The sequence below is a fragment of the Novosphingobium sp. genome, from assembly GCF_037133355.1.
GTDB lineage: Bacteria > Pseudomonadota > Alphaproteobacteria > Sphingomonadales > Sphingomonadaceae > Novosphingobium.
This window is the reverse complement of record NZ_JBAXOI010000001.1, coordinates 55398-109076: the sequence shown is the minus strand read 5'-3', so window position 1 is coordinate 109076 and position 53679 is coordinate 55398. Positions and strand designations below refer to the sequence as shown.

Annotated in this window: 61 protein-coding genes (2 of these 61 running past the window's edge); 30 read left to right on the top strand and 31 right to left on the bottom strand. The window is 66.4% G+C overall.

Annotated elements, in window-relative coordinates:
• Together WCL10_RS00595 and WCL10_RS00590 are read right to left on the bottom strand one after the other, a co-directional pair.
• Positions 1-285, bottom strand: partial view of a M10 family metallopeptidase C-terminal domain-containing protein gene (locus WCL10_RS00595; protein WP_336893667.1) — the 5' end (the start) only. The gene continues 1434 nt to the left of window position 1, outside the view; only the first 285 of its 1719 coding nucleotides appear in the window; it begins with the start codon at positions 283-285; its stop codon lies off the left edge, out of view.
• 220 nt (positions 286-505) lie between these two features.
• A complete protein-coding gene (locus tag WCL10_RS00590) occupies positions 506-1027 on the bottom strand; it encodes a GNAT family N-acetyltransferase (RefSeq protein WP_336893666.1) in 522 nt (173 codons plus the stop codon).
• Here WCL10_RS00590 and WCL10_RS00585 point away from each other — a divergent pair.
• The gene (locus tag WCL10_RS00585) at positions 1026-1964 is read left to right on the top strand and encodes an isoaspartyl peptidase/L-asparaginase (protein WP_336893665.1); all 939 of its coding nucleotides are present in this window, start codon (positions 1026-1028) and stop codon (positions 1962-1964) included. The genes WCL10_RS00590 and WCL10_RS00585 overlap by 2 nt on opposite strands.
• A 25-nt stretch (positions 1965-1989) precedes the next feature.
• Here WCL10_RS00585 and WCL10_RS00580 read toward each other — a convergent pair whose 3' ends face one another.
• The 3 genes from WCL10_RS00580 to WCL10_RS00570 are packed head-to-tail and all read right to left on the bottom strand — an operon-like array spanning position 1990 to position 4384.
• Entirely contained in the window at positions 1990-3543 is a 1554-nt protein-coding gene (locus WCL10_RS00580) for an ATP-binding protein (RefSeq protein ID WP_336893664.1), read from the bottom strand.
• A 5-nt stretch (positions 3544-3548) separates the two neighbouring features.
• The gene (locus WCL10_RS00575) at positions 3549-4091 is read right to left on the bottom strand and encodes a heme NO-binding domain-containing protein (protein ID WP_336893663.1); all 543 of its coding nucleotides are present in this window, start codon (positions 4089-4091) and stop codon (positions 3549-3551) included.
• Positions 4092-4141: 50 nt separating this feature from the next.
• Entirely contained in the window at positions 4142-4384 is a 243-nt protein-coding gene (locus WCL10_RS00570; RefSeq protein ID WP_336893662.1) for a hypothetical protein, read from the bottom strand.
• 233 nt (positions 4385-4617) lie between these two features.
• Between WCL10_RS00570 and WCL10_RS00565 the strand changes: the two genes are divergently transcribed.
• Both WCL10_RS00565 and WCL10_RS00560 read left to right on the top strand, forming a co-directional pair.
• Positions 4618-5481 carry a response regulator gene (locus WCL10_RS00565; RefSeq protein WP_336893661.1) on the top strand — a complete coding sequence of 288 codons (864 nt, stop codon included), beginning with the start codon at positions 4618-4620 and terminating at the stop codon, positions 5479-5481.
• A gap of 639 nt (positions 5482-6120) precedes the next feature.
• The gene (locus WCL10_RS00560) at positions 6121-6627 is read left to right on the top strand and encodes a LuxR C-terminal-related transcriptional regulator (RefSeq protein WP_336893660.1); all 507 of its coding nucleotides are present in this window, start codon (positions 6121-6123) and stop codon (positions 6625-6627) included.
• A gap of 21 nt (positions 6628-6648) precedes the next feature.
• On the opposite strand, the gene WCL10_RS00555 is transcribed toward WCL10_RS00560, so the two are convergent.
• The 7 genes from WCL10_RS00555 to WCL10_RS00525 all read right to left on the bottom strand — a co-directional run bounded on the left by WCL10_RS00555 (position 6649) and on the right by WCL10_RS00525 (position 13890).
• Complete coding sequence (locus tag WCL10_RS00555) at positions 6649-7557, bottom strand: RDD family protein (RefSeq protein WP_336893659.1); 909 nt, start codon at positions 7555-7557, stop codon at positions 6649-6651.
• The gene (locus WCL10_RS00550) at positions 7557-8642 is read right to left on the bottom strand and encodes a stage II sporulation protein M (protein ID WP_336893658.1); all 1086 of its coding nucleotides are present in this window, start codon (positions 8640-8642) and stop codon (positions 7557-7559) included. The genes WCL10_RS00555 and WCL10_RS00550 overlap by 1 nt, the downstream gene beginning before the upstream one ends.
• Positions 8639-9976, bottom strand: coding sequence for a DUF58 domain-containing protein (locus WCL10_RS00545; protein WP_336893657.1), 1338 nt, complete (start codon positions 9974-9976; stop codon positions 8639-8641). Before WCL10_RS00545 ends, WCL10_RS00550 begins: the two co-directional genes overlap by 4 nt.
• Before the next feature lie 3 nt (positions 9977-9979).
• A complete protein-coding gene (locus tag WCL10_RS00540; RefSeq protein WP_336893656.1) occupies positions 9980-10936 on the bottom strand; it encodes a MoxR family ATPase in 957 nt (318 codons plus the stop codon).
• Positions 10933-12264 (bottom strand): DUF4350 domain-containing protein, encoded by a 1332-nt coding sequence (locus WCL10_RS00535; protein WP_336893655.1) that lies wholly within the window; start codon positions 12262-12264, stop codon positions 10933-10935. The genes WCL10_RS00540 and WCL10_RS00535 overlap by 4 nt, the downstream gene beginning before the upstream one ends.
• The gene (locus WCL10_RS00530; RefSeq protein WP_336893654.1) at positions 12261-12914 is read right to left on the bottom strand and encodes a hypothetical protein; all 654 of its coding nucleotides are present in this window, start codon (positions 12912-12914) and stop codon (positions 12261-12263) included. The genes WCL10_RS00535 and WCL10_RS00530 overlap by 4 nt, the downstream gene beginning before the upstream one ends.
• An 85-nt stretch (positions 12915-12999) precedes the next feature.
• Positions 13000-13890: a prephenate dehydratase gene (locus WCL10_RS00525; RefSeq protein ID WP_336893653.1), complete on the bottom strand. Its 891-nt coding sequence runs from the start codon at positions 13888-13890 to the stop codon at positions 13000-13002.
• Between the two features lie 198 nt (positions 13891-14088).
• On the opposite strand from WCL10_RS00525, the gene WCL10_RS00520 reads away from it, so the two are divergent.
• Entirely contained in the window at positions 14089-14703 is a 615-nt protein-coding gene (locus WCL10_RS00520) for a cytochrome c family protein (protein WP_336893652.1), read from the top strand.
• 33 nt (positions 14704-14736) lie between these two features.
• On the opposite strand, the gene WCL10_RS00515 is transcribed toward WCL10_RS00520, so the two are convergent.
• The 6 genes from WCL10_RS00515 to WCL10_RS00490 form a co-directional block, all read right to left on the bottom strand.
• Positions 14737-14943, bottom strand: coding sequence for a hypothetical protein (locus WCL10_RS00515; protein ID WP_336893651.1), 207 nt, complete (start codon positions 14941-14943; stop codon positions 14737-14739).
• Between the two features lie 70 nt (positions 14944-15013).
• Positions 15014-15178: a hypothetical protein gene (locus WCL10_RS00510; RefSeq protein ID WP_336893650.1), complete on the bottom strand. Its 165-nt coding sequence runs from the start codon at positions 15176-15178 to the stop codon at positions 15014-15016.
• A gap of 118 nt (positions 15179-15296) precedes the next feature.
• Complete coding sequence (gene infA / locus WCL10_RS00505) at positions 15297-15551, bottom strand: translation initiation factor IF-1 (RefSeq protein ID WP_336893649.1); 255 nt, start codon at positions 15549-15551, stop codon at positions 15297-15299.
• A 306-nt stretch (positions 15552-15857) separates the two neighbouring features.
• A complete protein-coding gene (locus WCL10_RS00500) occupies positions 15858-16496 on the bottom strand; it encodes a hypothetical protein (protein WP_336893648.1) in 639 nt (212 codons plus the stop codon).
• A 450-nt stretch (positions 16497-16946) separates the two neighbouring features.
• Positions 16947-17690 (bottom strand): metallophosphoesterase, encoded by a 744-nt coding sequence (locus WCL10_RS00495; protein ID WP_336893647.1) that lies wholly within the window; start codon positions 17688-17690, stop codon positions 16947-16949.
• A 10-nt stretch (positions 17691-17700) separates the two neighbouring features.
• Positions 17701-17991, bottom strand: coding sequence for a hypothetical protein (locus WCL10_RS00490; protein ID WP_336893646.1), 291 nt, complete (start codon positions 17989-17991; stop codon positions 17701-17703).
• 262 nt (positions 17992-18253) lie between these two features.
• On the opposite strand from WCL10_RS00490, the gene WCL10_RS00485 reads away from it, so the two are divergent.
• Positions 18254-18577: a UrcA family protein gene (locus tag WCL10_RS00485; protein ID WP_336893645.1), complete on the top strand. Its 324-nt coding sequence runs from the start codon at positions 18254-18256 to the stop codon at positions 18575-18577.
• Positions 18578-18715: 138 nt separating this feature from the next.
• Here WCL10_RS00485 and WCL10_RS00480 read toward each other — a convergent pair whose 3' ends face one another.
• Positions 18716-19222 (bottom strand): helix-turn-helix domain-containing protein, encoded by a 507-nt coding sequence (locus tag WCL10_RS00480; RefSeq protein WP_336893644.1) that lies wholly within the window; start codon positions 19220-19222, stop codon positions 18716-18718.
• A 206-nt stretch (positions 19223-19428) separates the two neighbouring features.
• On the opposite strand from WCL10_RS00480, the gene WCL10_RS00475 reads away from it, so the two are divergent.
• The 4 genes from WCL10_RS00475 to WCL10_RS00460 all read left to right on the top strand — a co-directional run bounded on the left by WCL10_RS00475 (position 19429) and on the right by WCL10_RS00460 (position 22139).
• Positions 19429-19779: a hypothetical protein gene (locus tag WCL10_RS00475; RefSeq protein ID WP_336893643.1), complete on the top strand. Its 351-nt coding sequence runs from the start codon at positions 19429-19431 to the stop codon at positions 19777-19779.
• A gap of 149 nt (positions 19780-19928) precedes the next feature.
• Positions 19929-20630, top strand: coding sequence for a hypothetical protein (locus WCL10_RS00470; RefSeq protein ID WP_336893642.1), 702 nt, complete (start codon positions 19929-19931; stop codon positions 20628-20630).
• Positions 20631-20662: 32 nt separating this feature from the next.
• On the top strand, positions 20663-21685 hold the full coding sequence (locus tag WCL10_RS00465) for an SPFH domain-containing protein (protein WP_336893641.1): 1023 nt from the start codon (positions 20663-20665) through the stop codon (positions 21683-21685).
• Between the two features lie 4 nt (positions 21686-21689).
• Entirely contained in the window at positions 21690-22139 is a 450-nt protein-coding gene (locus WCL10_RS00460) for an NfeD family protein (protein ID WP_336893640.1), read from the top strand.
• A 21-nt stretch (positions 22140-22160) separates the two neighbouring features.
• Here the strand turns inward: WCL10_RS00460 and WCL10_RS00455 are convergent, their stop codons facing one another.
• The gene (locus tag WCL10_RS00455; protein WP_336893639.1) at positions 22161-22556 is read right to left on the bottom strand and encodes a hypothetical protein; all 396 of its coding nucleotides are present in this window, start codon (positions 22554-22556) and stop codon (positions 22161-22163) included.
• Between the two features lie 118 nt (positions 22557-22674).
• Between WCL10_RS00455 and msrB the strand changes: the two genes are divergently transcribed.
• Positions 22675-23073, top strand: a complete 399-nt coding sequence (gene msrB / locus WCL10_RS00450) for a peptide-methionine (R)-S-oxide reductase MsrB (RefSeq protein WP_336893638.1) — start codon at positions 22675-22677, stop codon at positions 23071-23073.
• Between the two features lie 150 nt (positions 23074-23223).
• Complete coding sequence (locus tag WCL10_RS00445; protein WP_336893637.1) at positions 23224-25353, top strand: PBP1A family penicillin-binding protein; 2130 nt, start codon at positions 23224-23226, stop codon at positions 25351-25353.
• Between the two features lies 1 nt (position 25354).
• On the opposite strand, the gene WCL10_RS00440 is transcribed toward WCL10_RS00445, so the two are convergent.
• Positions 25355-25780: a hypothetical protein gene (locus tag WCL10_RS00440; RefSeq protein ID WP_336893636.1), complete on the bottom strand. Its 426-nt coding sequence runs from the start codon at positions 25778-25780 to the stop codon at positions 25355-25357.
• Positions 25781-25888: 108 nt separating this feature from the next.
• Between WCL10_RS00440 and WCL10_RS00435 the strand changes: the two genes are divergently transcribed.
• Together WCL10_RS00435 and WCL10_RS00430 are read left to right on the top strand one after the other, a co-directional pair.
• Complete coding sequence (locus WCL10_RS00435; protein ID WP_336893635.1) at positions 25889-26713, top strand: helix-turn-helix transcriptional regulator; 825 nt, start codon at positions 25889-25891, stop codon at positions 26711-26713.
• A 76-nt stretch (positions 26714-26789) separates the two neighbouring features.
• Entirely contained in the window at positions 26790-27164 is a 375-nt protein-coding gene (locus WCL10_RS00430; RefSeq protein WP_336893634.1) for a limonene-1,2-epoxide hydrolase family protein, read from the top strand.
• A gap of 66 nt (positions 27165-27230) precedes the next feature.
• Here WCL10_RS00430 and WCL10_RS00425 read toward each other — a convergent pair whose 3' ends face one another.
• From WCL10_RS00425 to WCL10_RS00415, 3 genes are all read right to left on the bottom strand, one after another.
• On the bottom strand, positions 27231-28778 hold the full coding sequence (locus tag WCL10_RS00425; protein WP_336893633.1) for a Do family serine endopeptidase: 1548 nt from the start codon (positions 28776-28778) through the stop codon (positions 27231-27233).
• A gap of 165 nt (positions 28779-28943) precedes the next feature.
• A complete protein-coding gene (locus WCL10_RS00420) occupies positions 28944-29801 on the bottom strand; it encodes a protease modulator HflC (protein ID WP_336893632.1) in 858 nt (285 codons plus the stop codon).
• 1 nt (position 29802) lies between these two features.
• Positions 29803-30945 carry a protease modulator HflK gene (locus WCL10_RS00415; protein WP_336893631.1) on the bottom strand — a complete coding sequence of 381 codons (1143 nt, stop codon included), beginning with the start codon at positions 30943-30945 and terminating at the stop codon, positions 29803-29805.
• 192 nt (positions 30946-31137) lie between these two features.
• On the opposite strand from WCL10_RS00415, the gene WCL10_RS00410 reads away from it, so the two are divergent.
• The 7 genes from WCL10_RS00410 (at position 31138) to WCL10_RS00380 (ending at position 40051) form a co-directional block, all read left to right on the top strand.
• Positions 31138-32067 (top strand): Mrp/NBP35 family ATP-binding protein, encoded by a 930-nt coding sequence (locus tag WCL10_RS00410; protein WP_336893978.1) that lies wholly within the window; start codon positions 31138-31140, stop codon positions 32065-32067.
• Positions 32064-34352 carry a molybdopterin cofactor-binding domain-containing protein gene (locus WCL10_RS00405; RefSeq protein WP_336893630.1) on the top strand — a complete coding sequence of 763 codons (2289 nt, stop codon included), beginning with the start codon at positions 32064-32066 and terminating at the stop codon, positions 34350-34352. The genes WCL10_RS00410 and WCL10_RS00405 overlap by 4 nt, the downstream gene beginning before the upstream one ends.
• Positions 34353-34361: 9 nt before the next feature.
• Positions 34362-35375, top strand: coding sequence for a ferrochelatase (gene hemH, locus WCL10_RS00400; RefSeq protein WP_336893629.1), 1014 nt, complete (start codon positions 34362-34364; stop codon positions 35373-35375).
• A 58-nt stretch (positions 35376-35433) separates the two neighbouring features.
• The gene (locus tag WCL10_RS00395) at positions 35434-36855 is read left to right on the top strand and encodes a cytochrome P450 (RefSeq protein WP_336893628.1); all 1422 of its coding nucleotides are present in this window, start codon (positions 35434-35436) and stop codon (positions 36853-36855) included.
• 146 nt (positions 36856-37001) lie between these two features.
• The gene (gene rpsT / locus WCL10_RS00390) at positions 37002-37262 is read left to right on the top strand and encodes a 30S ribosomal protein S20 (RefSeq protein WP_054123826.1); all 261 of its coding nucleotides are present in this window, start codon (positions 37002-37004) and stop codon (positions 37260-37262) included.
• A gap of 555 nt (positions 37263-37817) precedes the next feature.
• Positions 37818-39221 (top strand): chromosomal replication initiator protein DnaA, encoded by a 1404-nt coding sequence (dnaA, locus tag WCL10_RS00385; RefSeq protein WP_336893977.1) that lies wholly within the window; start codon positions 37818-37820, stop codon positions 39219-39221.
• Positions 39222-39289: 68 nt separating this feature from the next.
• On the top strand, positions 39290-40051 hold the full coding sequence (locus tag WCL10_RS00380; protein WP_336893627.1) for a HesA/MoeB/ThiF family protein: 762 nt from the start codon (positions 39290-39292) through the stop codon (positions 40049-40051).
• A gap of 197 nt (positions 40052-40248) precedes the next feature.
• Here the strand turns inward: WCL10_RS00380 and WCL10_RS00375 are convergent, their stop codons facing one another.
• Positions 40249-40965: an NAD-dependent deacylase gene (locus WCL10_RS00375; RefSeq protein ID WP_336893626.1), complete on the bottom strand. Its 717-nt coding sequence runs from the start codon at positions 40963-40965 to the stop codon at positions 40249-40251.
• 38 nt (positions 40966-41003) lie between these two features.
• Between WCL10_RS00375 and dapB the strand changes: the two genes are divergently transcribed.
• From dapB to WCL10_RS00360, 3 genes are read left to right on the top strand one after another with little or no spacing between them, the layout of a single operon-like run.
• A complete protein-coding gene (dapB, locus tag WCL10_RS00370) occupies positions 41004-41741 on the top strand; it encodes a 4-hydroxy-tetrahydrodipicolinate reductase (RefSeq protein ID WP_336893625.1) in 738 nt (245 codons plus the stop codon).
• Positions 41738-42436: an endonuclease III gene (gene nth / locus WCL10_RS00365; protein ID WP_336893624.1), complete on the top strand. Its 699-nt coding sequence runs from the start codon at positions 41738-41740 to the stop codon at positions 42434-42436. Before dapB ends, nth begins: the two co-directional genes overlap by 4 nt.
• A 5-nt stretch (positions 42437-42441) precedes the next feature.
• A complete protein-coding gene (locus tag WCL10_RS00360) occupies positions 42442-42867 on the top strand; it encodes a hypothetical protein (RefSeq protein ID WP_336893623.1) in 426 nt (141 codons plus the stop codon).
• A 114-nt stretch (positions 42868-42981) separates the two neighbouring features.
• On the opposite strand, the gene WCL10_RS00355 is transcribed toward WCL10_RS00360, so the two are convergent.
• A complete protein-coding gene (locus tag WCL10_RS00355) occupies positions 42982-44295 on the bottom strand; it encodes a dicarboxylate/amino acid:cation symporter (protein WP_336893622.1) in 1314 nt (437 codons plus the stop codon).
• A 105-nt stretch (positions 44296-44400) separates the two neighbouring features.
• On the opposite strand from WCL10_RS00355, the gene WCL10_RS00350 reads away from it, so the two are divergent.
• Positions 44401-45174 carry an enoyl-CoA hydratase-related protein gene (locus WCL10_RS00350; RefSeq protein ID WP_336893621.1) on the top strand — a complete coding sequence of 258 codons (774 nt, stop codon included), beginning with the start codon at positions 44401-44403 and terminating at the stop codon, positions 45172-45174.
• A 7-nt stretch (positions 45175-45181) separates the two neighbouring features.
• Here WCL10_RS00350 and aroC read toward each other — a convergent pair whose 3' ends face one another.
• Positions 45182-46252 carry a chorismate synthase gene (aroC, locus tag WCL10_RS00345; protein ID WP_336893620.1) on the bottom strand — a complete coding sequence of 357 codons (1071 nt, stop codon included), beginning with the start codon at positions 46250-46252 and terminating at the stop codon, positions 45182-45184.
• Positions 46253-46413: 161 nt separating this feature from the next.
• Here aroC and WCL10_RS00340 point away from each other — a divergent pair, with 161 nt between their 5' ends.
• Positions 46414-46725 (top strand): antibiotic biosynthesis monooxygenase, encoded by a 312-nt coding sequence (locus WCL10_RS00340; protein ID WP_336893976.1) that lies wholly within the window; start codon positions 46414-46416, stop codon positions 46723-46725.
• Between the two features lie 25 nt (positions 46726-46750).
• Here WCL10_RS00340 and WCL10_RS00335 read toward each other — a convergent pair whose 3' ends face one another.
• Positions 46751-47785 carry an alpha/beta hydrolase gene (locus tag WCL10_RS00335; protein ID WP_336893619.1) on the bottom strand — a complete coding sequence of 345 codons (1035 nt, stop codon included), beginning with the start codon at positions 47783-47785 and terminating at the stop codon, positions 46751-46753.
• Between the two features lie 89 nt (positions 47786-47874).
• Here WCL10_RS00335 and WCL10_RS00330 point away from each other — a divergent pair, with 89 nt between their 5' ends.
• Positions 47875-48222 carry an arsenate reductase gene (locus WCL10_RS00330; RefSeq protein WP_336893618.1) on the top strand — a complete coding sequence of 116 codons (348 nt, stop codon included), beginning with the start codon at positions 47875-47877 and terminating at the stop codon, positions 48220-48222.
• A 54-nt stretch (positions 48223-48276) separates the two neighbouring features.
• The gene (locus WCL10_RS00325) at positions 48277-48684 is read left to right on the top strand and encodes a thioesterase family protein (protein ID WP_336893617.1); all 408 of its coding nucleotides are present in this window, start codon (positions 48277-48279) and stop codon (positions 48682-48684) included.
• 153 nt (positions 48685-48837) lie between these two features.
• Here the strand turns inward: WCL10_RS00325 and WCL10_RS00320 are convergent, their stop codons facing one another.
• Together WCL10_RS00320 and ubiG are read right to left on the bottom strand one after the other, a co-directional pair.
• Positions 48838-49023, bottom strand: a complete 186-nt coding sequence (locus WCL10_RS00320; RefSeq protein ID WP_336893616.1) for a hypothetical protein — start codon at positions 49021-49023, stop codon at positions 48838-48840.
• Positions 49023-49757: a bifunctional 2-polyprenyl-6-hydroxyphenol methylase/3-demethylubiquinol 3-O-methyltransferase UbiG gene (gene ubiG / locus WCL10_RS00315; protein WP_336893615.1), complete on the bottom strand. Its 735-nt coding sequence runs from the start codon at positions 49755-49757 to the stop codon at positions 49023-49025. The genes WCL10_RS00320 and ubiG overlap by 1 nt, the downstream gene beginning before the upstream one ends.
• A 95-nt stretch (positions 49758-49852) precedes the next feature.
• On the opposite strand from ubiG, the gene WCL10_RS00310 reads away from it, so the two are divergent.
• Positions 49853-51118, top strand: coding sequence for an aspartate kinase (locus WCL10_RS00310; protein ID WP_336893975.1), 1266 nt, complete (start codon positions 49853-49855; stop codon positions 51116-51118).
• A 13-nt stretch (positions 51119-51131) separates the two neighbouring features.
• Here the strand turns inward: WCL10_RS00310 and WCL10_RS00305 are convergent, their stop codons facing one another.
• The gene (locus WCL10_RS00305) at positions 51132-51869 is read right to left on the bottom strand and encodes an SIMPL domain-containing protein (protein WP_336893614.1); all 738 of its coding nucleotides are present in this window, start codon (positions 51867-51869) and stop codon (positions 51132-51134) included.
• A gap of 188 nt (positions 51870-52057) precedes the next feature.
• Between WCL10_RS00305 and WCL10_RS00300 the strand changes: the two genes are divergently transcribed.
• Both WCL10_RS00300 and WCL10_RS00295 read left to right on the top strand, forming a co-directional pair.
• The gene (locus WCL10_RS00300; RefSeq protein WP_336893613.1) at positions 52058-53068 is read left to right on the top strand and encodes a nitronate monooxygenase; all 1011 of its coding nucleotides are present in this window, start codon (positions 52058-52060) and stop codon (positions 53066-53068) included.
• A 70-nt stretch (positions 53069-53138) separates the two neighbouring features.
• Positions 53139-53679: the start of a M64 family metallopeptidase gene (locus tag WCL10_RS00295; RefSeq protein WP_336893612.1), read on the top strand. The gene runs 1217 nt beyond the window's last position; the window shows 541 of its 1758 coding nt (coding positions 1-541); its start codon is at positions 53139-53141; its stop codon lies beyond the right edge, outside the window.

The window sequence follows — 53679 nt, the reverse complement described above, 5'->3', positions numbered from 1 at the left end:
ATAGGGTGTAATCGTGGCGATATCCGCCATCCCCAGCGCCGAGAGATCGAGTTTGTCCGTGCCGATCAGAAAATCGGTGATCACGTCCTTGTCGAAGCGGTAGCTGTCGATGACGAAGATGTCCTTGCCGCTGCCGCCGGTGAGAGTGTCGTTGCCAGTCCCGCCGATAAGTGCGTCGTCGTCGTTGCCCGACGAGATGATGTCGTCGCCGCCATTGCCGTATATCGTATCCGCGCCGTTGCCGGTGAGCGTATTGGCACCAGAGTCACCACCATAAACGCCCATTTTCGATCCTTCGTGCAGACATGTGCAATTGAAGGTGGGCTAGCGGTAGGTTCGAGCCGAAGCAATGTGATTAACCATGTTGAATGGTGGCGCTCAAATGCTTTCCCCATTCGAGACATTCGGCGCGGAATGTCTTAACACCCAAGCGACGCGAACTGTTTTGCTTGAAGATGTTGCGGCTTAACGGGCTGGGAATTGATCCTGCGGCGGAGGGCTTTGGCTAGGGCGCAAGCTGGAGCGTCAGGCACTGGCTGAATTCATCGACCTCGTAGTCGGCAAAAGCCTCGCAAGTTTCGAAGCCGTACTTGGCGTACAGCCTCAATGCCGGCGCGAATGCTTCGGTTCGGCCTGTCTCAAGGCTCACGCGGGCATAGCCGCGCGCTACTGCCACGCCGAGCAAGTGCACCAGCATCGCCTCGCCGACGCCTTTGCCGCGCCATTCGGGTGCGGCGCGCATCGATTTGAGTTCGCCGTGTGCATCATCCAGATGCTTTATCGCACCCATTGCGGCGAGCTCGCCATGGACGCGCGCGGTGTAGAACGTGACACCGGGCTGGCGCAGCTGTTCAAGCGGCAGGGCGTGGACTTTGCAGGCGGGGCTTGCGGCGTGCATCCCGCCAAGGTGCAGCGCGACAAGTTCCTGCACGTCCTCGCCGGAAAGATCGTCTTCCGCGATTGCCAAGCCTTCCACGTTACGTCCCTCGCTGGTCTTGCCGATGCGATCTGCTATCGCGCAGCTCATGATCGAGACAAGTGAAACCGGCCGCTGGGCTCTTGCCATCCACGGCGGGGCCGGATCGATGACGCCCGAGACGATGGACGCGGCGTCCGCCGCCGAGCACGAGCTGGCGCTGGGCGCCGCGCTCGATGCGGGCACGCGCGTGCTGGCGGCAGGCGGGACCGCGCTGGAAGCGGTCTGTGCGGCGGTTTCAGTGCTGGAAGACGATCCGCATTTCAATGCCGGGCGCGGCGCGGTGTTTACCTATCACGGTACCAACGAGCTCGATGCGGCGGTGATGGAGGGCGCGGGGCGGATGGCAGGCGCGGTCTGCGGGGTGACGCATACGCGCAATCCAGTGCGGCTCGCCCGTGCGGTGATGGAGCAGAGCCCGCATGTATTCCTGAGCGGCGCGGGCGCCGAGGAGTTTGCGCGTGAGCAGGGGGTTGAGCAGGTCGATCCCGACTGGTTCGCGACCGAGGAACGCTGGCGGCAGTTGCAGGAGCTGAAGGCCAAGAAACTCGGCTGGTTCGATGCGGGGCTGAAGTACGGGACCGTGGGTGCAGTGGCAGTGGATGCGGCCGGGCATGTCGCGGCGGCGACTTCGACGGGCGGGCTGACTGGCAAGCGCTGGGGGCGGATCGGCGATTCGCCGCTGATCGGTGCGGGTACGTATGCCGATGACCGCGCGGCGGCCGTGAGCTGCACCGGCTCGGGCGAGCAGTTCATCCGCGCGGGGGTGGCGCACGAGATCTGCGCACGCATTCGCATGGGCGGCGAACCGGCACAGGCCGCGACCGAGGCAGTGCTGGCCGAAGTGGGCGCGATGGGCGGCGTTGGCGGTGTGATCTACGCAACGCCCGGCGGAGAAACCGGCTTTGCCTTCACCACGCCGGGCTTGTTCCGCGCACGCGCGGACAGTGGTGGACGGCGCGAGATCGGCGTGTTCGGCGGCGATTGACCGGACGGGGTCAACCGGCGGGGGTCTAGTCGCCGGACGCTCCGACCACCAGATCGCGGATGCGCTGGGCATTGAGCGGCTTGCGCAGGAACTGCCAGTTGTCGGCCATCGCCTGAGCATCGGGGAGATGGCCGCTCATCAGCACGATCTTGGCGGCCAGCCCGCGCGCCTCGGCCCAGTGGGCGAGCTCGATCCCGCTCATGCCCGGCATGACGACATCGGCCAGCAGAAGATCGACGCTGCCCCTCTCGAGATGTGCAATCGCCTCGTCGGCGTTGGCCGCCGACAGCACCCGGAACCCAAGATCGGCGAGCAGTTCGCCCAGCGCCTCGCGGGCGTGGCGCTCGTCCTCGACGACCAACGCGGTGGGCTTCGCGGGACCGTCGCTGTCGGGGCTGGCATCCGGGGCAGCGTTAGGCAGTGCAAGGTCCCACTTTTTCGGCACCGCGTCGACAATCGGAAGCCACAGCGTGACCACGGTGCCAATGCCCGGCGCGGTTTGGAGCGCGGCATCCCCGCCCATCTCGCGGCAGAACTCACGCACCGAGGCAAGGCCCATGCCGTTGCCGGTGGCCTTGGTCGAGAACAGCGGCTCGAAGGCCTGGCGCGCAGTCTCTGCGGACATGCCGCTGCCGTTGTCGCTGACGGTGATCGACAGCAGCTGCTCGCCGGCCGGCGTGTCTGGCCAGGTCGAGATCGTGATCCGGCCGGCCGCTGCGAAGCTGTCGCGCGCGTTGATCACGAGATTTATCAGGCCGTTGAGCAGCGCACCAGCGGCTACTTCGACGCGGGAGCCTTCTGCGGCAAGATCCACCGCCAGCACGTTGTCGTGCCCGGCGACGGTGCGCAGAAAGCTGAGGTTGGTTTTGATCAGTTCGTCGACATCGATGCGGGCGCGCGAATCATGCCGGAGCTTCGCCAGCGTCATCAGCGAATATGTTGTCGCCGAGGCCCGGCGGACCGTGTCCTGGATGATCTGCAGCTTGGGCAAGTGCTGCGGGCCGAGCGTACTGTCCTTGAGAAGGAGATCGCAATTGAGCCCGATGATCGAGAGGAAATTGTTGAAATCATGCGCGATATAGCCGGCCATGCGGCTGACCCGGCTTAGCACCATGGTGGTGCGCTCCTGCTCGAGCGCGAGATCCTGCGCGCTCTTGCGCGCATCGTCGAGCGAAGCCTGCTGCATGATGAGCGCCGGCATTCCCGAGGCGAGCGGATCGGCAAGCCCGAAATCGTTGAGCTGGAACTGGCCCCGCGCAATGCCTGCTGCGGTCGGGATCAGGTTGACCGCAAGCAGGAAGCCCTGCGCGACGGGCACAGCAATGCCCTGAAGCATGGTGTCGCTGGAGCGGCAGTGGAGCCGGATCGGCTCGCCCGCCGGAGGCAGGCGCCGGAACGCGTCGATATCCTCGTGGGTTTCGCAGGTGAAGATCTCGAACAGGTTCAGCCTGGTGTCTGCGAATTGCGGCAGGCGGCGGTAATAGGCGCCGAACGATATGATGCGCCCGTCGGTGTCGATCAGGAGATAGGCCGGGAACAGGCTCCTGATGACCTCGGCATCGAGCGAGAGGCGCTGCATTGGTTCTATGCGGCTTTCAGCGTGATGCGAAAATGCGCGGCATTGTTGTGGTTTTCCGCGCGCTCGACCGTGCCGTTGAGGCCAAACCGGTCAAGCAGGCCCTCGAGCAACCCAAGCACGAACGGCTCGAGTCCGGAGCGTTCGGACCGGTAGCGCACGACGAGCTCGCTCTCGCTCTCCTCGGTCAGCGCGAAACTTGGCACGCGGGCCAGGGGCATTGCGGTGACGACCGAATGGTGCATGCGATCAAGGTTTCTGATGAACGTGACGAGATCGCGGCCGGTGAAGTCCATGATCGCCCGGTAGGTATCCTGCGAGACCCGCCGGACCCAGTAGCGCCCGAACGCGCCGAGGCAATCGTCCATCGGCTGGCCCATCTTGCGCGAGGCGACGCCGACCAGCTCGTAGGTGAGCGCGTCGTCGTACATCTCCTGGCTGATGAGTTCGGTAGGGCTGATGTGCAGTTCGGCGGCAATCGCCGCCCACATCGAATCGCCCTCGGTTTCGATGATGTGGTCCTTGAGGTAGCGGTGGATCAGGCCATACATGAGCGGTGCGGTTGCTTTCTCTATGGGGTCGGGCAGGGCGATTGCCCGGCTCAGGATTCCCGGTCCGCTACCGGCTGCGCTGCTGCCGCGCCGCGTTCGAACGCTTCGGTGATTGCGACATAGTGCTCGATCTGAGCTTCGATCACCGCCAGCCGGTCGACGAGATAGCTGCGGTCATCGCCATCGAGTCCGGGAAGTAGCCGCGTCCCCATGTTGGCGATGGTCAGGCGTATGACGTTGACAGGCTGATTGAGCGCGTGAACCAGCGTGCGCCGCTCGTCGGTTGCTTGCAATTCTGTTCCCCCTGTCCGGAACTTTGCTAGTCCGGATCTTTGATTGTGCCGTAGCGGCGGTTTCTATACCCGATTTAGCGACATAGGCGCCAGTCCCGCACTAACGTGGCGTTACGTTTCACAAAAGGTGCCACACCGAATCCATTCTGGTTGTACCCCAGCGGCCCGGTGCTTACGAAAGTAACAGAGCCGCTCCAATCCAAGCAGACCATAATATGCTGATTGACAAATCCATGACAGCAGTTGGCGAGGATAGCGATTCCGGCGCACAGGTGCTCGTCGTCGAGGATGATAGCGCGACGCTGGCGGCCTATGGCGAGCTGCTGACCAGCCTGGGCTACGAACCGGTGCTGGTGAACAACGTGCCGACGGCGCTGCGCCTGCTGGGCCAGCAGACATCGATCGGCATCGTGCTCACCGACCTCCATCTGCCGGGCATGGGCGGGATGGAACTGCTTGAGGAAGTCTCTTGCCGTTTTGCGTCGCTGCGCCCGATCGTGATGATCGTGGTGACCGGCCATGCCAGTCTCGACATCGCGGTCCAGGCCATGCGGTTCCAGGCATCCGATTTCCTGACCAAGCCGGTTTCGGCGGCGAACCTTTCCGCCGCGCTTCGCCGGGCGGCGCGATCGCTCGGTGAGCAGCAGGCCCGTGTGCGACTGCGCAGTGACGCGGAGGGCGAGCCTGGTCCGGTCGCCGAGGCAAGCGTGGCGCCCCAGCCGTTGCCTGCTGAGCAGGTGGCAGCGAGCGACGCGGAACTGCTGGCAGTGGCGCGCACGCTCAAGCGAACCAGCGACCAGCGCGCGGAGTATTTCGAACAGGGTCTGTTCGCCGACCCTTGCTGGGACATCCTGCTCGAGCTTACGGCCGCACGGATTCAGGGGCAAAGCGTGCCCGTCTCCAGCGCCTGTACCGCGACTCACCTGCCCTTCAGTACGGCGCTGCGCTATGTCCGCAGCCTTGTCGACATGGACATGGTGCGGCGTTGGAAAGACCCCCGGGACCGGCGCCGCGACCTGCTCAACATCGAGGATGCCGCGTTCCAGTCGATGAAGACCCTGCTGGCCGACGTGCGGCGCAAGATGGTCGGCAATTAGCACCGGCCAAGCTCGTACTTGCGGCGGGACAGCCGGTGATCGGATCCTATTGACAGCAATTTCTGCCGTAGTTGATCCGTTCTGGCGTTGGGACCTCTGGCAGTCGCTACGAAATTGACATAAAAGATTAACAATGAGGCCCGGCGAAGCAAGATTCGGGCGAAAATGGGTCGCGCACAGCCCTTGTGCGCGGGGAGAATGTCCATGGACGGCCGCGACAGAAAACTCGATTTTTCCGACTACATCATTCTCTGTGCAATCATCGTCTCCAGCGGCCTGATCTGGCATGTCGCTATCAAGACGGCGTTCTGGCTGCTGGGATAACAGCCGGTCGGGACCACGCTCTGCCTTACACCACTGGAGCTGCAGCACAGGTGCATCTGCCTGCTACGGCTCGCTTCTTTCATGGACTGCTGCCGGAACGGCATCGAATGGCGGGTCTAGCCTGCGAATTCGGCACCGATTCAGATTCAATTCGCCCGGAGGCGGCTTAAGTATGGGGCATCGCATTGCTCAAGCCCTTCGGAAGTCGCAAAAATGGTCGTTCAAGACCCTGAAATCTGGGTAATCGATTCCGCTCTCGGCCGCCGTGAAAAGGTGTCCCGCTTCGTAAACGCTATGGGTTACCACGCGCGTTCCATGGCTCCCGACGAAGTCCGCCCGTTCCACGGCACTCGGGCGGTCATCGCCATGGTGGGCGACGAGGAGGAGGTCGTCGAGCGCGTGCTCGGTTGCGGGCGCTTCCAGCCGATGCGCTGCGTTGTCTACACCGACAGCCTCAAGGCGAAGCGCGCGGCCGATCTGGTGCGGCGCGGTGTTGCCGACCTGCTCGACTGGCCATGCCGGGAAATCGATATGGCTGACGCGATCTTGACCGCCACCGCGGGGCTGTCCGTACTGATGGACGACAGCCAACGCGTTGCGTCCGCGCGGCGCCGTATCGAAAGCCTCTCGCGCCGTGAACGCGAAGTACTCGCCGGTGTGCTTGCCGGTCACACCAGCCGTGAGATTGCCGAGACGCTCGGTCTTAGCCGCCGCACAGTCGAAGTGCACCGGCTTAACCTCGTGCGCCGGCTCGGTGTCGAGAATTCGGTTGAGGCAGTCCGGCTGGCGATCGATTCGGGCTGCTTCCTGCCAATGGCCTGAGGCCGGCACGCGGCAGCGCCCTCAGGCCGCGTACTTGTCCGCCTTGCGTCGGCCGAGACGCAGGCCCTGTTCAAGCTGGGCGCGCAGCTGCAGGTAGTAGGCCTCGAGAAACGCGCGCTCCTCACCGTATGGGAACGGGCGGCCGATCTTGCGGCTGATCGCATCGGCGACATCGTCGATGCCCGGCCCGCGCCCTTCGCGCAGCACGCGCTCCAGCGTCTGAAGTTCGAACTCGCCATAGACGGCGAGCTCGGCAGGGGAAAAGACGAAGCGCTCCGCCGTGCTTTCCGCAAGTTCGGGCGCGGCGACCGAGAGCGCCTGACCCAGTCGTCGGCGCGAGGCTTCGACCACCCAGGTGCCCGCGATAACGTCGCCGCAGCGCAGTGCATCGCGGTTGAAGAACGGGAAAAGCACGAAGATGAGGAACCAGACGGTGCCTGCCCAGCTCGCAACGTCGCTGTCGCCGTCTGCCGCGAAGGCGCCGCCGATGAACACGATCGGCATGAACAACTCGATGTCGCGGACAATGTTGCGCGCGATCACGGCCTCGGTGGTGAGGCGATCGGTGCCGCGCGCGGCAATGCGGATGCCGGCGATGCGCTTGCCCGGCGTGGCACCGCGCGGGCCCAGTTCGAAGAACAGGAACCATGCGTTGCGCAGCAGGAACATCGCGATGATCCAGACGATGACGAGCGCCTGCAGCGCGCGCGCCTTTGGGCCAGCAGACTCCAGATCCTCGATCTTGACGCCGATGCCCCCGGCAATCCAGATCAACGCAAGGCTGGTGACAATCATCGCCGTGCCGATCATCGCGAGATCCAGCAGCAAAGCCGCCGCCCGCGCGCCGCGTGTCGCCAGCATGAAGGTCAGCGCCACGCCTTCGGGCGTGATGACCGTGCGCTCACGGCTGGTAGACGGGCGGCGTGCCATCAGGCGCCGGCTCCCGCTTTGGCATTCCCGCGCCAGACGAAGAAATAGCCGATCCAGAACACCAGCATGAAGCCGCCCAGGATGAGGCGGCCTGCAGTGTTGTCGATCAACTGGCGTGCGAAGCCCTCGAGCAGCCCCGCCACGATCAGCATGAGCACAACGCCGGCCATGACCTGGGCAGTGCGCCGTCCGGCTGCGGCGGCCGCTTCGAGCACCGCTGCCTCGCCGGGGAAGGCCATCGCACGGCCGATATGGATACCCGAGGCGCCCGCGAGCAGAATCGCGAAAAGCTCGGTCGTGCCGTGGACCGAGAGCCAACCGACGAGCTCGAGCGTCAGACCCTGTCCGTGATAAAGCCAGAGCAGCGAGCCCAGCAGCGCGGTGTTCTGGATCAGCAGCAGAGCGGACGGGAGGCCGAAGGCAAAACCCAGCGCGAAGGCGAGGATCGAGACTTGAGTGTTGTTGGAAAAGAGCGAGGCAGCAAAGACAGCGAGGCCGGTCTCGTTCTGCTTGCCGAACAGGGTGCCCATAAGAACCGCGCGGCTTGCGCCAGGCACGCGGGCATCGGCCATCCCGCCGGGCATGAGCGCATAGTACCAATCGGGATCGCTCGCCACGAGCAGCCAGCCGGCCACGGTGCCTGCGACCATGAGCGCCAGCGCAATCAGGAGATCAAGCCCGAGCGCGCGCACGCTGGCGCCCCAGCCGCCGCCGAAGAAGCGCATGAGCCAGTCGCCAAGACCGGCGCGTGGACCATAGACGATGAACCAGGCGCGGCGGGTGAGTCCTTCGAGCCAGAGCAGCGTTTCGCGGTCGAGCGAGGTTTCGCGCGCGACGGCAAGGCTGGAAACGGCGGTGCGATAGAGCGCGGGGAGCGCGAGCAGGTCTTCGTCGGGAACGCTTCGGAGCCGCCCGCGCTCGATCCGCGCGACGATGGCCTCGAGCCGCTTCCATTCGCCCTCGCGCTCCAGCCGGAAGCGGTCCGAGCGCAATGCGGCGTCTTCGGCGGCGGCGATCTCGGCAGTGGCGGCGGGGCTGAACCAGGTGCCGAGGCGGCCGATCAGGGTGGGGGCATGGGCGTTCATCCGAGGCTCCCGGCGCGCTTCACGGTGAGATAGGCATCGAGCAGGCGGTTGCCGATGTGTTGGTGCGGCGCCTCGACCACAAGAATCCCGGCGCGGCGCAGGCGCTGGAGTACGAGCGTGCGCTGGTGCTGCAAGGTGGTCGCGGTGACGGCCATCGCCGCATCCTGCGCGGTCTTGACCGGCGCGCTGACGAAATCGGCAAGCTCGGCATCGGCCATCACGACGAAGATCACGCGGTGCCGCTCGACCAGGCGGCGCATCGATTCGATCATCATCTCGGCGCTGGTGGGGTCGGTGAATTCGGAGAAGACCACGACCAGCGAGCGCCGTCGCAGCCGCGCTGCCAGCGTGGACAACGCAAGGGTGAAGTTGGGCTGCTCGGTGCTGTAGTCGAGCGCGGCGGCGGCATCCTGCAGGCGGCGGAAATCGCGCGGGGCGGTGACAAAGGGGCTCATCACTTGCGGCCTTGCGGCAAAGCCGTAGACCGAGACGCGGTCTTGCGCGCCCAAGGCGATCCACGCGGTGGTGAGCGCGGCGGTGACGGCGCGGTCGATGCGGGGGAGGCCGCCGATCGGCTCGCACATCGTCTGCCCGCAATCGAACGCGAAGACGATCTGGTTGTTGCGTTCGGTCTCGTACTCCTTGGCATAGAGCCGGGCGTGACGGGCGGAACTCTTCCAGTCGATGCGGCGGCGGTCCATGCCGGGCTCGTACTCGGCGAGCGCTTCGAACTCGGTGCCCTCACCCCGGATGCGCCGCGCGACCATGCCGAACTGGGCATCGCGCAGGAACAGTTGCAGCGCCGGGCTGCGCGCCGGGGCGATATTGGGGCGGATTCGGATCACCTCGGCCAGATCGCGCCGCACCTGCCTGCAGGCGAGACCAAGCGGGCCTTCCCAACGTAGCCAGACAGCCGTGACCGGCCCGGTGCCGCGCCGCGTGGGCGTGGTCTCGATCCGTGCGCTCCATGCGCCGTTGTCGCGCGTCAGCCGGGCGACCAGCCGGCCACCGGGAGCCAGGCGCGGATCGAGCGCAAGCGCGGCTTGGGGTGCGGCGCGCGGCGCCTCGGCGCGGAAACCGGCGAGCAAGGTGAGCGCGATCGGCGCCCCCACTTCGCCGCCATCGGGCACGATCACGCGCAGGTCTGCCAGCATCGGCGCGAGCAGCGCATCGAGCAGAACCATCACGAGCAGCGCGCCGCCGAGCGCGGGAGCGGCGATCCACGCCCCCGGTGAGGCTGCGGCGACGACCAGCGCGAGCGGCGCGGCAAGCGCGAGGAGCACCGCAGCGCGGGCCGAAGGGTAGAAGACCGGGAAGGGCCAGCGCAGGCGCACGGACTACCTCGGCGCTTCGGTGCGCTGGATCAGGTCGGCTACGATGGTCTCGGCGGCGCGGCCCTCGATCTCGGCGGCGGGGCTGAGCAGCATGCGGTGGCGCAGCACCGCGATGGCAAGCGCTTTGACGTCGTCGGGAATGACATAGTCGCGCCCGTCGAGCGCGGCGCGGGCACGGGCAGCGCCGGCGAGCACGACAGCGGCGCGCGGGCTTGCCCCGGCGGCCAGGTCTGCGCTCTCACGCGTCGCGCGAACGAGGCGGACGATGTAATCGACCACCGTCTCGCCCATGGTGACGGTGGCGCATGCCGCCACCGCTTCGGCAATGGCATCGCCTGCGGTCACTGCCGTCACGCCAAGCTTCTCAGGGCTCGGTGCGCCGCGTCCGGCGCCGTAACGCGTGACGATCTGGGCTTCCTCCTCGGCCGAGGGATAATCGACCAGGAGCTTGAACAGGAAGCGGTCTAGCTGCGCTTCAGGCAAAGGGTAGACGCCCTGGCTCTCGATCGGGTTCTGCGTGGCGACGACCATGAAGCGGTCGGACAGCGCGTACGTCTCTCCGTCGAGCGTGACGCGGCGCTCCTGCATCGCCTCGAGCAGCGCGGCCTGGGTCTTGGGCGGGGTGCGGTTGATCTCGTCGCCCAGCAGCAGTTCGTGGAAGATCGGCCCGCGCGTGAGGGTGAACTGGCTGGTCTGGAAGTTGAACAGGTTGGAGCCGAGGATATCGCCCGGCATGAGGTCGGGCGTGAACTGGATACGCCCGAAATCGAGCCCGAGCGTCGCCGCGAAGCTCTGCGCGAGAAGGGTCTTGGCGGTGCCCGGCGGACCTTCGAGCAGCACGTGGCCGCCTGCAAGCAGCGCGATCAGCAGGTGATCGACCACGCCGTCCTGACCCACCACGGCCTTCGCCACTTCGGTGCGGATGGCGCCCGCCATGTCGCGGACATTGTCGAGGTTCATGCGGTAAGGTCCCTTTCGAGGCGTTGCAGGGCAGCGGCGCGCAGCACCACGTCGGTGCTGCGGCGGGCCACGCGCAGGCGCGCGGCAAGTTCGGAATAGCGCGGGCCGGTGTTGCCGAGCCGGGCCTGGAGGCGGTCGATCGCGGCTTCGGTCTCTGCCAGGGTGCGTCCTCGCGGCAGGCCGAGCGCAATGACCAGCCGCTCGCGCGAGGCATCGGCATAAGGCCCGGCGATAAGACGCAGGCGTCCGGAGCGGCGAATCAGGCCGGCGGTGTTGCGCACCAGCATGGTCTTGCCCAGTGGAATCTCGCGCCCTGCGGCGCGCGGCGGGCCGAAGCGATTGAAGCTGCGCCAGCCCGCAGCGAACATCGCCATGACAAGGCAGAGCGTGGCAGCGAGGAACGGCGGCTCGAAGGCGAGCGTGAGGAGATTGCGGCTGGCGCCGAGGCCGTTGAGCGTGAGGTCGAAGGTGACACTCTCGGGCTGCCCGCCGGCAGCGGCGTGGATCAGGCGGCGGGCCATGAGCCCGGTTTCGCGGTTGGCGAGGCCCCAGTTGTCGAGGAGGTCGGGTTCGAACACCAGCACGACAGGGTAGCTGGTGGTATAGGGGCTGCCCGAATCGTCCTCATCCGTTTCATCCTCGCCAGCGCTGTCCATGGTGGGCTGCGGCGGGCTGCGCTCCATGCGGATCCAGTGCTCGAGTGCCGGATTGCTGCCGTCTCGGGTGAGATAGCCGGCGAGAATGCTTCCGCCCGGCGTTTCGATCAGCGCTTCGAGCCCAGGGCCCTCGCCTGCCTGCACGGTGCGGTTATCGGGCAAGGGGCCGCGCAATGCGTCGAGCGCCCCGGAACCCGTCCAGCCGGTTCCCTTGGCCTTGACGAAGCCTACGGCGACGTCGTCGTGGTAGCCCTTCCAAGTGGGCTGCTGGGTGCCTTCGATCCGGGTCCAGCCGCGGCGGCTGGCGGGGTTGCCGAAGTCGGGGAAGGCCCGCCATTTCGGCGTGACGACGAGCGTCGGGCCAATCGTGCGCCGCGCATTGATGATCTCGGCAATGTCGCTGCCCTTCGCATCGGCGGGCGGCGTCAGCACGAGCAGGCCTTGTTCCTTGAGCGCGGCCTTGGCGCGGGCGCGGCGCACGGTCACGCCGTCGGCCTCGAGCATCGCGGCAAGCCCGGCATAGCCGTTGAGCCCTCGCCCGGCGACATGGCCGCCGCCGTTGTTGGTCGCGCCGCCGCCGGTGCCGACCCAGTAGAGCACCGCGAAAAAGGCGAGCGCGCCGATCAGTACGATTCCAAGCGTGGTGCCCCGGCCGAACGTTGCGCCGTTCATCGCCCGGGCCCCAGATCGGCCAGCGCGAAGGCGGCATAGGCCTCGCGCGCGCGGTGCCAGTCGTCGGCCGCGAGTGCGCGCAGGGCATAGAGGCTGCGCTCGACTTCGCGCGCGATCACCGCGAAGGACTGCCGCGCCTGGGCGGGAAGGCCAGGGATCATGCCGATCTCGCGCGCAGTGCTTGACGGGCTGAGCCAGTCCGGCCGGGCTGCGGCGATATGGTGGACGCTGCGCTGGAGAAGCAGGCGGGCCGCCTCGCCGAACCGGCCCTCGGCGGCGAGCGCGTCGGCATCCTCCAGCAGCGCGAGCGCAAGCGCGCGGTCGATCACCGGACGCGCGGCGGCAGGGACGGCTGCTGCGCGCTCCAGCCGCCAGCGCTGGTAGAGCGTCCAGACGATCCACAGTGCGCCGAGCACGGCCAGCGCGGCCAGCACGATCTCGACCCCGTTCCAGCTTGTGCCCAGCAAACGGCCGAGCGGTGCAAACAGATCGGCGAGGAAGCGCAGCACCGCGACCAGCCATTCGGGCGGATCGCTTTTCGGCGGCTGATAGGGCGGAACGGGCGCGTATTGAATCTCGCGCATCGCACGCGCGGCAGTCCACGCGCGTTCGCCTGCATCGGCGGTTTCCGGTCCCGGTGCTCCTGCCACGGTTGACAGTGGTCGCATGGCCGCCGGGGATCGGGCAAGCGATTATCGCGCCGGAACGGCGCCCGACACTTGCCCTTTCAGGCCTTTACCCGCGCGCCCGCTCCAGCGGGTAGGTGCCCAGAATGCGCAGGTCCTTGGCGAAGAACTCCAGCTCCTCGAACGCGCGATCGACCGCCGGCTCGCCCGGCGCGCCGACGATATCGGCGAAGAAGGCGGTGGCGGCGAAGCTTGCTCCGCGCTGATAGCTTTCCAGCTTTGTCATGTTGACGCCGTTGGTCGCAAAGCCGCCCAGCGCCTTGTAGAGTGCAGCGGGAATGTTGCGCACCTCGAACACGAAGGTGGTGATGGCGGTGCCGGTGATCGTCGACAGATCGAGCGGTTCGCGTGCGAGCATGACGAAGCGGGTCATGTTGTCGTGCGCGTCCTCGATGTTCTCGGCGGCGAGGGCGAGGCCATAGAGCTCGGCGGCGATGCGCGGGGCGATCGCGGCAATGGCGGGATCGCCGAGCTCGGCGACATAGGCGGCGGCGCCGGCGGTATCGGCATGCGACATCGGCACGATGCCGCGCGCGCGAAGGTAATGGCGCGACTGGCCGAGCGCCTGCGGGTGGCTGTAGGCGTGGGTGAAGGGGCCGGGGCCCATCCCCATGAGGCAGGCGTGGATCGGCATGAAATGTTCGCCGACAATCGCGAGGTCGCTCTCGGGAAGCAGGAAGTGGATATCGGCGACGCGGCCGTGCTGCGAATTCTCGATCGGAATGATGGCCTGTCCGGCGCGCCCGTCCTTCACCGCATCGAGCGCGTCCTCGAACGAGAAGCACGGCAGTGGCAGGCAATGCGGCAGGGCTTCCAGCGCGGCGCGATGCGAATTTGCGCCCGGCGCGCCCTGAAAGGCGACCGCGCGCCCGGGATCGGTGGCGGCTGCGGCGGACATTTCGGCGACAAGGCGCGCGGCGGGTGCGGGGTAACTGGCCATGGGCGAGCCGATTAGGCCGCGCCGCATCGCTCCACAAGGACCATTCGTAGCTGTCGCCGCGCGGCTTTGGGGCGAAACGTGTCTGCCAAGCCCTTGCAATCTCCTGTGCAATCACTCTTGCGCCCACGCGGGGGCGTGACTAGAGCGGCGGCGACTTTTGGCGCTGCTCGCGGGCGCAAACTCCATATGGGGCTCGGAATGGACGATCGTTTCAATACCATTGCCGGTTGGACCTTGTTCGGCGGCATCGTTGCGCTGGGGCTGTCGAGCCTCTCGGCTCACTACTACCTGGCCGACAAGGAAAACCGCCCCGCGAAGATGGGCTACACGATCGAGGGCGTCGAGGCCGAAGCCGGCGGCGCCGCTGCAGTCGAACCGATTGCTGTACGTCTGGCCAAGGGCGATGCCGCCAAGGGCGAGGCCACCTTTGCCAAGTGCAAGGCCTGCCACACGATCGCACAGGGCGGGGCCAATGGCATCGGTCCGAACCTGTGGGGCGTGGTCGGCGAAGCCCAGGCTGCGGGCCGTGGCGGATATGCCTTCTCGGATGCGCTCAAGGGCAAGGGCGGCAAGTGGGATTTCGCCAGCCTCGATGAGTGGCTGACCTCGCCCGCCAAGTACGCGACCGGTACCAAGATGTCGTTCGCAGGCCTCGGAGATCCGCAGCAGCGCGCTGACGTTATCCTTTATCTGAACTCGCAGGGCAGCAACCTGCCGCTTCCGGCGGCAGAAGCCGCTGCGGCTCCGGCAGCCGAAGCTCCGGCGGCCGATGCGAGCGCGGCTGCCCCCGAGGCAAGCAAAGCCGCCGAGTAAGCGAGAGCCCGGGCCGGAAGCCGGCCCGGGGCTCTACTCCGCGTCCAGCAATCCGGACTGCGACTTTTCGCTTTCACGCAGCACGCGCGCGGCCTGCGTGGACTTTTCCCGTTCGGCGAGTTGCTCCCAGGCGCTTTGCGAACGCAGGAACGTATCGCGCTGATTCGCCAGCTTGGTCTCGCCCGCCGCCTTGCTGCAAAGCTCGGCCTGCCGGATGTAGAAATCCTCGGTCGCGGTCATGATGCTGGTTCTCCTGGGCGGGGTTTTGGCAGGCGGGGCCGGGTTCCGGCTGCCCGCCTTGCCGATGCGGTCAATCGATCATTTGCCCGACGATCTGCCGCAGTTCCTGGGCCGAAAGCACCGGAGAGGTGCGCCGCGTCGTGGTCCGGGGGCGGGTCGGCGCGGGCGTGCGGCTGCCTGGCATGAAGCTGTGGCTGATCGTGAAGGGATGTTGGATAGCAAGTGTCGTTTTCATAAGGTCCTTGGCGCGTCTTGCGCGCCGGTTATCAGGGTATGGTGGCCCGCCCGCGCGCGAGGGTTCTCACGCGCCGCATGCGGGCCGGTGTGGGCTTGCGCTCTGAAGAGAAGCCGGCTCAGCGCCGCTTCTTGAACGCGGCGCCGCCGCCTGCAACTTTCTCGCGGAAGACGATACGGCCCTTGGTCAGGTCGTAGGGCGTCATTTCCACTTTCACGCGGTCGCCCACAATCGAGCGGATGCGGAACTTGCGCATCTTGCCCGCGGTGTATGCGATGATCCGGTGCTCGTTCTCGAGCATCACGCCGAAGCGTCCATCAGGGAGGATTTCGTCGATCTGGCCGTCGAGGGTGAGCACGTCTTCCTTTGCCATGCCTCAGCAAGCCCCATGGGGAGCGGTGCGGGGATTGGCGGGAAGCGCAGCAAGGGCCATGCGGCCTGCCGGAGTATTATTGTAGCTGGTGCCTGAGAGCATCACAGCCTCCTTTCACGAATACAGGATACACGTCCGCAAACGGTGCGGCCGGTGCTGGTGGCGTGAGAGGGGAAAACCCGGCCCGGATCGACGATCCGGCGCATGACATTTCCGTCGCAGGCGACGTTAGCCCTATTCAGGTAGGCGCCGAGGGGGCGAAAGTCAAGGTCGGGCGCCGGAACAGCCTGCGCGCCAAGGCTTGGGTCAGTCCTTCATCCGGACGATGCGGTAGGCATTGTGGTCGCTGGGCAGGATCACATAGGGCGGCTTGAGCTTGGCGCGCACGTTCGAGGCGAGCACCTTGAGATAGTTGTAGGATATCTCCTCGTTGTTACGTCCCAGCGAGGTCCTCAGCCGGTAGTAGGTCACCGGTTCGCCGATCCGGGCGGTGAGCAGTACCAGCAATTGCCGCTCGCGTTTGCCGAGCAGATGCACGTGGGCCACGCGGCCGAGCACGTCGGTCAGCTCCTGCTCGCTGCGCACCACATCGGCCGATGCACGGTAGCGCGCGATGATCGCGGCGCTGCGGGCTTGCGCTTCCTCGGGGCTCATCCGCGCGCTGTCGAACACGTCGTCGAACCCGGCGTTGAGCACTTTGGCCCGCTTGATCGCATGGCTGCGGTGCATCAGCGCGATCTTTGCCTTGAGCTCGAGGATAGGCCGGTTGGCCTTGAGAAACCGGGCGGTGCGCACCGGGTCGTTGCCGCCGATGATCAGCACTGCGTAGTCACGCTCGGCCACCGAAAGGAAGCCCGTCTCGAGATCGGCGAAGGTGTGATATTCCACATTGGTGAACGCGTCCTGGAGCCAGGTGTCGCGCGCACCGCGATGAAGGTCGTTCATCGACAGGTAGCGGATGGAACAGGGCTGGCGCATGACGGGGTACCGATGCGAGGAACAGGAAGGCAGCGCCCGCGACACGCGGGTGGCGAGACCGGACGCGAACAACGCGCGGTGGCCATTGTGCTTTTGACCTATCGAATTGTAGGTCATTTTACCCAACTGTCGATCATGCCGGGTTCCTGGTACTGTGTCCACAAGGCAAGAGGGCGGCGGTATGTCCCGGCCGACGCAGCCGCCTTCCATGGCTAGCATACGCGGCCCGAATTTGGCCGGGAGCGCGAGAATGTCTTAATGAGATGGGCCCGGCCTTGGCACTGCGGAGCGGCTGAAATCCTGCTTTTATCCGGGCCAAGGTAAAGAAATGCTCAGCGGGACCGTAAGGCCTGCGTGAGAAGTCCATGCAAAAAAGTAAATGAAAATATAACCATAGATATAATTCTGATCCGGTGCCTAGCCAGTGCAGGTGGAGGCCCTGCTGCGCAGGCGCACCGTCAGCGCGCCGTCGGCGAAGGTCAGTTCGTTGAAGCCCGCCGGTGTGGCGCGCAGGCGCTGCGACAGCGTGCCTGCGCCGATCATCCGCACAGGGCCCTGCTCTGTCTCGTGCACCAGATCGAAGGCATCGTGGACATGGCCCGAGAGCACGGCCAGCACCCTGCGCCCCGCCAGCGCGGCAAGTGCGCGCGATCCGCCGCGGGTCAGCGCCTTGCCGTGCGTTCCCGTCTCGACCAGCGGGTGGTGGCAGGCGACAAGCGCACGGGTCCCCGGCGGCAGCGCGTCGATCGCGGCAAGGCATGCGGCGAGGCTGCGTTCGCCGACGCGGCCCTTGGACCAGTTGAGCCGGGTCTGCGCGCGTGCCGTCGTCTTGAGCGGGATCAGGGCCAGGCCGGGCAGATTGGCCCCGTGCCCGACCGCAGCCTGCAGCGCGCGGAAGCGGCGATAGGGATCGAGAAAACGCTCGGCGAGGTTGAAATAGGGCAGGTCGTGGTTGCCGACTTCGACCGTGACCGGCACGTCCAGCGCGCGGATCCAAGCGGCGGCGGCGGCGAATTCGCGGTGGCGGGCGCGCATGGTGAGATCGCCGGTGATGGCCACGGCATCGGGCCGTTCGCGCGCAACGCAGTCGGCCACCCAGGCCAGTGCGGCAGTGTCTTCCAGCCCGAAATGGACGTCGCTGATATGGAACAGGCGGGTCATGACGCGCGCTCTAGACCCGCCCCGAGAGGATAAGCCAAGCCGAAACCGCATTGAGCAGGCTGTAGGTGAGATAGGCAAACGCGCCCCACACGATGCCCTCGGATGCCAGCACCAGCCCGCCGAGCAGCATCAGGAACTCGATCACCAGCGAAAGGGCGCGGCTGAGCGCGTGGTCCAGCCACGGCATCAGCTCAAGCAGCGGATGGCCGCTTTCCATGATGGCCCGGTGCAGCGCGAAGTTGCCGACGCCTAGCAGGAAGATGATCAGAATCGCCATGCCCGGCGAGAGGATAGGCGCCACGCATGGTCCTGTCACCCCGAGGACGCGCGGCGCCTGTCGCTCGTGGGCCCGGATCGGCAGTTCGTCGGGCGTCCGCGCGGTTTGTCGGCAGGTCGGGCGGCCCGGTCGAGCCCGGCGCGCATGCGCGGCGCGATTCGCCTAGCAGAATGGGTATGCGGCGGTGGCAAGGCCCCCTGAACCGGACCGGCCCGCTCCACCGATGCTCCGCTCAGCCGCCCGCAGCGGCAAGGCAAAACGTGTAACCCAAGCGAAGGATACTGCCATGCTCAAGACTTCTCTGATCGCCGCGGGCCTTGCTGGCCTCGTTCTCTGCACCCAGCCTGCCGCTGCCCAGGCGCCGGCCAACCCCGAACTGACGGTGCAGCACCGCCTTGTTCCCTACGCCGATCTCGATCTCACCACGAAGCAGGGTCAGGCTCGGCTCGATAGCCGCCTGCGCCGCGCTGCCTCTGCGGTCTGCGATACGAACACCGGCCCGCACCCGCTCAACGAGGCGATGGCGGCGCGCCGCTGCTACCGCGATGCGTTGCAGTCCGCGCAGCGCACGATGGCCAGCCTCGGCACGGTCAAGGTGGCGGCGCGCTGAACGCGCGGCCTCACCGGGCAAGACTATACGGAACGTTCCGGCCAGCGGAATCCAGTCCCCTCCGCGACCGGCGTGAAGGGTCGCCGCCAACCCGAGGCTCCTGCCCCCAGGACCCGGGCCGGGCGGCGGCCCGCTTTTTCAGGGGCGGACGAAAGCGCGGTGGGTCGTGCTCGCCGCCTCGGCGCTGGCCTCGACGTCGCGCCATTCGCGCCAGATCAGATCCTCGCCCGCCAGAACGCGATCGTCATGCGCGCGGATAGTGATCGGCGCGATCGGCAGACCGTCGCGGCAATCGCACAGCACCGGATTGGCCGGCACGTTCATTTCCCACTTCTCGCCCCACTGTCGCAGCGCCAGCATGGCGGGGAGCAGATCGAGGCCCTTGGGCGTCAGCCGGTATTCGATCCGGCGGCGGTCATCCGCGCAGTGCTCGCGCTTCAGAATGCCAGCCTCGACCAGCCGCGACAGCCGGTTGGAGAGGATATTGCGCGCGATGCCGAGCGATTCGAGGAAATCCTCGAAATGGCGGATGCCGTTGAACGCGGCGCGCAGGATCATGAACGACCATCGCTCCCCCATCGCTTCAAGCGCACAGGGAAGGCCGCAGGCGGCCAGATCGGCGAGGGATTCGCGAAGTTTTTCCATGACGCTTTGTTTCATACTCCAATCGCGACCGCAATGTAAGTTTCTAGTTGCAACTCGAAACCTAATCAGGTAGGTATCGATTCGCAACGGAAATCGCATCCTCTCCACCAGGCGGACCGGGCAGGTGCTCAAGTGCATCCACCCGGTCCACCAACCCCGCAGTTTCCGGGCAAGACACTGTCAAAAAATGCCAAAGGGGAAATCCAATGACTGCCATCCGTAACAGCGCGCTGCGTCAGCTGCTCCCGGCCGTTCTCGCGCTCGTCGGCACCGCCGCGAGCTTTGCGGTAACCGCGACTCCGTCGCGCGCTGCCGATGCGAGCTCGTACTACTCTGTCACGCTCGCCGCGCCCGTCGCCAAGCCTGCCAAGCTCATGCTGGGCGACATCCTGTGGAACTGCGCCGGGGATTCGTGCTCGGCCGCGCAGGATACCGCCCGCCCGGTCGTGGTCTGCACCAAGCTGGCCGCCAAGGTCGGCACGATCAATCGCTTCGTCACCCCCAAGGGTGAACTGGCGGCCGAAGACATGGCCCGCTGCAACACGCCCAAGGCCTGATCGACCCGCTTCACTCATTCCAACCGTCTCTTCAGCGCGCGCACTCCACTCACACCCTTAAGCGCGCCCCCTGACGCGGCTGCGGCACAGTCTCCCTGGCTGTCCGCAGCCGCTTTTTTTTGTGCGAGACGGCCTGGAGGCGCGGGCCTATGCTACGCCTGATGCTGCGTATCCTCTCCGCCGCCGCGCTGATCCTCGCGCCCGCCTCCTCGCCGATCCAGGCCGCGCCGTCCCAGCCGGCGGCGCCTGATGCCCAGCTGCGCGCCGACCTGCACTGTGCGGCGGCCTTTGCCATCGCCGCTTCCGAACAGGCGCGGGGCAGCGCTGCCGCCATGGCGCTCCCCCCCCTGGCGGTGCGGGGCAAGCGCTTCTTCGCCGATACCGGCACGCGCGCGGTCGAGCAGGGCGGGATGACGCAAGGCGCGGTGCGCGATCTTCTTGTGGCCGAAGTCGCCGAAATGCAGCGCCGCGCTGCTGCCGATCCGGACCGCGAACTGACCGGTGCGGTCAAACCCTGCCTCGCCCGGCTCGATGCAGTGGTGCCGCCGCTCCAGACGCCCGATCTTGCCCAATGCACCGCGATCCTCACGCTTGCCTACGAAGAAGAGCGCATGCGCCAGCCGCAAGGCAGCTCGGCGCGCGATCTGCAGACACTGGCGCAAGTGCTTGCCTCGCGCGCGCGCAGCGCCTTCATCGCCGCCGGCAAGAGCGGGGACGGCGCCGATGCCGCGCTCGAAGCTGCGCGCGACGCGATGCGCGCCGATGCGGCCGCTCGCCCGGGCGGTGTCGACAACTACGATATCGCCCATTGTTACGATCTGGCCGCGCCGGATGCGAAATCGCACTACTGATCGGGCGCGGCTTGGGCTAACTTCGGGCCGGAATGGACTGGGAGGGACAAGACGTGGAAGCGGTGCTGATCCTGATCGTGGGCCTGGCGGTGATCTATCTCGCCATGGGCATCCGTGTGGTCCGGCAGGGCCATGTCTACACGATCGAACGGCTGGGCCGCTATTCGCTCGCTGCACAGCCCGGGCTCCACTTCATCGTGCCGTTCATCGACCGGGTCGGCCACAAGGTCAACATGATGGAGCAAGTGCTGGATATCCCCGGGCAGGAGATCATCACGCGCGACAACGCGATGGTTGGCGTCGATGCGATCGTGTTCTTCCAGGTGCTCGATGCGGGCAAGGCGGCCTACGAGGTTTCGAACCTCTATGTCGCGATCATGCAGCTCACCACAACGAACTTGCGCACGGTGATGGGCTCGATGGACCTCGATGAGACACTGTCGAAGCGCGACGAAATCAATGCGCGCCTGCTCAACGTGGTCGACCATGCAACCTCGCCCTGGGGCCTCAAGATCACCCGCGTCGAGATCAAGGATATCCGCCCGCCGGCCGACATTTCCAATGCCATGGCCCGCCAGATGAAGGCCGAGCGCGAGAAGCGCGCGCAGATCCTCGAGGCGGAAGGCTCGCGCGCATCGGAAATCCTCAAGGCCGAAGGGCAGAAGCAAGCGCAGATCCTTGAGGCCGAGGGGCGAAAGGAAGCCGCGTTCCGCGACGCCGAGGCGCGTGAACGCTCTGCCGAAGCCGAAGCGCGGGCGACGGCGGTGGTCTCGGACGCGATCGCCTCCTCGGGTACGCAGGCGCTCAACTACTTCATCGCGCAGAAATACGTCGAGGCAGTGAAGGAGTTTGCGACCTCGCCCAATGCCAAGACGATCCTCTTCCCGATCGAGGCGACGCAGCTGGTCGGCGCGCTGGGGGGGATTGGCGACCTGCTGGGCGATGCACTGAGCCCGAAGCCCGGCGCGCCGCCGCCGAGCAGCCCGCGGGTGCCGCGCGTGGCGCCAACGCCGCCAGCCCCGCCGCCATCGCCCCCGCCCTCGGCGCAAGGCTGAGCCGATGACGCTGCTGACCGAACTTCTGGGCCTCCACTGGGGCTGGATGGCGCTGGGTGTGGCGCTTGCCATCGCCGAGATCGCGGCGCCGGGCTATTTCCTGATCTGGCTGGCGGCGGCAGCGCTCATTACCGGGCTGGTCGCGGCAGCCCTTCCGGTCGGGCTTGAGGCGGAGATTCTGCTCTTCGTCGTGCTATGCGCGCTCTCGCTGGCAGCAGGGCGGCGCTGGGTGCTCCGCCATCCGGTGACGAGCGCCGATCCCATGCTCAATGATCGTGGCGGGCAGATCGTCGGCCAGAGCGTGGTCGTCACGCATGTTATCGAGGGCGGCAGTGGGCGCGTGCGTCATGGCGATACCGAATGGCTGGCGCGCGGGCCCGATGCGCAGCCCGGCACGCGCATGCGGATTTCGGGACATGAGGGGACGGTGCTGCTGGTCGAGCACCTCAACTGAAGCCGCCCTGCGCGGGCGCGGTCAGACCGCCTTGCGGCCGAAGCCGGTCCTCACCGGCGCGGGCGGCGCGGGGATCGGAGCCGCGGGCCGGGGTTCGGACCTGTTCTGCTGCATGTAGCGGGCAAGCGCCGCATCGGCATCGAACGAGGAGATTTCCTCGTCCGCGATTTCAGCCATGCGCGACTTCTTCCGGGCGGGCGCGGCGGCACGCCCGGTGATCGTGCGGAACGCGGCAAGCCCGCCGCGAAGGAAAGCGACCAGCGCGATCACGATCAGCGCCAGCGCGGCCGAATGGTAGCCGAGGCGCGCTTCCGATCCGATCGGTGAGAGGTCGCCCAGCAACTCGATGCGCCGGGCCAGAAAATAGAAGCCGAACCCCGTAACGATCGAGGACACACCCATTCCGCGCCGGGCCATCGCCGCACCTTTCCGATTGCGAGCGCGACGCTAGCCGGGCGGAGTAAAGTTTCGGTGCATGGCCTTGTCCCGCGCGCGCGGCGATTCCATATTGGCGAGGCCAGAGGAGATCCGATCCATGCCCGACAAGATGAACCTGACCGATGCCGAATGGCGCGCGCGGCTTTCGCCCGAGCAGTATCAGGTCCTGCGCCAGGGCGGTACCGAACGGGCCTTCACCGGCAAGTACGAGAAGAACAAGCTGACCGGCCAGTACCACTGCGCCGGCTGCGGTGCGCCGCTGTTCGAATCCGCCACCAAGTACGATAGCGGCTCGGGCTGGCCGAGCTTCACCGCGCCGGTCGAGCCCGAAGCGGTCGATGAGCACCGCGACGTGAGCCATGGCATGATCCGCACCGAAGTGCGCTGTGCGCGCTGCGACGGGCACCTTGGCCATGTCTTTCCCGATGGCCCCGGGCCGACCGGCCTGCGCTACTGCATGAACAGCGCGTCGCTCGATTTCACGCCGGAAGATTAAGCCGGGCGGGCGTATTCCGGCTTGTCCCCGATAGTGTGGTGTGCGGCGGGTTAACGCTGTGTTCGGAATCGCCTATGCATCAGGCGCCGAGGGCAGGCGCGACTGTCTCGACCAGGCAGTGGGCCGCATAAGGGAGCTGACGCAAAGCTGATGGCCAGACGGGATTTCCCCCGCCGCTCCGATCCGGAGCGCAGCCCTGCGCCGCGCGAGCGTGAGCCGGGCCAGACCTCGTTTCTCGGCCGCTGGCTGCGCCGGCTGCTAGTGTGGGGTACGGCGCTTACCTTGCTGGCGGCGATGGCACTGGCGGTCGCGGTCTTTGTCACGGAGCGCTCGCTGCCCAGCTACGAGCGGATGAAATCGACCCAGACCGGCCAGACCATCGTGGTCCGCGCCAGCGACGGGTCGGAAATCGTCACCCTCGGGCCCAGCTACGGGCGATGGGTGCCTTATGAGCGCATTCCCCAGACGCTCAAGGACGCGATCCTTTCGGTCGAGGATCGCCGCTTCGAGGATCACTGGGGCGTCGATCCGGTCGGTATCGCGCGCTCGGTCTGGGTGCGGATCCAGTATGGGCAGTGGCGTCAGGGCGCCTCGACGATCACCCAGCAGCTGGCGCGCAACATCTTCCTCAACAACAGCCGAACCTTCGATCGCAAGATTCGCGAGGCGTTGCTGGCCCTGGCGATCGAGCGAAAGTTCACCAAGGACCAGGTGCTCGAGCTTTATCTCAACAAGGTCTATTTCGGCGGCGGAGCTTATGGCGTCGATTCCGCTGCGCGGAAATTCTTCGGCCATTCCGGCGAGCAGCTCAGCCTGGCCGAGGCCTCGATCATAGCCGGCCTCGTCAAGGCGCCCTCGCACTATTCGCCCACCGCCGATCCAGACGCGGCGGTAAAGCGCGCGAAAACCGTGCTGGGCACGATGGTTCGGGCCAACAAGCTCACTCCGGCCGAATCGGCAGCCGTCGATCTCAAGGGCGTGAAATTCGCCTCAGAACAGGGCCAGAACTCGGCACGCTATTTCACCGACTGGGTGCTGCCGCAGCTTGACCTCGTCCTGCCCGACAACGACCAGCCGATCGAGGTCTGGACCACGCTCGAACCCGCTGCGCAGCACGCCGCGACCGACGCAATCCAGGCCAATGTACCCAAGGGCGCGCAAGGCGCGCTGGTCAGCCTTGACCGTGACGGTGCGGTTTTGGCGATGATCGGCGGCACCGACTACGTCACATCGAACTACAACCGTGCGGTCAATGCGGTGCGCCAGCCGGGTTCGGCGTGGAAGCTGTTCGTCTATCTCGCCGCGCTGGAGGCCGGGTACACCCCCGATGCCAAGGTCAAGGACGAGCCGGTGACGATCGACGGCTGGAGCCCGCGCAATTCGGGCGGGACGTATGCCGGCGAGATCGATGTCCGCAGCGCCTTTGCCTATTCGAAGAACACCGTGGCGGCGCAGCTGGGCAACGAGGTTGGTTTCGGCGCGGTGGCCAACATGGCGCGGCGCTTCGGCATCACGACCCCGATCAACACCATGCCCGCGATGGTGCTGGGATCCTCCAATGTGCGCGTGATCGACATGGTGCGCGCGTTTGCTGCAGTTTCGGCCAAGGGCAGCGCGATCACGCCCTATGGCATCCGCAAGATCACCTCGACCGAGGGCGAAGTGCTCTACAGCCACCGGCCCGACCCGGTGCAGCAGCTCGTGCCGAACTATGTCGCGGCGGGGATTACCGATCTGCTGCAATCGGCGGTGAGCATCGGCACGGGCCGCGCCGCGCAGATCGGCCGCCCGGTGGCGGGCAAGACCGGCACGACAAGCTCGAACAAGGACGGCTGGTTCCTCGGCTTCTCGAGCGGGATCACCACCGGCGTGTGGATGGGCCGCGATGATGCGCGTCCGGTGCCCGGTCTTCAGGGCGGTACCGCCCCCGCGCGCGCCTTTGCCGCCTTCATGAAGATTGCGACCGCCAAGCGGCCGCCCGAGCGGTTCGACACCGAGGTCAAGCTGCCGCAGTGGCAGCTCGAACCCGATGACGAGTCGATGCAGGCCAATCCCGATGGATACTTCTACGCCGATCCCGATGGCAACATCATCGAGCCGGGCGCACAGGGCCGTACACCGAGCGCCGACAGCGTGGTGCCGAGCGGCGAGCAGGGCGTGCCCGTGCCGGAAGGGGCGCCCGCTGCGGCAGGCGATGATTTCCTGAACCGCGCCACGGGCCGCCAGAACGAGCCCCCGCGTCCCAAACCCAAGCCCTCGCAGAGCCCCAAGCCGAACTGACTCAGGCCCGGCGCACGAGCACGCCGCTGCCGGCAATGCCGATCAGGAACGTGACCAGTGCCAGGCTGTTGGGCACGACATTGAGCGCAAAACCCGTCAGCACCGAGAGCGTGCTGTCGAGCATGTACCAGGTTAGCATGCCGATGGTCGCTGCCTGCCACAGTGGCCGCCCCGCTGCCCCCAGCGTGGCGGCCTGGCGCAGCACCAGCGCCATCAACACGATCCAGCCGAGGAACACGCCGCCGAGGATGCCGGTGACGAAGCGGAGGGCGGGGTCTAGCTCGACCGGCACGCCGCCGTTCACCAGCATGAGACCCAGCCGGAACGGTGCTTCGGTCGCGGGCAGCGCCCCGCCCGCGACGGCCAGGGCGAACACCACCATCGAGACCAGCCAGAACTGGAACCAAGCCTGCCAGAAAGCGCTCATACCCTGTATCTCCGATTTGCGATGGGCTTGCTGGCGCATACTCCGGCCGCAAATCAATTACCTCGAAGGTTATTGAAGACGCGGCGCAGCCCTGCGACATTCGCGGCCATGGACATGGGCGATGGATTTCCCCGATTGCTGCGGGAATGGCGGCAGAAGCGCCGCTGGTCGCAGCTTGATCTCGCGCTCACCTCGGGCGTTTCGCAGCGGCATATCAGCTTCCTTGAATCGGCGCGGGCCAATCCCAGCCGGGCGATGATCCTGCAATTGAGCGAGGCGCTCGAAGTGCCGCTGCGCGAGCGAAACTTGTGGCTCACTGCTGCCGGGTTCGCCCCGCTCTACCGCATGCGCACGCTCGATGATCCGCAGATGGTGCAAGTCATGGGCGCGGTCAGAATGATGCTCGCCGCGCACGAGCCCTATCCCGCATTGGCGCTTGACCGGGCGTGGAACGTGCTCGTCGCCAACCGCCCCTTCGAGGCGCTGGCCGCGCTGCTCGGCGAGGATATCTGGGAACGGGTGGGTGGCGGAAGCCGCAATCTGATGCGGCTGTTTTTTCACCCGCAAGGCATCCGACCCTTCGTCACCAACTGGGCGGCGGTCGGCCCGCTGCTGTGGCAGCGCGCGGTGCGCGAGGCGCACGAACTGGCGGGCGCCGACATGCAGGCGGTGCTGGACAGCCTCGCGCCGTTCCAGGAACCGGAGACGCTTTGGGCGGCGAGCGACACCGCGCTGCTGCCGGTGGTGCCCTTCACGCTCGGGCTTGGCGAGCAGCGCATCTCGTTGTTCGCGGTGATCGCCACGTTTGGCACGGCGCAGGACGTGACGACCGATGAGTTGCGCATCGAGACACTGTTTCCAGCCGATGCCGGGACCGAGGCGCTGTTTCGCGAGATGGCGTTGCCACCTGAGGTGACGTATTTGCCGCAATGACCTGCGAGGTAATTGGCTTCATTACAACACTGGTCCACAGTGCGCCCCAGACACAAGACAAGGAGGATCAAGGACCATGGAGCCCATCGAAACAGTCACGGCTTTTCTGAAGGCGATGGAGCCGCTGGATTACGAAACGGCACTGCAATACATCGCAGAGACCTGCGAATACACCAATCCGCCCCCAATCGGCACTGTACATGGCCCGGCCGGGGTGCGCGCGGTGCTGGAGCCGTTCTTCGCGCCGACGAGGGAGAACGAGTTTCGCGTGCTGCGTGCGGTGACTGCCGGGCCGGTGGTCATGCTTGAGCGGCTCGACCGGCACCGGCTGGATGACAAGTGGGTCGAACTGCCGGTGACGGGCGTGTTCGAAGTGCACCATGGGCAGATCACCTACTGGCGCGACTATTTCGATGCCGCAACGATCCTCTCTCAGTGGCCTGCCGGTTGAGCGCACAGGCAAAGGGGCCGGCGAACGGGTGTTCGCCGGCCCCTCTTGCTGCCTTGCGCCGATGGTTCAGCGCAGGCGGATAGGCAGGTAGACGGCCGGCTGGCCGCGGCGCTGGATGCGCAGCAGCACCGCCTCGCGGTTCTCGGCCTTGGCCTGACGCACCACCGCTTCGAGATCGGCGGCGGTCATCACCGGCTTGTAGGCGGCGGACAGCACGATGTCGCCGCGCTGCAGGCCCTTGGTCGCGGCATCGGCCGAATCATCGACCGCGGTGATCACCACGCCCTTCGTATCCTCGCTCGCGCCGAGCTGGCGCGCGATCTGCGGGGTCAGCGGGATTACGGCGATGCCAAGCGCCTGCTGGACCACCGGGCCGGCGGGCTTGCTGGGCTTGCCCTGGCCGCCGAACCCGTCGCCTTGCTGGGTATCGGGATCGAAGGTCTGCTGCGCCAGTTCCTCCTCGCTCGGCCGCTTGCCGACAACCGCCTGCACCGTGAGGCGCTGGCCGTTGCGAATGAGCTCGATCGGGATACGCTTGCCGGGCGCGGTGTTGGCAACGATGAACGAGAGCGTCTGGTCCGGCGTCACGTCCTTGCCATCGACCCTCACGACCACATCGCCCGGCTGCATCCCGGCCTTGGCCGCGCCTTGCCCGGCCACAACCGACTGGATGAACTCGCCCCGGTTCTTGGCAAGACCAAGGCTGGCCGCCAGATCGTCGGACAGCTGCTGGATCTGCACGCCGAGATAGCCGCGATCGATCGCCTGGCCGCTGCGCAGCTTTTCGACGATGGGTGCGGCGATTTCCGCCGGAATGGCAAAGCCGATGCCGACGCTGCCGCCGGTGGGCGAGAAGATCGCGTTGTTGATGCCGATCACGTTGCCGGCCATGTCGAACATCGGTCCGCCCGAATTGCCGCGGTTGATCGAGGCGTCGGTCTGGAGATAGCGATCATAGGCCGAGCCCGTGCCGGTGTTGCGATAGACCGCCGAAATGATCCCGCTCGTCACCGTGCCGCCAAGGCCATAGGGGTTGCCGATCGCGATGATCCAGTCACCGACGCGCGCGGTGCGCGAATCGCCGAACTTCACGAACGGAAACGGCTTGGCGCCGCTGATCTTGAGCACCGCGAGATCCGATGCCGCATCGCGGCCAATCAGCTTGGCCGGGTAGTCCGTGCCGTCGGTCATGGTCACGGTGATCGATTCGATCTCACCCTGACCTTCTGCGGTGATCACGTGGTTGTTGGTGACAACGTAGCCGTCGGCGGAGATGATGAAGCCCGCGCCGAGCGATTGCGCCTCGCGCGTCTGCGCGCCGCCACCACCGCCGCCGCCCTGTCCGCCGCCGAACAGGTCGCTGAAGGGTGTGCCAGCGAAGGGATTGGTGTTCTGCACCTTCACCCGCTGGCGGGTGGAGATGTTGACCACGGCAGGCTTGAGCTGCTGGGTAAGGTCGGCAAAGCTGGCCGGGGCCCCGCCGCGCGGGACGACGGTCTGCATCTGGGCCGAATCGTTCTGGGCCACCTGGGCACCGGCCGGGAAGCCCGTTGTCAGGGTCAGCGCGCTGCCGGCGAGGAGCAGCGCCGTAGTCACTCCATAAGCGTATCGCACGTGGCATTTCCTCTTCAAATGTGCGGCGGCGCGCAGGTCACGCGCGCCCAGATACCGTTACAAGTCCCTGTTCCGATTCCGTGCTCCGATTCCGGGCGGCTTCGTTTTCACTATTCAGCGCCTTAACCGGGATTGAATAGCCGGCCCGCGCGGCGTGCAGGGGGTCTATTTGCCCCCCTTGAACTGGCGCAGATAGGCATTGTCGGGCGAGAGTACGATCGAGGTGCTGCTGCCCTTCTGCGCGAAGGTCGCGTCATAGCTCTGCATCGCGCGGTAGAAGTCGTAGAAATCGGGGTCCTTGCCAAAGCTGTCGGCATAGGTCTTGGCGGCGGTCGCTTCGGCCGTGGCGCGAATGATCTGCGCGTTCTTCTGGCCACCCGCGCGGATCGTGGCGGCTTCCTGCTGGCGTGCGGTTGCCATGCGGGTGAAGGCGCTTTCGAGCGGAGCGCCGTCGGGCAGATCAGCTCGCTTGATCCGCACGTCGATCACTTGCGCGCCATATTCGCGCGCCTCGCGATCGAGGCCCTTGCGAATATTGACCATGGCCTGGCCGCGGTCGGCGGTAAGCAGCGAGGCGAATGTACGCTTGCCCAGTTCCTGGCGCAGCGCCGAATTGAGGATCGGCGAGAGCTGTTCGGCCACCCGGCTCACTGTCCCGGCGGTCTGGAACATCTTGACCGGATCGATCACGCGAAAGCGCGCGTAGGCATCCACTTCGAGCCGGCGCTGGTCCGCAGAGGTGACCTGCTGGCGGTCCATGTCGACATCGAGCACGCGCTTGTCGATCCGCACCACCTGTTCAAGGAAGGGGATGCGCCAGACGATCCCCGCGCCTGTCTGGCCGAAATCGGCATTGGGGCGGAAGCGGTTGACCACGCGGTTGGGCTCGCCCAGCCGCACGATCACCGCCTGCTCCTCTTCGCCCACGACCGTCAGGCAGCTCGAGATTACCAGCAGTCCGACCGCAACGGCGACCAGCGCGGCCTTCTGCTCCTGCCAGAGCCTTATGAAGAACTGTTCCATCTCAGCGGCGCTCCCCGGAATTGGCCACCGTGTCGGCAGGCGGAACCGACTTCAAGCCCGGCAGCGGCAGATAGGACATCACCCCGGGGGCTTCGAGAATGACCTTGTCGGTCTGGCTCAGCACACGCTCCATGGTTTCGTAGTACATGCGCCGCCGCGTCACTTCGGGGGCCAGCTTGTACTGGGCATAGACTTTGTCGAAGGCGGCGGCCTCGCCCTGCGCGCGCTGGGTCAGCTGCTGTGCCCAGGTCTCGGCGCGGTTGACTTCGCTGCGGGCATCTTGCTGCGCGGCGGCCACGTCCTTGAAGGCATCGACCACCTTGGCCGGCGGATCGGCTTTCTTGATCTCCACGCCCTGGATTTTCACACCCGCACGATAGGCATCAAGCACGCGCTGCATGCGCTCGCGCACGTTTAGTTCGATCGCGGCGCGGCCCGAGCCCATCGCGTCGTTGAGCGTCACCTCGGCGATCGACTGGCGCATCGCCGCCTCGGCCACTTCCTTCACCGTCGCGGCAGGTTCGGCCAGCTGGAAGGTGAACAGCTTGAGGTCCTTGATGTTCCAGCGCACGAGGTAGGTGAGGTCGACGAGGTTCTGGTCACCCGTCAGCATCAGCCGCTCGCCTTCGCCCTCGGGGATCGAATCGCGCCGGATCGAAGTAACGTCCTCGACCGAGACCGACTGGATCGGCCAGGGCAGGGTCAGCGAAACGCCGGGATCGATGGTCCGGCTATAGGCGCCGAATGTAGTGACCACGCCCTTTTCCTGCGCCGCGATGCGATGAACCATGGTGGTGCCGAGCCATATCAGCACGACCACGCCGATCGCGATCGGAACCCAAGAGCCGCCGCCCGGAGCCTGCGGCAGGCGGAAGTTGCCGGGGCCGCCGCTCCCGTTCCCGCCGCCTCCGCCGCCACCGCGGCGGCGGAACAGATCCTCGATACCCTGCCCACGGCGCGCGTCAGGCGATGAGGGCGGCAGCCAGGGGTTGCGCGGGCCATTGCCGCCGCGAGGCGGTGGCGGCGGCGTTTCGCCGGGTGCGGGGCCATCGCCGGATTCGCCGGCGGAATCGCCCGCGCCCCGGTCCTCACCGCCCGCATCGTCACCGGAACCTGCGCCCCAGGGGCTCTTCTTGCCGGCCATTGCAAGGCCGATCCGCGAAAGTCGTCCACCGAAAGAGATCATGACAGGGACTATAGGTACGCTCTCCGGTTAAAAACAGTGTCTCACTGCCAAAATTCCTCTGCTAGGGGACGCCCGTTGGGGCATTGGCCCCGCCAGAATGGGAAAACAGGTTTGAGCCTCGATCAGACGGCGCTGGAACAGGCAGTGCGCATGGCCGCGGGAGCGCGGCTGCAGACGGCAAAAGCGGACGGCGAAACCGCCTCGATCGTGCTCGAGGTCGGCGGGCTCGACCGCGCGGGGCGCGATGCGCTGGAAGCCAAGGTGCGCGAGGCGGCACGGGCTGCTGGCGCGGCCGAAGTGCGCGTGGGCATGACGGCCGAGCGGGTGACCCGCCGCATCGTTGCGGTGGGTTCGGGCAAGGGCGGTGTCGGCAAATCTACGCTTTCGGCCAATCTCGCCGTTGCCATGGCGCGGCTGGGGCGCAAGGTCGGGCTGGTCGATGCCGATATCTACGGTCCCTCGCAGCCACGCCTGCTGGCGACCGAGGGCCGCAAGCCCGAGGCCGAGGGCCAGAAGCTGCACCCGGTACAGAGCCCCTTCGGCGTGCCGATGCTGTCGATGGGCCATCTCGTCCAGCCCGGGCAGGCGATTGCCTGGCGCGGGCCGATGGCGGGCAATGCGCTGGGCCAGCTGATCGACGCGCACTGGGGCGATGCCGAGATCATCGTGGTCGATCTGCCGCCCGGTACCGGCGACGTGCAATTGACCATGCTGCAGAAGCACAAGCCCGCAGGCGCGGTGATCGTCTCGACCCCGCAGGACCTGGCACTGATGGATGCCACTCGCGCGATCGGGCTGTTCGAGCAGGGGCAGGTGCCGATCATCGGCATGGTCGAGAACATGGCTGGCTACATCTGCCCCCATTGCGGCGAGCAAAGCGATCCCTTCGGCGCAGGCGGCGCGGAAGCGGCGGCGATGTCGATGAAGCTGCCCTTCCTCGGCCGCGTGCCGCTCGATCTTGCGATCCGGCGCGACAGCGATGCCGGGCTGCCCCCGGCGGCTGGTGAGGGTGCCGGAGCCGAAGTCTTCGCGGCCATCGCGCGCAAGGTGCTCGCCTGGCTGGATGCACCGCAGGGATGAGGCTTACCCGGCGCGGGCTGATGATCGGCGCGGGCGGCGCGGGCGCGCTGCTTGTTGCCTTCGCCTTGGCGCCGCGCCGTTTTGCCAGTGCACTCGTGGCGGGACCGGGCGAACATGTGTTCGACAGCTTCATCCGCCTTGCCGCCGATGGCGCTGTGAGCGTGGCCGTGCCGGTCTGCGAGATGGGGCAAGGCATTTCCACGCTCATGGCGCAGATCGTGGCGGTCGAGCTGGGTGCGAACTGGCAGCGCATCGGGGTGGAGCCTGCGCCTGCGAGTCCGGTTTACGGTGATCCGGTGCTCGCCGCGCGCTGGGCGCCGCTGTGGCAGTCGGGCTATCTCCCCGTGCTCGCCGACAGCCCGGACGATTGGCTGGCGCGCATGCACGCCGAGCGCGAGCCGCTGATGATCACAGCCGAAGGCACCGCGCTCGCTGCGTTCGAGGCGCCCTTGCGCGCGGCGGCAGCTGCCTTGCGCGCCATGCTGATGCAGGCTGCCGCCGCGCGTTGGAATGTCGGCTGGGAAACGCTCGATACCGCCGGTCACTTTGTGGTGAACGGCAAGCAGCGCCTCGGCTTTGCCGCGTTGATCGAGGACGCGCTGCGCTACGATCCGCCCGATCCCCCGGCGCTGCGGGCCGAACCGGCGAAGGAGCGGCCCGGCCAGTTCCCGGAAGGCACGCGGCCGGCTTTCCCCCGGCTCGACCTGCCTGCCAAGGTCGACGGCAGCTTTGTCTTCTCGGGCGACGTGCGCTTGCCCGGCATGGTCCACGCCGCGATTGTCCACGGGCCGCAGGGCGATACCGTGCTGTCGAGCTACGACCACAAGGCAGCCGGCAGCGTGCGCGGGGTGATCGGCGTGGTCCGGGCCAAGCGCTGGCTCGCGGCCGCTGCGGATACCTGGCACGCTGCACACAAGGCGGTGCTGGCGATGGAACCGCGGTTCCGCGCCGCCGGGCGGATCGCCGATTCGACCGCGCTTGAAAACCGGATCGATACCGCGCTGCGCAAGGGCGCGGCGACCCGGGTCATGGCCGAGGGCGATCCCGATGCGCTTCTGGCAAAGCCAAGCCTCACCGCGCGCTACGATATCGAGCCCGCGCTCCACGCCCCGCTCGAAACCGCAATCGCAACGGCGCGGCTTGCAGGCGACAAGCTCGAGCTCTGGCTCGCCACGCAGGCGCCCGAACTTGTCCGCCGACAGGCTGCGCGCGCGGCGGGTGTGCCGCGCGGCAATGTGGTGGTCTATCCGATGCACGCCGGCGGCAGCTTCGATGCCCGGCTTGATGCGCGCATCGCCGTCGAAGCGGTAATGATCGCCAAGGCGCTTGGGCGGCCGGTGCAGCTGTTGTGGTCCCGCTGGGAGGAATCGCTCGCAGGCTTTCCGCGCACGCCGGTCTCGGCGCTGCTCTCCGCCTCGCTCGGACCCGACAAGCGCCAGCTGCTTGGCTGGCGCACGCGGCTGGCGCTGCCCGCCACCGCGATCGAGGCGGGCGCGCGGCTGCTGGATGGGCTGGACGCGCTGGACGCGCTGGCGGCCGCGAAAGGCCGCGCCGATCCGCTCGCCTGCGAAGGCGCGATGCCGCTCTATGCAATTCCCGAGCGCGCGGTCGATCACGTGCCAACACCGCTGCCGCTGCCAACCGCGCGCTACCGGGGCAATGCCCATGCCTATGGCGCCTTCCTCACCGAATGCTTCGTCGATGAATGCGCGCATTTCGGTGGGTCCGAGCCTTTGTCCTATCGCATCGGCATGCTGGCCGGGCAGCCGCGGCTGGCCGCCTGCCTCGTCGGCGCGGCACGGCTGGCGATGTGGGGTGGCGGTGCGGATGCGTCCGGGCAGGGCATCGCCTGCCACCGCATGGACCTCGCCGCGCCCGAAGGCCTGCGCAGCGGCTTCATCGCGGTCGTCGCCACCGCGCGGCAGGAGGAAGGCGCGGTGCGGGTCGATCAGCTGACCGCCTGGCTCGACATCGGGCGGATCGTGAACGTGGATGTGGCGCGCCAGCAAGTCGAGGGCGGGCTGATCTTCGCGCTGGCGCAAGCAATCGGCGGCAGCACCGGCTATGCTGCGGGTCTGCCGCTGGCGGGCCGGCTCGCGCAGCTCGGCCTGCCGCTGCTGGCCGATTGCCCGAAAGTTGATATTGCCTTCGCCGAGTCGGACGAGCAACCGTTCGATCCCGGCGAACTTGCCACCACCGCGGTCGCACCGGCCATTGCCAATGCGCTGTTTTCTGCCACAGGACTGCGCTTTCGCCGCCTTCCCCTGCTTTCCGAAGGGCTCTGACCTAGCGTCATGGATAAACCTGCCGACCATCCCCGGGTTCTCACCGGCAAGATCGGGGTGCTTCTGGTCAACCTCGGCACGCCCGACGCGCCCGACGAATCTTCCGTGCGGCGCTATCTGGCCGAGTTCCTGTCCGACCGCCGCGTCGTGGAGATTCCGCAGATCATCTGGCAGCCGATCCTGCGCGGCCTCGTGCTGCGCACCCGGCCGCGCAAGTCGGCGCATGCCTACAGCCAGGTCTGGACCGACGAAGGCTCGCCGCTCGCCGCCAACACCGCCGCCCAGGCGCGCGCGCTGCAGGCGCGGCTCGGCGATGCGGCGATCGTGCGCCATGCCATGCGCTACCAGAAACCTGCCATGGCCGCAGAGCTTGACCGGCTGCTGGCCGAAGGCTGCGAGCGCATTCTCGTCGCCCCGCTCTATCCGCACTATTCCGGTGCGACGACGGCAAGCGCGCTCGATGCCGTGGCCGACTGGATCAAGAGCCGCCGCCGCCTGCCTGCGCTGCGCACACTGCCGCCCTATCACGATGATCCCGCAACGATTGCCGCGCTCCACCGCGACCTTTCGGCGCAGATCGCCGCGCTCGATTTTTCGCCCGAGCTCCTCGTTCTGAGCTTCCACGGCATGCCCGAGCGCACCTTGCGGCTCGGCGATCCGTATCATTGTCATTGCCAGAAGAACGCGCGCCTGCTGGGCGAGGCCTTTGCCCGGTCTCACCCCGGCCTAAAGCTTGCGACCAGCTTCCAGTCGCGGTTCGGGCGCGCCAAGTGGCTCGAACCGGCGACCGACGATGTGATCAAGGCGCAGGCCGAAAACGGCATTCGCCGGATGGTCATCGCTGCGCCCGGCTTCTCTTCCGATTGCCTAGAGACGATCGAGGAGCTCGGCATCCGCGGGCGCGAGGATTTCGAGGCGGCGGGCGGCACGCATTTCGCCGCGCTCACCTGCCTCAACGCGGGCGAGATCGGCATGGAGCTGCTGGAAACGCTGGTGCGGGGGGAACTTGCCGGCTGGATTTGACTTTGCTGACAGTCGTGTCATTAACCGATCGGTTAAGGGCGCAAGCAGGAGCAGGGCCGTGGCAAGTGTGGCAGCTAACCGACCTCTACCGAACCGTCCGCAGGACGTTCAGAACGAGCGCGGCAATCCGCACTGGATCCGCCTGAACGACCAGAGCGAGCTCGATTCCATTCCGGGCGAAGACGGCTGGCCGGTTTTCGGCACGACCTTCCAGCTGCTCGCCGACCCGCCTGGCTACAACAAGCGGATGCGCGCGAAGCATGGCGATGTCTACCGCACGCGCAGCTTCGGGCGGCGGCAGGTCACGCTGATCGGGCCCGATGCGAACGAGCTGGTGCTGTTCGACCGCGACAAGATCTTCTCCTCCGAACAGGGCTGGGGCCCGGTTCTCAACCTGCTGTTCCCGCGCGGCCTCATGCTGATGGATTTCGCCGCGCACCGCGCTGACCGGCGCGCGCTGTCGATCGCCTTCAAGCCCGAGCCGATGCGCCACTACTGCGACCTGCTCAACGCCGATATCGCGCGCGGCGTCGAAGCCTGGGGCGAAGGTCCGCGCAAGTTCTATCCCGCGATCAAGGCGCTCACGCTGCAAACGGCGGCGACCAGCTTCCTCGGCTTGCCTTTCGGGCCCGAGGCGGATCGGCTCAACAAGGCCTTTGTCGACATGGTCCAGGCCGCGGTCGCGCCGATCCGCCGCCCGCTTCCCTTGACCGCGATGGGCCGGGGCTATGCCGGGCGCCGGCTCATGGTGGACTATTTCACCCGCCTGCTGCGCGAGCGGCGCGCCAATCCCGGGCAGGACATGTTCAGCCAGTTCGCGCTCGCCCGGCGCGACGAGGATGCGGGCGGCGAGCTGCTGCCCGAGGACGTGGTGGTCGATCACATGATCTTCCTGATGATGGCCGCGCACGACACGATCACCAGTTCCTTCACGACGCTCGTCTGGCAGCTGGCGAAGAACCCCGAGTGGCAGGACAAGCTGCGCGCCGAGGCTCGCGCGGCGGCGGGCGGCGACGGGCGGCCGCTGCCCTTCGATGCGCTGGGGCAGATGGAACTGACCGACATGGCGATGAAGGAGGCGCTCAGGATCATGCCGCCGGTGCCTTCGACCCCGCGCCGGGCACTGAAGGATTTCACCTTTGCCGGACACCGGATACCGGCGGGCACCGATGTCGATGTGAGCGCGGCAGCGGTCCATGCCGATCCCGAGTTGTGGCCCGAGCCGGAGCGGTTTGATCCGCTGCGCTTCACCCCCGCAGCGGTCGCCGCGCGGCACAAGTATGCGTGGATCCCGTATGGCGGCGGGGCGCATATGTGCCTTGGCCTCCATTTCGCGACGATGCAGACGAAGCTGCTGGCCCACCATATCCTCACCCGCTACCGCATCGAGACCGCCCCGGGCTATGCGCCAGTCTGGCAGCCCTGGCCGATCCCCAAGCCGCGCGATGGCCTGCAGGTCACGTTCCGGCGGATCGGCTGATCACCCGCGCGGCGCAGGTGGTTGACGATTCGCCTTGCCGCAGCTAAGGGCCGCGCTTTCCGGAGAGTCTTGCAGGGCTCCGCCGGGGCAACCGTATTTTTGCCGCTCGCAGCCCTTGCGGGTCCGGCTCTTGAAACAGGACAGACATGGCCAATACGCCGCAAGCCCGTAAGCGCATCCGTCGCAACGCGAACCGTGCCGAGATCAATGGCAACCGCCTCTCGCGCATCCGCACGTTCGTGAAGAAGGTCGAAGCCGCGATCGCTGGCGGCGACAAGGCCGCTGCGGCCGAAGCCCTGCATGCTGCCCAGCCCGAACTGGCGCGCGGCGTGGCCCGCGGTGTGCTCCACAAGAACACCGTCGCGCGCAAGATGTCGCGCCTGTCGAAGCGAGTCGCCTCGCTCTGATTCGGTCTTCGCCCCCTCTCGAGGGGGTTCGACGTACATAAACGGAACGCGGCTGGCGTCTTTGACGCCGGCCGCTTTTCGTTTCAACCGTGTGACGGTCTGTGTCGCCTGCTTTTGAAGCAGACTTGTAACGCACGAGTCGCAGTTTTCTGCCGATTCGCGGGCGAGCCTGGGGAAATTTCAATCTTTTCAACACATTGATTGATTTCCGCCACGTTTACGGCGTCAAGATTCTTTATTTCAGTTTTTTTGCGATCCAGCGCTTGCGAATCCCTCCCCAAGGCCAATAGACAGGACTTCCCGATGCGGTGCCAGACCTGCCTCAGCAGATCCGGCGGCGCTTTCGGGGTCACGACATTCGCAAGTTTCATGGCCGGGGGCAGGGGTGCTTCCCGGTGCGGGGTAGATTTGTGCCTGCGGCAGGGGGTGCTGAAGCAGGTCATGGGGTGAGGATAGCGACGCGTGAAGATCGATGAATTTGCAGGCAGCGGTGGTCGGGGCACCGCGGCCCAGGCGGCAGAGGCCGTTTCGGGCAGGAAAGGTCGGGACACCAACATGATCGAGGATCAGGAAGCGCTCGATCTTGCGGCAGATTGGGCAGACATCAGCCAGGGCCTCAAGAAGGATCTGGGCCCGCAGCTCCACAGCCAGTGGATCAAGCCGATCCAGGTCGGCTCGTTCTGCAAGGAAACCGGCACGCTCGACTTGTTCCTGCCGACCGAGTTCTCGGCGAACTGGGTGGCGGACCGTTTTGCCGACCGGCTTTCGCTCGCGTGGAAGATCGCGCGGTCCGAAGTGCGACAGGTGCGCATCGCGGTCCATCCGCGCCGCCGTACCATGCCCGAGCTCCGCATGGGCGGGATCGCCGCCAACGATACCGGCCAGGCCCTTCCGGTGCAGCGCCAGGCTGCTGTCCCGCTCAGCGCCGATGCCGCGGTCACCGGGCTCGATCCCTCGCTCACCTTTGCCGAATTCGTCTCGGGCGCGGCCAACGTCCTCGCGGTCAACGCCGCTCAGCGCATGGCCGCGCTGGAGACGCCGCAGTTCTCGCCGCTCTACCTCAAGGGCTCGACCGGGCAGGGCAAGACGCACCTGCTCCACGCCATCGGCCACGCTTATGCCGCCGCCCGCCCGGGCGCGCGTATCTTCTACTGCTCGGCCGAGCGCTTCATGATCGAGTTCGTGCAGGCGATGCGTTCGAACGAGATGCTGGAATTCAAGGCGCGCCTCCGGGGCTTCGACCTGCTTCTGGTCGACGATATCCAGTTCATCATCGGCAAGGCCTCCACGCAGGAGGAATTCCTCCACACTATCGATGCGCTGATGAGCGCGGGCAAGCGCCTCGTCGTCGCCGCCGACCGTGCGCCGCAGGCCTTGGACGGGGTCGAGCAGCGCCTGCTCTCGCGCCTGTCGATGGGTCTCGTCGCCGATATCCAGCCGGCCGATATAGACCTGCGCCGCAAGATTCTCGAACACCGCCTCGCACGCTTCACCAGCACGCAGGTGCCCGCGGACGTGATCGAGTTCCTGGCGCGCACAATCAACCGCAACGTGCGCGAGCTTGTCGGCGGGCTGAACAAGCTGATTGCCTATGCGCAGCTTACCGGTCAGCCGGTCTCGCTGCAGCTTGCCGAAGAACAGCTCACCGATATCCTCTCGGCCAACCGCCGCCGGATCACGATCGACGAGATCCAGCGCATGGTCTGCCAGTTCTACCGTGTCGATCGCACCGAGATGGCCAGCAAGCGCCGTGCCCGCGCGGTGGTGCGTCCGCGGCAGGTGGCGATGTACCTCGCCAAGGTGCTCACGCCGCGTTCCTACCCCGAGATCGGGCGCAAGTTTGGCGGACGCGATCACTCGACCGTGATCCACGCGGTCCGGCTGATCGAGGAGCTGCGCACGCGTGATGCCGATATGGACGGCGATGTGCGGACCTTGCTCCGCCAGCTGGAAGACTGAGGGAAGACGGAACGTGCGAGGGCCGAACACCCTCGCATTTTCCCTGCTTTCTCCCTAACTGCAAAGCCATGACCCCCGACCGTCTCGACCGTTTTGCCCGCCATATCGTCCTGCCCGAAATGGGCGGCGCCGGGCAGTCGAGGCTGGTCGGGAGCCATGTCGTGCTGGTCGGGCTCGGCGGGATCGGCAGCCCGGCCTTGCAGTATCTGGCGGGCGCGGGCGTTGGCCGGCTGACCTTGATCGACGACGACACCGTCGCGGCCTCGAACCTCCAGCGGCAAACCATCTTCAAGACCGGCGATATCGGCCGGGCCAAGGCCGAGGCCGCGGCCGAGTGGCTCACCGCTTTCGACGACCAGATCGAATTTGCCGCGCATGCCGTCCGCCTGACGCGCGGCAACGCCGCCGCGCTGATCGCGGGAGCGGACGTGGTGCTTGATGGCTGCGATAATTTCGCGACGCGGCTGGCGGTTTCGGATGCCTGTTTCACGGAGGGCGTGCCGCTGACCAGCGCGGCCTTGGGGCGGTTCCAGGGGCAAGTGGCGAACTTTGCCGGGCACCGCGCGGGCCATGCCTGCTACCGCTGCTTTGTCGGCGATGCGTTCGATGCGGAGGATTGCGATACTTGCGCCGATACCGGGGTGCTCGGCGCGATGGTCGGCATGGTGGGGGCGTTTGGTGCGATGGCGGCCTTGCGTGTGCTGCTGGAAGGCATTTCGACGCTGGGTGATCCGCAGTGGGGGCAAGTCCATGTGCTCGACGGGCTGAAGCCCGCGCTGCGCACGATGCGGATTGCCAAGGACCCGGAGTGTCGGGCCTGTGCCGGGTGATGTGATTCGCGCTTAGGCGCGGAGAAGAAGAAAGAAGAGTTGTTTCGCGCAGAGACGCAGAGGAAGCAGAGAACGCAGAGATGTTGCTTCGCGCCGCAGGCGCTGTCTTTCCATGCAAGGCCAGATTGATGCACGGCTTCGCCGGAACACATGACGCCTCTGCGCACTCGGCAATCTCTGCGTCTCTGCGTGAAAATCTATTTCCCTAGCAATTCTTCCACCCACGCAGGCACAATCTCGCTCGCTGGGCCAAGGCGGGTTTCATCGAACCACGAAGAACCTTGCGAGCGTTCCAGATTGAGTTCGAGCGTCGCGGCACCAAGCTCGCGCGCGGTGCGCACGAAGCCTGCGGCGGGATAGACTGCGCCCGAGGTGCCGATCGAGACAAAGAGATCCGCCTCGCTGAGCGCCGCGAAAATCTCGTCAATGCGGTAGGGCACTTCCCCGAACCACACGACATCGGGACGCAGAAAGGGCGCCGAGCAGGCCGGGCAGGGCGGGCGGTCGAGCAGCGGGCCGGTCCAGCGATGGCGGCTGTCGCAGGCGGTGCACCAGACGGTGAGGTGCTCGCCGTGCATGTGGATCACGCGAAGCGAGCCGCCGCGTTCGTGCAGATCATCGACATTCTGGGTGACGAGCGTGACGCTGCCCCCGGGCACTCGCTTCGGCCATTCGCGCTCGAGCCGACCCAGGGCGACGTGCGCTGCGTTCGGCTCCTTGGTCTGGATCGCCTCGCGCCGCATGTCGTAGAAGCCCAGCACGAGATCGGGATCGCGGGCAAAACCCTCGGGCGTGGCGACGTCTTCCACGCGGTGCTGCTCCCACAGGCCGCCGGCCGAGCGGAAGGTATCGATCCCGCTTTCGGCGGAGACCCCGGCACCTGTCAGGATGACGATGTTGCGGTATGTCTGCATCGCGGCCATGAAGCACGCCAGACACGAGGTGAGCAAGCATGACCGTTGGGGCTAGAGTCGGCATTATCGGCAGCGCGGGTCGCATGGGGCAAGTGCTGGTGGACGCGATCGCGGCGGCCGGGCACGACCATGCTGGCGGAATCGACCAGGGCGGCGATGCGCTTGCGCTGGCTCAGGCGAGCGATGTGCTGGTCGATTTCTCGGCGCCCGCCGCGCTGGAATTCAATCTCGATGCCGCAATCCATGCAGGTGTTCCCATCGTTGTCGGCACGACGGGCCTTGCCGAGCGTCACCACTGGCTGATCGATGCGGCAGCCGTCAGCGTGCCGGTGCTGCAGACGGGCAACACCTCGCTTGGCGTGACCTTGCTGGCGCATCTGGTGCGCGAGGCGGCCATGCGGCTGGGTGAGGACTGGGATATCGAAATCACCGAGACTCACCACCGGATGAAAGTCGATGCGCCTTCGGGCACGGCCCTACTGCTTGGCGAGGCGGCGGCGGCGGGCCGCGGGGTGCGGCTCGAAGAGGAGGCCGTACGCGGGCGCGACGGTGTGACAGGCGCGCGCAAGGCCGGCACGATCGGCTTTGCGGCCCTTCGCGGGGGCAGCGTGGCGGGGGATCACACCGTCCATTTCCTCGCCGACAACGAACGCCTCTCGTTCTCGCACCTTGCCGAGAATCGCGCCATCTTCGCGCGCGGGGCGGTACGGGCGGCGCTGTGGCTGCTGGGCAAGGAGCCGGGGCGCTACACCATGCCCGAGGTTCTGGGGCTTTGAGGAAGGACCAGATCTTCGAGTTCTTCCGGCGGCTTGCCGAAGCTAACCCGGCACCCGAGACCGAACTCGAATTCGGCAATGTCTACCAGCTGCTGGTCGCGGTCACGCTCTCGGCGCAGGCGACCGACGTGGGCGTCAACAAGGCGACGCGCGCGTTGTTTGCGAAGGTGAAGACCCCGGCGCAGATGCTGGAACTGGGCGAGGAAGGCCTCAAGGAGCACATCAAGACGATCGGGCTGTTCAACAGCAAGGCGAAGAACGTGATCGCCATGGCCGAGATCCTTATGCGCAAGCATGGCGGGGAAGTGCCGAACGACCGCGACGCGCTGACCCTGCTGCCCGGCGTCGGGCGCAAGACAGCGAACGTTGTGCTCAATTGCGCTTTCGGGGCGGAGACCTTCGCGGTCGACACGCATATCTTCCGGGTCGGCAACCGCACCGGGCTCGCCAAGGGCAAGACCCCGCTGGCGGTGGAGAAGCAGCTCGAGAAGAAGGTGCCGCAGCCATTCCGCGTGGGCGCGCATCACTGGCTGATCCTGCACGGCCGCTATGTCTGCAAGGCGCGTACGCCGGAGTGTTGGCGCTGCGGAGTGGTTGACCTTTGCGGCTTCAAGAGCAAGGTTCCCGAGAAGGGGGCGAAACCTGCGACGAAGTCCGCGACTCGGGGGGCGGAGACGCGGAAAGCCAAGGAGTAGAAGCCATGCGTGCTTTGAGAACCGCCGCCCTGATCACCTTCGCCACCACCACGCTGGCGCTCGGCGCCTGCGCCCAGAAGGGCAGCCCTGGCTGGGCCAGCAACGGCCATGCCGCCAATGTGCCCGCCGCCACGCCCAATGGCCCGGCGGTGAGCTGCATTCCCATCGCCCAGATCCAGCAAAGCCAGGTGCGCGATGACTGGACCATCGATTTCCGCATGGCCGGCAACAAATGGTATCGCAACACCCTGCCGAACCGGTGCGGCAGCCTCGGGTTCGAGCGCGCCTTCTCCTATGAGACTTCGCTGCCGCAGCTGTGCAATGTCGATATCATCAGGGTGTTTCCTTCGGGCGGCATCCCGCGCGGCCCCCTCAACGCCTGCGGGCTGGGACAGTTCCAGCCGGTGACCTTGGCAAAGCAAGCCAAGTAAGGCCCACTTGCTCGTCCTTGCGAGGAGCGCAGCGACGAAGCAATCCAGAGCGGTTTGCATGGTGCTCTGGATTGCTTCGCCACGCTTGCAATGGAGAGGTGTTGAGGAGGCCTCTTAAGCCTCCGGATCGAGGTTCAGCCCCCTGCGGCCATGCTCCGGCGTATCGTGCGGGGGCAGGGCCTCGGACGCGTCGGGGTCCATGGGCGGCTGGAGCATGCCTTCCCACTTGGTGATCACCGAAGTCGCCACCGCATTGCCGACGACGTTGGTCGCCGCGCGGCCCATGTCGAGGAAGGTATCGACACCGAGCAGCAGTGCCACGCCTTCCACCGGCAGGCCGAACTGCGTGAGCGTCGCGGCGATCACCACGAGGCTCGCGCGTGGTACCCCGGCGATGCCCTTCGAGGTGACCATCAGTGTGAGCAGCATGGCAATCTGCTGCCCGGCCGAAAGCTGGATGTTGTAAGCCTGCGCGATGAACAGCGTCGCGAAGCTGGTGTAGATCATCGAGCCATCGAGGTTGAAGCTGTAGCCCAGCGGCAGGACGAAGCCCGAAATGCGGCGCGGCACGCCGAACCGGTCGAGCTGTTCGAACAGCTTGGGCAGCGCACTTTCCGAACTGGCGGTGGAGAACGCTAGCAGGAGCGGCTCTCGGATATAGCGCGCCAGCAGGAGCACCCGCTTGCCGCCCAGGAAGACTGCGGCAAAGCCCATCAGGATCACCCAGAGCAGCATCAGCGCGATGTAGAACTCGCCTGCAAACACGCCGTATGTCACGATGATCCCCACGCCGCGGGTCGCGATCACCGAGGACAGCGCGCCGAACACCGCGAAAGGCGCAAACCGCATCACATAATCGGTGATAGTGAGCATCAGGGTGGCGAGCGCCTCGGCCCCGCGCACCAGCGGCGCGCCCTCCTCGCCCATCGCCGAAAGCCCGACCCCGGCAAACACCGAGAACACCAGGACCTGCAGCACGTTGTTTTTCGCCATCGCATCGAGCGCGCTGGTCGGGAACACTTCGAGCACGAAATGGCGGATGGTGAAGTCTGCGGTCGCGAGATCGCCGACCGGTGTGGCGGAGGTGATGTTGAGCCCCACGCCCGGCTGGAACAGGTTTACGAGCACAAGGCCGAGGCTGATCGATATGAGGCTGGCCGTGATGAACCACGCCAAAGCCCGCCCGCCGATGCGCCCGAGCGCGGTGCTGTCGCCCATACTGGCGATGCCCGTGACCAACGTCGCCAGAATCAGCGGGGCGATGATCATCTTGATGAGGTGGAGGAACACCTCGGGCAGGAGCTTCAGCAAGTCCGCGATGTCGGCGAGCCGCTTGTCGCCTGCCGGATAAGACACGTTGAGCGCATAGCCGGTGGCAATGCCGACAAACATGGCGATCACGATGTAAAGTGTCAGGCGCTTGCCCACGGTCCGGCTACCCCAGTGTTGTTGTTGCTCGCCAGCCTAGCTGGCATGGTGCCCCGCGGCAACGGACCGCGCCAAGGGTGTGGTGCAGCAAACCGGGAGAGGTCGATGGAGCATATCACCATGGAGCAGCGGGGCCGGGTGACGCGCATCACGCTGGCGCGACCGCAAGTGCTCAATGCGATCAATGCCCGGATGCACGAGGAGCTGGAAGAGGCCTTCAATGCCTTTGCTGCCGACGAGGGGCAGTGGGTGGCGGTGGTGACCGGGCAAGGCCGGGGTTTCTGCGCGGGATCGGACCTCAAGGCAGCTGCGGCAGAAGGCTTCAAGTCCTATCCGGCGCATGGCTATGCCGGGCTGATCGAACGGTTCGATTGCGACAAGCCGATCATCGCGGCGGTCAACGGGCTGGCCTTTGGCGGCGGATTTGAAGTGGCGCTGGCCTGCGATCTGATCATCGCGGCTGAGAGCGCCCGCTTCGGTCTGCCCGAGCCCCGCGTCGGCGCGGTGGCGCTGGGCGGCGGGCTGCACCGGCTGGCGCGGCAGATTGGGCTGAAGCGGGCGATGGGCATGATCCTTTCGGCGCAGCCCGTCGATGCGGCGGAAGGCGAACGGCTCGGTTTCGTGACCGAAGTGGTGCCCGATGCCCAACTGGAAAGCGCTGTGGAGCGCTGGGTGGAGACGATCCTCCAGGGCGCACCGCTTTCGATCCGGGCCTCAAAGCAGGCGGTCATGCGCGGGCTGGATGAGCCGGGCGTGGCTGCGGCCATGGCGGCGCAAGCGGCCTATCCGGCCTTCGCGGCATGGTCCGCGAGCCAGGACTTGCGCGAGGGAACCACCGCCTTCGCTGAAAAGCGCCCGCCGGTGTGGCAGGGGCGCTAGGTTCGCCTCAGCCCCCGCACTGCGCGCGGTGCATGAGCTTCTGGTCTGCCAGCACCAGCGCCATCATCGCCTCGACCACGGGAACACCGCGAATGCCCACGCAGGGGTCGTGGCGGCCCTTGGTGAAGAGCTCGGTGGCCTCGCCTTCGCGGGTGATCGTGGGGACGGGCGTGAGGATCGAGGAAGTGGGCTTGAACGCCACGCGCACGTGGACCGGCTGGCCGGTGGAAATGCCGCCTGCGATGCCGCCAGCATGGTTGGCGAGGAATTCCGGCGCTTCGGAACCGGGGCGCATCGGATCGGCATTGCCTTCGCCGGTGTTGGCGGCCGCCGCGAAACCGTCGCCGATCTCGACGCCTTTGACCGCGTTGATGCCCATCATCGCGTGGGCCAGTTCGGCATCGAGCTTGGCATAGAGCGGTGCGCCCCAGCCGGCGGGGACGCCGCTGGCGGTGCATTCGACCACCGCGCCGAGTGAGGAGCCGGCCTTGCGGGCATTGTCGACCAGCGCCTCCCAGCGCGCGGCGGCCTTGGCGTCGGGGCAGAAGAAGGGGTTGCGGGTGATCTCGGACGCATCGAAATTGGCCGGGTCGATCGCATCGCCGCCAATGGCGCTGACCCAGCCGAGCACGCTGACTTCGGGGATGACGAGGCGGGCGACGGCTCCGGCTGCAACGCGCGCGGCGGTTTCACGCGCGGAGGAGCGGCCCCCGCCGCGATAGTCGCGAAAGCCGTACTTGGCATCGTAGGCATAGTCGGCGTGGCCGGGGCGATAGGCCTTCGCCACATCGCCATAGTCCTTCGAGCGCTGGTCGACGTTCTCGATCATCAGGCTGATCGGGGTGCCGGTGGTGCGGCCTTCGAAGACGCCGGAGAGAATGCGGACCTGATCGGGTTCCTGCCGCTGCGTGGTAAAGCGTGATTGGCCGGGGCGGCGGGCATCGAGGAAAGGCTGGATGTCGCTCTCGCTGATCGAAAGGCCCGGCGGGCAGCCATCGACGACCGCGCCAAGGGCGGGTCCGTGGCTTTCCCCCCAGGTGGTGAAGCGGAATGCGTGGCCGAAGGTGTTGAAGCTCATGGTTGGCCGCTTTGTCGCAAGTGGGCTGAAAAGTCCATTCTGTGCGCTTTCACCACCCCCCAACCCCCGCCTCTGAAGAGGGGGGAGAAAGCACTGAAAAGCCCCATCCTCTTTAGAGGAGGGGGTTGGGGGTGGTGGAAACCCGCGCTATGGCCCGCCCCATGTTCCTCGTCGTCTTCCGCAACCGCAAGCGCGCCGATATCGACGCCGCTGCCTATTCCGCCGATGCCGATGCGATGGAAGCGCTCGCTGCCGCGCAGCCGGGCTACATTTCGTTCAAGAGCTACACCGCCGAGGACGGCGAAGTCGTGGCGATCAGCGAATGGGTGGATGAGGCGGCAGCGCTGGCATGGCGGCGCGTTGCTGAACACGCCGAGATGCAGGCCAAGGGCCGCGAGGAATACTACGAGGACTACACCCTGTTTGCGGGGACGCCTAACCGGGTGCATCGCTTTGAACGGCCCGGATCATGACCGCAGCGAAGGAGCGCAAGTCTCGCTACTTCGCGGCCCGCACCTCGTCGATGGCGGCGCGGACGGCTGAAATCACCGCAGCGGGCTGATCGATCTGGATATAGTGGGCGCTGTCCGCGACCTCGCTATGGCTGCTCCTTGTTGAAAGCGCCGCGATGCGAGCATGGCTGGCGCTCAATACGGCATGAAGATAGGCAAGATCGGCTGGCGTCGCGCCGGGCATCACCGGAGTGGCTGCGGTAAGGACATGCAGCGGCTTTGCCCCGAAACTGACGGTCAGGGCGTCCATCTGCCTGTCATCGATGTCGAACGGGCTCGGCAGCAGAAAGTTGAGCGCTTCGCTGAGGTTCGCGAAACCGACATTGCCATCGGCGATCTGGCGCAGAATTTCCCCGCGCACGCCGGGGTCTGCAAGGTCTGGCGCGTCCCCGATCTCGAGGCAGTCCTTCGCCGGTTTGTCCTTGGGCGGCGACAGGCGGCCGGCGATGGCCAGCGCCACGCAGCGCTGGGTGCCGGTCAGATAGTCCGCCAGGCTCTGCGCGAGCAGATCTGGCTTGCCCGGCAGTTGCAGCGCCTGATTGTGGTGGGCGAACGACGGATCGACAAGCACCTCGGCGGCAACGTCGCCGGGGTATTTCCCTTGCAGATAGACGCCGTAAAGTCCGGCAATCGAATGGCCGACATAGATGAGCGGCGCACCCAGATCCGCGGTCTTGATCAGGCGGTGGATGTCTTCAACCGTGGTCGCGACGTCCGCCGGGGCGGTCAGCGGGTCGCTATGGCCATGGCCGGCGCGATCATAGGCACAGGTGCGGGTCACTTTGCCGATCTCGCCCTGCACCCGGCGCCAATCCAGAATGCCGCCGCCAGCCCCGGCATCTAGCAGCACGATCGGGCTTCCCTGCCCGGTGCAATAGAGATTGAGCGAGCGGCCGGGTTCGACTTCCACTTTCTGCTGCGGCTGGGTGTAGGCGCTTTCGGGTACCGACACCGGAGCCGCCGAAGCGGCCAAGGGCACCAGAGCGCCCAATGCCGCCAGCAAGCCCATCCGCCAAGCCATACCCACCCCTGTTCACAAGACAGCCCTGTGGCTATCATGCGGCCTTGGGGGCGTCCAGCAGGCCAGGTTTCGCTCCGATGGAGCGCCAGATGGCAGTGACGGTTTACGGGATTCCCAATTGCGACACCGTGAAGAAGGCCCGTGCCTGGCTTGACGCCAAGGGCATCGCCTACACCTTCCACGACTACAAGAAGCAGGGCGCGGATGCGGCGCAGGTGGCGGGCTGGATCGCGGCGGCGGGGCTGGGCACGGTGGTGAACCGCGCGGGGACGACGTTTCGCAAGTTTTCGGCGGAGGATCAGGCGGCGCTGGGCGGCGATGGTGCGCCGGCGGTGCTGGTGGCCAACACTTCGGCGATCAAGCGGCCGATCGTCGAGCATCCGGGCGGGCTGCTGGTCGGTTTCAAGGAAGCGGAATGGGCCGCCGAAATGGGCTAAATATCCCGAAGCGCGCCCTGTTCATGGCGGCGGTTCGGTGTTATCTACATTGATGTGAGTACCGCGTCCCCTTTCGCTTTTGCGATCACCGTCGATCCCGCTGACATCGACTTCATGGGGCACGTGAACAACGCGTCCTACCTCAAGTGGGTGCAGGAGGCGGTCGTGGGCCATTGGCGCACCTTTGCCCCGGCGCAGGCGATTGCCGACCATGTCTGGGTCGCGACCAACCACAACATCACCTACAGGCGGCCGACGTTCCTCAACGATCCGGTAATCGCGCATGTCATTCTCGAACGCGTGCAAGGCGCGCGGGCTTTCTACGAGACGATCATCAAGCGCGGCGAGGATGTGCTTGCCGAGGTGAAATCGAGCTGGTGCTGCCTTGATGCCGCCACTCTGCGGCCGGCGCGGCTGGCGCGCGATCTGGTGGAGAAGTTCTTGCCAACAACGGTGGGGTGAGCCCCGGCCGTCCAACTACGTCCCACATTCGTCATTCCCGCGAAGCCGGGAATCCAGGGAGCCGCCACCCTACGCCGCTCTGGATCCCCGCCTTCGCGGGGAGGACGAAGGGAAGGTATTGCTCGGGTTGGGAATTGGCCAGGTCGCGGCCCATTACCGCAGCTTCGCGATCTCCAACCCGTCGGCCTTGGCGCGGATCCGAATCGATTCCTCGCTGCGGGTGAGCGCCTTGGCGAGCCCTTTCAGCGCCATGCCCTTCTTGGCCAGCATGTGCAGCTTCTGCACTTCATCGGTGGTCCAGGCCTGCTTGTGGCGTTCGAAGACCTTTCCCGTGGCCATCAGGCTTTCACCGCAGTGACGATGTAGTTGAGCGACAGGTCGTCGGAGAGGTGGAGCCCCTTGAGCGGGTTCCATGAGATGCCTTTGGGATTGCCCATCGCAAATCCGGCCTCGGCCAGCAGGTCGCTCATCTCCAGCGGCGTGATGAAATCATCCCAGTGGTGCGTGCCCTTGGGCACCATGCCGACTGTTTCCGCCGCGCCGACCAGCAAGAGGCGCGATGCTGTGGTGCGGTTGGGGGTGGAGAGGACGAGGAGGCCGTTCTCAGCGACTGTTGCAACAAGGCCTGCAATGAATGCGGCCTTGTCGGCCACGTGCTCGATCACTTCCATCGAGGTGACGAGATCGAAGCCCGCAAGGCCTAGCGACGCGAGTTCGCCGTGCCGGTAATCGATGGCAAGGCCGCCGGCTTCGGCATGGGCACGAGCGGCCGCGATGTTTTCCTCCGCCGCGTCCACCGCCGTTACCGCCGCGCCGAGCCGGGCAAGCGGCTCTGCCAGCAGCCCGGCGCCGCAGCCGACATCGAGCGCGCGGCGGCCGGCAAGCGGGCGCAGGGTGCGCGGATCGCTGCCGAAATGCGAATCGATGGCCTCGCGCAGGAACGCAAGCCGGACCGGGTTCAGCTTGTGCAGCATCGCCGAACTGCCCTTGGGATCCCACCATTCGGCGGCCAGCTTGCCGAAATGGGCGGCTTCCTCGGGCCTGATGGTCGCGGCGATGGTTGCATTGCTCATGCCGCGACTCTAAAGCGCCGCGTTCGTGCGGTCGAGGGGCCGCGAGGGAAACCTTTGGGAATTGGTGCGGGGGAGCAGGCGTGGCCCGGATCGTGATGAAATTCGGCGGCACTTCGATGGCCGGAACCGAGCGCATCCGCCGCGTCGCGGGGATCGTCAAGCGCCAGCAGGAAGCGGGCCACGAAGTCGCGGTGGTCGTATCGGCCATGGCGGGCGAGACCGACCGGCTGGTGAACTTCTGCCGCGAAGCCAATGCGCTTTATGACCGCGCGGAATACGACGTGGTCGTGGCGGCGGGTGAACAGGTCACTTCGGGCCTCCTCGCGCTGCATCTTCAGGCACTGGGCTGCAAGGCGCGTTCGTGGCTGGGCTGGCAATTGCCGGTGCGCACCGACGATGCCCATGCCGCCGCGCGGATCGAGGATATCGAATCGGATGCCCTCCTCGCCTCGATGGCGGCCGGCGAGATTGCGGTTATTCCAGGCTTCCAGGGCCTTGATCCCGAAGGCCGCGTGACCACGCTGGGCCGGGGCGGATCGGATACTTCGGCCGTCGCGGTGGCGGCGGCGGTTTCGGCGGACCGCTGCGATATCTACACCGATGTCGACGGGGTCTACACCACCGATCCGCGCATCGTGGCCAAGGCCCGCAAGCTCAAATACGTGACCTACGAGGAAATGCTCGAGCTGGCCTCGGTGGGCTCGAAGGTCTTGCAGACGCGCTCGGTCAGCCTCGCGATGAAGGAAGGCGTGCGCGTGCAAGTGCTTTCCTCGTTCATCGACGACAGCGCGCCGCCAGCCGACAGCATCCCCGGGACGATGATCGTTTCCGACGAGGAACTTGATCGCATTCTGGCCGAAACCCAGGAAGGACAGGACATGGAACGCCAGCTGATCACCGGCATTGCCGCCGACAAGAACGAGGCCAAGGTGACGCTGACCCGCGTCGCGGACCGCCCGGGTGCGGTGGCGGCGATCTTCGGCCCGCTGGCCGAGGCGAACATCAACGTCGACATGATCATCCAGAACATCGCCAAGGACAAGGGCGAGACCGACGTGACCTTCACCTGCCCGCAGGCGGATCTCGCCCGCACGCAGGCGCTGCTGGAAGAACGCAAGGACGCGATCGGCTATTACCGCATGATCGCCGACAGCAAGGTGGCCAAGGTCTCGGTCGTGGGCGTGGGCATGCGCAGCCACGCGGGCGTCGCGTCGACCATGTTCAAGGCGCTGGCCGAGCGCGGCATCAATATCCAGGCGATCTCGACCAGCGAGATCAAGGTTTCGGTGCTGATCGATTCGGACGAGGTGGAGCTGGCTGTGCGCGTGCTGCACACTGCCTACGAGCTGGACGCGGCCTGAGGGGGCTGCCGCCTCAGGGCAGGAGTTCGTAGGTTGCGGTTACCGTGGCTTCGGTCTCGATCGGGGCGGGGGTGATGTTGACCTTGACCGGAGCCAGCACGGCGGGTGGTGGCGGAGGCTCCTGCCTGATCGTCAGATAAGACCTGTTGTCGCTTTCCATTCTCGGCACCGTCGTCATGCTGATCAGGCGGCCGATTCTGGCGCCATTGGCCAGCGCAAGAACTTCGGCCGAGGCGCGGGCATCCTTGACGGCGGCAGCGAGAGCGGCGCTTCGGGCCGATGGCTCATCCTTGATGCCAAACGATTCGACGCTGGGCTGAAAGCCCTTGAGCCGCCCGATGAGGCCGACCACGGTCGCCGCGTCCTTCACCGAAGCGATGTGCGCCGTGACCGACATGGATGCCACGAAACCGGCCACCGCACAGGCGTCTTTCGAGAGAACCACGGAGGCAAACTCCTCCTTGCAGTCCAGGCCGCGGACCGGTTGGATGGAAAGCTCGCCGTCGTTGAATTCGGCCTGCGTGATTTGCGAGACCGCCTGGGCAATCGCCTTGCGGTCGGCTTCCACCGTTCGGACCGCGTCGTCGCTGGTGGCCCCTTCGCCGCGTACCGTATAGGCGATGGTCGCGATTTCGGGCGGCGTGGCGACCTTGCCCTTTCCGCTGACCTCGATCTGCGAGGGAGGCACGGGCGCCATCGGTGGCACGGGGGCCGCGCTGGCCAGAACCAGAAGAAGCGGTGCTGCGAACATGCCGGTTTCCTTTGATAGATGCCGCGCCAGCATTCGGCAGCGGGGGCTGCAATGCAAGTCCGGGAAATGCGGCAAATTGCCCACAGGGTTGGAGTTCTCCGATCACTGGCAAAAGTCCCGCCTTGTTGCCGCCACGAAGCAGCCCTAAGGCCCAACGCCTGCAGGCCGCGCAAGACGAGACGAACTGAATGACCGCATACCCCAAGACCGCTGCGCTGATGGCGCGCGGTGCAGAGTTCCTTGGTACCGAACATGCCGTCCTGTGCGGCGCGATGAGCTGGGTTTCCGAGCGCAATCTCGTGGCCGCGATCAGCAATGCCGGCGGTTTCGGCGTGATCGCCTGCGGCGCGATGACGCCCGAGCTGCTCGACCGGGAAATCACCGCGACCGCCGCGCTCACCGCCAAGCCTTTCGGCGTGAACCTCATCACCATGCACCCGGCGCTGTTCGACCTCATTGCGGTCTGTGCGCGGCACAAGGTCGGCCATGTCGTGCTGGCCGGCGGAATCCCGCCCAAGGGGGCGGTCGAGGCGATCAAGGCGTTCGGCGCCAAGGTGATCGTGTTCGCGCCGACATTGGCGCTGGCCAAGAAGCTGTTCCGCTCGGGCGCCGATGCGCTGGTGATCGAAGGCTCGGAAGCGGGCGGGCATATCGGCCCCGTTTCGACCTCGGTGCTGGCGCAGGAGTTTCTCCCCGCGCTTGCGGCAGAGCATATCGTCTTCGTGGCGGGCGGGATCGGCCGGGGCACGGCGATCGCGAGCTACCTCGAAATGGGCGCGAGCGGCGTGCAATTGGGCACCCGGTTTGCCTGCGCCAGCGAATCCATTGCGCACCCCTCATTCAAGGCCGCGTTCTTCCGCGCCAATGCGCGCGATGCGGTGGCCAGCGTGCAGATCGACCCGCGCCTCCCCGTCATCCCGGTGCGCGCGCTGCGCAACAAGGGCAGTGACGAATTCATCGCCAAGCAGGTCGAAGTGGCCCGCCGGCTCGATGAAGGCGTGGTGGACATGGCTGCTGCACAGCTCGAGATCGAGCATTTCTGGGCTGGCGCGCTGCGCCGCGCAGTGATTGAGGGTGATGTCGAGAGCGGCTCGCTCATGGCCGGGCAGTCTGTCGGCATGGTGACGAAGGAAGAGCCGGTGGCGGTGATCATGGCCGAACTGATGGCCGAGTGCGAGGCCGCGCTCGCCGGACGCTGACATGCCGCCAGCGGCATGATACCCTTCACCGCCCGGCGCCCACGGGCGCCGACAAGGGGAGCAGTGTGCCATGGATCTCACACCCATCCGCTCGACCGGGGCCAGCAGCGCGCGGATCGACGTGGTCATCGTTGCCGAAGGCTATACCGCGGCCGAGCGGGGCAAGTTCCTCTCCGATGCCAATGCCTTCACCACCTACATGCTTTCGGGCAGCAACAAGACGCTCAACGATCCCTTCGCGACGTACAGCGCGCTGGTGAATGCAAGCGCGGTTTTCGTCGCCTCCAGCCAGTCGGGCTACGACACCGATACGACCACGGTGAACACCGCGTTCGATGCCAAGGCCTATGGCAGCGACGGGCGGCTGGTCTATGGCAACACCAGCAAGGTCTACGACGCGCTGTCCTCGCTCAACAGCAATCAGCTCGATATCGTGATCGTACTGATCAACTCCTCGAAGTATGGCGGCGCCGGTGGCTCGGTGGCCTGGGCGACCGCCGGCAATCCCTCGTCCTATGAGGTTGCGCTGCACGAGATCGGGCACAGCTTTGCCAGTCTGGAAGACGAGTACGCCGACCCCGCGCTGACCGGCACGTTCCCGCTCTCCGGTC

What these genes read in the sequence shown, in the direction of transcription:
- WCL10_RS00585 (WP_336893665.1), top strand. Translation starts at nt 1,026, where the DNA reads ATGATCGAGACAAGTGAAACCGGCCGCTGGGCTCTTGCCATCCACGGC.
- WCL10_RS00590 (WP_336893666.1), bottom strand. Translation starts at nt 1,027, where the DNA reads ATGAGCTGCGCGATAGCAGATCGCATCGGCAAGACCAGCGAGGGACGT.
- WCL10_RS00580 (WP_336893664.1), bottom strand. Translation starts at nt 3,543, where the DNA reads ATGCAGCGCCTCTCGCTCGATGCCGAGGTCATCAGGAGCCTGTTCCCG.
- WCL10_RS00575 (WP_336893663.1), bottom strand. Translation starts at nt 4,091, where the DNA reads ATGTATGGCCTGATCCACCGCTACCTCAAGGACCACATCATCGAAACC.
- WCL10_RS00565 (WP_336893661.1), top strand. Translation starts at nt 4,618, where the DNA reads ATGACAGCAGTTGGCGAGGATAGCGATTCCGGCGCACAGGTGCTCGTC.
- WCL10_RS00560 (WP_336893660.1), top strand. Translation starts at nt 6,121, where the DNA reads ATGGCTCCCGACGAAGTCCGCCCGTTCCACGGCACTCGGGCGGTCATC.
- WCL10_RS00555 (WP_336893659.1), bottom strand. Translation starts at nt 7,557, where the DNA reads ATGGCACGCCGCCCGTCTACCAGCCGTGAGCGCACGGTCATCACGCCC.
- WCL10_RS00550 (WP_336893658.1), bottom strand. Translation starts at nt 8,642, where the DNA reads ATGAACGCCCATGCCCCCACCCTGATCGGCCGCCTCGGCACCTGGTTC.
- WCL10_RS00540 (WP_336893656.1), bottom strand. Translation starts at nt 10,936, where the DNA reads ATGAACCTCGACAATGTCCGCGACATGGCGGGCGCCATCCGCACCGAA.
- WCL10_RS00535 (WP_336893655.1), bottom strand. Translation starts at nt 12,264, where the DNA reads ATGAACGGCGCAACGTTCGGCCGGGGCACCACGCTTGGAATCGTACTG.
- WCL10_RS00525 (WP_336893653.1), bottom strand. Translation starts at nt 13,890, where the DNA reads ATGGCCAGTTACCCCGCACCCGCCGCGCGCCTTGTCGCCGAAATGTCC.
- WCL10_RS00520 (WP_336893652.1), top strand. Translation starts at nt 14,089, where the DNA reads ATGGACGATCGTTTCAATACCATTGCCGGTTGGACCTTGTTCGGCGGC.
- WCL10_RS00515 (WP_336893651.1), bottom strand. Translation starts at nt 14,943, where the DNA reads ATGACCGCGACCGAGGATTTCTACATCCGGCAGGCCGAGCTTTGCAGC.
- WCL10_RS00510 (WP_336893650.1), bottom strand. Translation starts at nt 15,178, where the DNA reads ATGAAAACGACACTTGCTATCCAACATCCCTTCACGATCAGCCACAGC.
- infA (WP_336893649.1), bottom strand. Translation starts at nt 15,551, where the DNA reads ATGGCAAAGGAAGACGTGCTCACCCTCGACGGCCAGATCGACGAAATC.
- WCL10_RS00500 (WP_336893648.1), bottom strand. Translation starts at nt 16,496, where the DNA reads ATGAACGACCTTCATCGCGGTGCGCGCGACACCTGGCTCCAGGACGCG.
- WCL10_RS00495 (WP_336893647.1), bottom strand. Translation starts at nt 17,690, where the DNA reads ATGACCCGCCTGTTCCATATCAGCGACGTCCATTTCGGGCTGGAAGAC.
- WCL10_RS00485 (WP_336893645.1), top strand. Translation starts at nt 18,254, where the DNA reads ATGCTCAAGACTTCTCTGATCGCCGCGGGCCTTGCTGGCCTCGTTCTC.
- WCL10_RS00480 (WP_336893644.1), bottom strand. Translation starts at nt 19,222, where the DNA reads ATGGAAAAACTTCGCGAATCCCTCGCCGATCTGGCCGCCTGCGGCCTT.
- WCL10_RS00475 (WP_336893643.1), top strand. Translation starts at nt 19,429, where the DNA reads ATGACTGCCATCCGTAACAGCGCGCTGCGTCAGCTGCTCCCGGCCGTT.
- WCL10_RS00470 (WP_336893642.1), top strand. Translation starts at nt 19,929, where the DNA reads ATGCTACGCCTGATGCTGCGTATCCTCTCCGCCGCCGCGCTGATCCTC.
- WCL10_RS00465 (WP_336893641.1), top strand. Translation starts at nt 20,663, where the DNA reads ATGGACTGGGAGGGACAAGACGTGGAAGCGGTGCTGATCCTGATCGTG.
- WCL10_RS00460 (WP_336893640.1), top strand. Translation starts at nt 21,690, where the DNA reads ATGACGCTGCTGACCGAACTTCTGGGCCTCCACTGGGGCTGGATGGCG.
- WCL10_RS00455 (WP_336893639.1), bottom strand. Translation starts at nt 22,556, where the DNA reads ATGGCCCGGCGCGGAATGGGTGTGTCCTCGATCGTTACGGGGTTCGGC.
- msrB (WP_336893638.1), top strand. Translation starts at nt 22,675, where the DNA reads ATGCCCGACAAGATGAACCTGACCGATGCCGAATGGCGCGCGCGGCTT.
- WCL10_RS00445 (WP_336893637.1), top strand. Translation starts at nt 23,224, where the DNA reads ATGGCCAGACGGGATTTCCCCCGCCGCTCCGATCCGGAGCGCAGCCCT.
- WCL10_RS00440 (WP_336893636.1), bottom strand. Translation starts at nt 25,780, where the DNA reads ATGAGCGCTTTCTGGCAGGCTTGGTTCCAGTTCTGGCTGGTCTCGATG.
- WCL10_RS00435 (WP_336893635.1), top strand. Translation starts at nt 25,889, where the DNA reads ATGGACATGGGCGATGGATTTCCCCGATTGCTGCGGGAATGGCGGCAG.
- WCL10_RS00430 (WP_336893634.1), top strand. Translation starts at nt 26,790, where the DNA reads ATGGAGCCCATCGAAACAGTCACGGCTTTTCTGAAGGCGATGGAGCCG.
- WCL10_RS00420 (WP_336893632.1), bottom strand. Translation starts at nt 29,801, where the DNA reads ATGGAACAGTTCTTCATAAGGCTCTGGCAGGAGCAGAAGGCCGCGCTG.
- WCL10_RS00415 (WP_336893631.1), bottom strand. Translation starts at nt 30,945, where the DNA reads ATGGCCGGCAAGAAGAGCCCCTGGGGCGCAGGTTCCGGTGACGATGCG.
- WCL10_RS00410 (WP_336893978.1), top strand. Translation starts at nt 31,138, where the DNA reads ATGGCCGCGGGAGCGCGGCTGCAGACGGCAAAAGCGGACGGCGAAACC.
- WCL10_RS00405 (WP_336893630.1), top strand. Translation starts at nt 32,064, where the DNA reads ATGAGGCTTACCCGGCGCGGGCTGATGATCGGCGCGGGCGGCGCGGGC.
- hemH (WP_336893629.1), top strand. Translation starts at nt 34,362, where the DNA reads ATGGATAAACCTGCCGACCATCCCCGGGTTCTCACCGGCAAGATCGGG.
- rpsT (WP_054123826.1), top strand. Translation starts at nt 37,002, where the DNA reads ATGGCCAATACGCCGCAAGCCCGTAAGCGCATCCGTCGCAACGCGAAC.
- dnaA (WP_336893977.1), top strand. Translation starts at nt 37,818, where the DNA reads ATGATCGAGGATCAGGAAGCGCTCGATCTTGCGGCAGATTGGGCAGAC.
- WCL10_RS00380 (WP_336893627.1), top strand. Translation starts at nt 39,290, where the DNA reads ATGACCCCCGACCGTCTCGACCGTTTTGCCCGCCATATCGTCCTGCCC.
- WCL10_RS00375 (WP_336893626.1), bottom strand. Translation starts at nt 40,965, where the DNA reads ATGCAGACATACCGCAACATCGTCATCCTGACAGGTGCCGGGGTCTCC.
- dapB (WP_336893625.1), top strand. Translation starts at nt 41,004, where the DNA reads ATGACCGTTGGGGCTAGAGTCGGCATTATCGGCAGCGCGGGTCGCATG.
- WCL10_RS00360 (WP_336893623.1), top strand. Translation starts at nt 42,442, where the DNA reads ATGCGTGCTTTGAGAACCGCCGCCCTGATCACCTTCGCCACCACCACG.
- WCL10_RS00350 (WP_336893621.1), top strand. Translation starts at nt 44,401, where the DNA reads ATGGAGCATATCACCATGGAGCAGCGGGGCCGGGTGACGCGCATCACG.
- aroC (WP_336893620.1), bottom strand. Translation starts at nt 46,252, where the DNA reads ATGAGCTTCAACACCTTCGGCCACGCATTCCGCTTCACCACCTGGGGG.
- WCL10_RS00340 (WP_336893976.1), top strand. Translation starts at nt 46,414, where the DNA reads ATGTTCCTCGTCGTCTTCCGCAACCGCAAGCGCGCCGATATCGACGCC.
- WCL10_RS00335 (WP_336893619.1), bottom strand. Translation starts at nt 47,785, where the DNA reads ATGGCTTGGCGGATGGGCTTGCTGGCGGCATTGGGCGCTCTGGTGCCC.
- WCL10_RS00330 (WP_336893618.1), top strand. Translation starts at nt 47,875, where the DNA reads ATGGCAGTGACGGTTTACGGGATTCCCAATTGCGACACCGTGAAGAAG.
- WCL10_RS00320 (WP_336893616.1), bottom strand. Translation starts at nt 49,023, where the DNA reads ATGGCCACGGGAAAGGTCTTCGAACGCCACAAGCAGGCCTGGACCACC.
- ubiG (WP_336893615.1), bottom strand. Translation starts at nt 49,757, where the DNA reads ATGAGCAATGCAACCATCGCCGCGACCATCAGGCCCGAGGAAGCCGCC.
- WCL10_RS00310 (WP_336893975.1), top strand. Translation starts at nt 49,853, where the DNA reads ATGAAATTCGGCGGCACTTCGATGGCCGGAACCGAGCGCATCCGCCGC.
- WCL10_RS00305 (WP_336893614.1), bottom strand. Translation starts at nt 51,869, where the DNA reads ATGTTCGCAGCACCGCTTCTTCTGGTTCTGGCCAGCGCGGCCCCCGTG.
- WCL10_RS00300 (WP_336893613.1), top strand. Translation starts at nt 52,058, where the DNA reads ATGACCGCATACCCCAAGACCGCTGCGCTGATGGCGCGCGGTGCAGAG.